The organism is Collinsella sp. TM06-3, assembly GCF_003436395.1.
Classification (GTDB): Bacteria; Actinomycetota; Coriobacteriia; order Coriobacteriales; family Coriobacteriaceae; genus Collinsella.
Genome location: NZ_QSPG01000005.1, coordinates 1 through 57,671 on the forward strand (window position 1 = coordinate 1; position 57,671 = coordinate 57,671).

A 57,671-nucleotide genomic window follows, 5' to 3' on the forward strand; every position below is an offset into this window, starting at 1 on the left:
GCCCCGACGGTTGACAAAACTATAGGAACACCCAATGACTATTTATCCGGACTGCTAATTTGTGCGGGCTGTGGTTTTGTGACCTGCTGATATTAAAGATACTGTACAACTGTACACTAACTCATCTTCGTAGTATATTGCTACCCGCAAAACTCAATACCATTGTGCTTCGAGACGCTAAAGCGCCTACGTACAATGGTTTTGATAGTACGATTTGATTCAACGACAGGATGGATGGTCCAAGCGTGAGTCTCGGCAGCAAACTATCCGATGCAAAGGTCTCCTTTGCGATATTTAAGCGCGACATTAAGCGACTGCTTGTGAACCCCGTCGCCTTGGTGGTTACCCTTGGCGTGTGCGTTATCCCCTCGCTGTATGCCTGGTACAACATCGTGGCAAACTGGGATCCGTACGGAAACACCCAAGGTATCAAGATTGCCATCGCCAACAACGATCAGGGCACTCAGAACGACCTAGTGGGCGAGCTCAACGCGGGCGATAAGGTGGTCGATCAGCTCAAGGAGAACGATCAGCTGGGCTGGACCTTCGTCGACTCGGCTGCCGATGCCAAAGAGGGTGTCGAGAGCGGGGAATACTACGCTGCGATCGTAATCCCCAAGAACTTCTCCGACAATCTTGTCTCGATGCTCGATGGCAATTACCATCAGCCGAAGCTCACCTATTACGTCAACGAGAAAAAGAGCGCCATTGCGCCCAAGGTCACCGATACCGGTGCCAACACCATCGAGGAGCAGATCAACTCGGAGTTTGTCTCCACGGTGGGCGAGACCGTAGCGGGCATCGCCAAGGATGCCGGCATCGACCTTAAAGACAAGGCAACCCAGACCCAGGATTCGCTGGCGGACTCGGTGTCCGAGGCGTCTGATACCCTGGGCGAAGTACGTGATTCCATCGGCGACATGAACACCGCCATCGACAAGACAAGCAGCTCGATTGCTTCGGCCGATGCTGCGCTGGCGGGCCTGCAGGGGCAGGCGCCTTCGCTAACGCAGGCAATCGCTCAGGGTAATAATCTGCTGGGCGAGGCTCGCACCACGGCGGGCAACTCTATCACCTCGCTCTCCAAGGCACTCTCGGAAGGTAGCCTTGCACTCACCAAGACGTCAGCCTCCGCGAACGCTGCGATTGGCAAGCTAACGGGTACGGTCACATCTACGACCACCCGCATCGACAACTCGCTCGAGTCTCTCCAGGCGACGATCGATCACAATAAGGTCGTTATCGGACACTTGGAGATTCTCGTTAATGACACGTCGACAGGTTCCGAGGAAATTGACGCGCGCATTGTATCGACCATCGATTCGCTTCGCGAGCAAAACCAGAAGCTGCAGAGCATCAAGGATGGCCTTTCTGCACAGTCGAGCGCCATGGCAAACGACGCTACGGCAATCTCGAACGCGAGCAACGCACTCAACGCGGCAATTCAGACCGGTACGGCTAACCTCGGTCAGGCTCAGACCGATCTGGGTCAGAACGCACTTCCGAAGGCTTCGAGCGCGCTTGATTCCTTTGCCGCCGTTTCGGGCGATTTGACCGGCATTGTGTCGGGTATGACCCCCACGATAGCGAGCGCGCGCGGCACGCTGGCGCAGCTCGACGCCACGCTCAAGCAGGCAAAGACCACGCTATCCCAAACCGACGCCTCCCTTGCCAAGGTTCAGGACAAGCTCGCGACCGCCGCCAATGACATTGCGGCGCTGCGGACCTCTGAGTCTATGGGCGAGTTAGCCGACCTCATGGACGTCGACGTCAATGACGTGGCAGATTTCATGGCATCTCCGGTTGAGCTGACGTCCAAGTCAATCTATCCGGTCAAGAGCTTTGGCTCGGGCATCGCGCCCTTCTACACCAATCTGGCGCTGTGGGTAGGCGGCTATGTGCTCATCGCTATCTATAAACTCGAGGTCGACCGCGAGGGCATCGGTAGCTTTACGGCGCGTCAGGGCTACTTTGGCCGCTGGCTGCTGCTGGTGATCCTGGGCGCGTTCCAGGCCATTATCGTTACGGTGGGCGACCTGGTCATTGGCGTTCAGTGCGTCAATCCGCTGCTCTTTGTACTGGGCGGCATCGCTATTTCGTTCACCTACGTCAATATCATCTATGCGCTGTCCACTACGTTTAAGCACATCGGCAAGGCAATCGGCGTCATTCTGGTTATCGTGCAGATTCCGGGTTCGTCGGGCATGTATCCCATCGAGATGATGCCCGGCTTCTTCCAGTGGCTGCACCCGCTGCTGCCCTTTACCTACGGCATCAATCTGCTGCGCGAGACCGTCGGCGGCATGTACTCGTTCAACTATCTGTTTAACCTGTGCATTCTGGGCGTGTTCTTGATCGTGGCGCTCTTTATCGGTCTGCAGCTGCGTCCGCTGCTGCTCAACCTCAATCTGCTCTTTGATAAGCAGCTTTCCACGACGGGTCTCATGATCTGCGAGTCCAACGACCTACCGCGCCAGCGCTATTCGCTGCGCACGGCCATGCGCGTCATGCTCGATTCGGATTCGTACCGTCGCGAGCTGCTCGATCATGCCGTGGCGTTTGAGCATCGCTACCCGTACTACATCAAGGGCGGTTTTGCCGCCGTGGTGGGCGTTCAGGTCCTGCTCTTTGTCCTGTCGACGGTTCTCGATATCGACAATAACGGCAAGATCATCCTGCTGGTCATTTGGATCATCTCGGTTATTGCCATCTGCGGCTGGCTTATCAATATCGAATATATCCGCGCGAGCCTCAATACCCAGATGCGCATCTCGGCGCTTTCGGATGAGGACCTGCGTCGCGAGATGCGCGAGCACACAGCGGCGATCCCTGCCGCTCGTCGCATGTTCGGCTTGAATGCGAGCGAGCGGGGGTCTGAACCCAAGACTCAGGCTGTCAGCCAATGTGGTCATCGCGATGCGGTCCATGTGCCCGAGAACGGGGATGACACGTTTGTGATGAACGAAAAGAACGCCCCGCTTGGCAAGCACTCCAAAGGAGGTGAGGCATAAATGAAGAACATCCTGCATCTGTTTAAGCGCGATGTCCAAAACGTGTCTCGCTCCGTAATCGGCTTGGTTGTCGTGATGGGCCTCATTATCGTGCCGTGTCTGTACGCATGGTTTAACATCGCCGGCAGCTGGGATCCGTACGGCAACACCGGAAACCTCAAGATCGCTGTGGTCAACACCGATGAGGGCTACGAGAGTGATCTGATTCCCGTCGAGATCAACGTGGGCGAAAACGTTACCGCCGCTCTGCGTGGTAACGAGAACTTTGACTGGATTGTGCTCAACGATCGCGATAAGGCTATCGACGGTGTTAAGTCGGGCGCTTACTATGCGGCCGTCGTAATCCCTAAGAGCTTTAGCTCCGACATGATGACGCTCTTCTCGACCGACGTGAAACACGCCGATATCGAGTTCTATGAGAACCAGAAGGCCAACGCCATCGCCCAGATCGTGACCGAAAAAGGCTCGAGTGCCGTTCAGAACCAGGTCAACGAGACCTTTACCAAGACCATCACGACCATCGGCCTTAAGACAGTGTCCAGCCTGCTCGATTACATGAGCACCGACCAAGTGAGCAACTTTATCGCCAACCTGTCCTCGACGCTGGGCGATTCGGTCGAGGACCTGCAGGACATCAAGGCCAGTGCGACTTCGCTTGCGGGCATCTTGAGCTCCACGTCCGATTCACTGACATCGGCGGGCGGCATGCTCAAGCAGACGGGCACCGTTGATGAGTCGACGAAGCAGCTGATGGAGCACGCCAAGAGCGGCATCAATGATTCCAGGGAAGCGCTCAAGGCCGCCAACGATGCCGTTGACGCGGCGATTGACGGAAGCGCGGGCTCGTTCGACAACGTGTCCGCCGAGCTTGCGAAGGCATTCGATGCCGCGAATCAGCATGTTTACCTTACGGTGTCTCAGCTCAACGAAGCCGCAGCGGCGCTCAATACGCGTGCTGACGATATCGATGCGATGGCCGATCAGCTCCGCAACCTTGCCGACCAGGTGAGTGACGACAAGTTCAAAGACGGTCTCAAGTCCGTTGCTACGTCGCTGGGCAGAATTGCCGTGGAGTACCGCAACAATGCGAAGGACCTGACGGCGACCGCAAAGTCCCTTTCGGACGGCATGGCGGAGGTCAACAACTCGCGTGCCGAGGTCGACCAGGCCATCGCCGATGCCAAGGCGGGTATCTCGGGAGCCAAGTCCGACTACGATTCCACGTTCTCGGTTAAGGCCAAGGAGCTTAAGAAGACCATCTCGGGCGTTCTGGATTCCCTGAACGGTATCTCGGGTGACTTGGATAGCGCCGTGAGCGGTCTGACCGACGCCTCTGGCTCGCTCGCAAAGGGTCTGTCCAAAGCCGCAAAGCTCGTCAACAAGGCTTCTGACCAACTGGGTGAGGCGTCGGACAAGATTAGCGCTTTCAAGGACGAGCTCGACGGTGCTCTTATGTCGGACGATCTGGCCACGATCAAGACGATGATCGGCAACGATCCCGAGGGTCTGGCCGTGTCGCTTTCTGGCCCCGTTGCGCTCGATCGCAAGCCGGTCTATCCGATCCGCAACTACGGTTCGGCCATGGCGCCGTTCTACACGATTTTGTCGCTGTGGGTGGGCTCGATTGTTCTGGCGGCCATGATGAAGGTCTCGGTTGACGATGAGCTCATCAACGAGCTCATCCCCGTGCGCCTGCACGAAATCTACCTGGGCCGTTACCTGTTCTTTGGCGGTCTGGCTCTGCTGCAGGCAACGCTCGTGTGCGCGGGCGACATCCTGTTCTTTGGCATCCAGTGCGACAACCCGCTGCAGTTTGTGCTGGCGGGCTGGGTTGCGAGTCTCGTGTTCTCCAATATCGTCTACACGCTTACGGTGTCGTTTGGCGATATCGGCAAGGCCCTGGCCGTTGTGCTGCTGGTCATGCAGGTCGGCGGTTCGGGCGGCACGTTCCCCATCGAGATGACCGGCCCCGTGTTCCAGGCGATCTACCCGTTCCTGCCGTTTACCCACGGCATCAACGCCATGCATGCCGCCATGGCCGGCGCCTACCATATGGAGTACTGGATTGAGTTGGGCATTCTGGCGAGCTATCTGATTCCGTCGCTGGCCCTGGGTGTGGTCTTCCGCCGCCCGGTCATCAAAGCCAACGACTGGATTATCGAAAAGCTGGAGTCAACCAAATTGATTTAGCGCGACAATGTGGCGTTGACGGAACATCGAGGCCTTCCGGCTCGACGCTTTAGTTGAGTGAATTGCATGAGCTGCTTGGTTGTTGCTACAGTAGCGGGGCGTGCCGGGGGTCCGGCGCGTCCCGTTTTTATTTGACCATGAGGCGGCACGCAGCCATACGCGTGCGGACACCACGCCCAGATTGAGTGCGAGGATGTTCCATGGCCCAATACGCTGCCAACGAAATCGAAAACATGCCCGATAGCCCTGTAGCCCGTGAGGATTTGGGCGCGGGTGGTATTCCCCGGGGTGCCGGCGCACGCTCGCCGTTGTTCTGGAAAGTTCTACTGCTTTCGGTGGCGATTATCTGGGGCTACTCCTTTACCACTATGAAGGACGCACTCGACACCATTCCGGTGTTCGAGCTGGTCTATGTTCGCTTTCTCCCGGCATCACTGGTTATGTTTGCAATTTTCCATAAGCGCATCATCGCTCATTTCAATGCCCGCAACCTGATCGTCGGGCTTGGCATGGGCGCGCTCATGTGGGGTGCCTACGGTTTGCAGACGATCGGCCTGGCACAGACCACGGCGGGCAAGAGCGCTTTTTTGACCGGCACGTATTGCATCCTTGTGCCGTTTGCAAGCTATGTCCTGAGCGGTGAAAAGCTTACCCGGTATAACCTGGGTGCAGCGTTGTTGTGCCTGGCGGGTATTGGCCTGGTAGCGCTCGATAGCGTCGAGTTCAATGCCGGCGATGTTATTACCTTGGGCGGCGCGATCTTCTTCGCCATCCAGATGGCGGTGACTGCCAAGTACGGTCGCAAGATGGATATCAACGTCATCACGTTTTGGATGTTTGTGGGCAATGGCGTTTTGAGCTTAATCACGTCGCTACTATTCGAGACTCAGGCGCCTCTGTCCGTGTGGACGCCGAGTTTTATCGGCGTGATGGTCTTCCTCTCGGTGGGCTGCACGTGCGTGGCACTGCTCGTCCAAAACGTCGGTCTGGCGCACGTCCCGGCCTCGACGGGCTCGTTGCTTCTTTCGATGGAGTCGCCCTCGGGTGTGCTGTTCTCGGTGTTGTTGATGGGGGAGGCGCTCACCTCGCGCCTGCTTGCCGGCTTTGCGCTCATCTTTTTGTCGATTATCTTGAGCGAGACGCATTTCGATTTCTTGCGCCGAAAATCTCGCCCGCAATTGTAAACAACTTGTTGCGCCGCCCTCCCAGGGCGGCGTTTATTATGTCATGCCCTTACAGTTGTGCCTTGCACTTTACGCTGTCAAAGTGCGTTCTGCAAAAACGTTACTGGAGGGCATCTATGGCACCAGCTCTGTCCGATCTTCAACCGCAACCAGCGCCGCAGGCTACCACAGCGGCGCAGACCGCTATCGGCGATGGCCTAGTCAAAGAAGCCCAGGCATTTGCCGGTGAGCTTGCCGCATGGCGACACGATCTACACCAGATGCCCGAGCTGGGTAATAGCCTCCCACAGACCTCTGCGTATATCCAAGCGCGCTTGACCGAGATGGACATCCCGTTTGCCACGCTCGTCGATGGTTCCTGCGTTGTGGGCCTTGTCGGCGCCGGTGCCGCCGCGGCCCAGGGCAATGGCGTCTGCACGGACGAACAAGCCGGTACGGTTATCATGCTTCGCGGCGACATGGATGCCCTGCCCGTTGCCGAGGAATCGGGCGAGCCCTTTGCATCCACCAACGGCTGCATGCACGCTTGTGGCCACGATATGCATGCGACGGCGCTGCTCGGCGCGGCCCGTTTGCTCAAGGCCCGCGAGGCCGAGCTTGTCGACGCCAATGCCACCGTCAAACTGCTGTTCCAGCCGGGTGAGGAGACCTTTGAGGGGGCACGCGCTGCCATCGCCGACGGCTTGCTCGAGAACCCGCGTCCTCAGGCAACTTTTGCCATGCACGTCAACAGCCAGTCGCCGCTCGGCCTAGTGCTCTATGGGAGTCCGGCGCTCTCGGGCGTGTACGGTTTCCGCATCACGCTGCAGGGCAAGGGTGGCCATGGCTCGAGCCCCGAGATTTGCATCGACCCCATTACGGCGGGCGTGCATGTGCACCTAGCGCTCCAGGAGCTTATCTCCCGCGAGGTGCCGGCGGCCAAGGAAGTTGCACTTACCGTTGGTAAGTTTGCCGGCGGTCAGGCTGCCAACGTCATTCCCGACACCTGCGTGCTCGAGGGAACGCTGCGCGGCTTCGATGTCGAGCTCATGGCTCATCTCAAGGAGCGTATCGCCGAGGTCGTCAACGGCGTTGCCGCAACATATCGTACGCCGGCAACCATCGAGACGCTTTCGGACGTTCCGCCGTTCGTGCTCGACAGCGATATGACCCAGGCCTCGCTTGGCTACGTGGGCGCGGTGCTGCCCAAGGCTGCCTTCCTGCCGCTATTCCACGCCATGGCGAGCGAGGATTTCGCACTTATCTCGAGCGAGATCCCAAGTGCGTACTTTACGGTGGGCGCGGCCGTGACCGATACGGACGAGCATTTTGCCCAGCATCATCCCAAGGCGCGCTTTAACGATGCCGAGCTTCCCCTCGGCGCCGCGGCTTATGCCGCCGTCGCTCTCGGATACATTGCGGACCACAAGGAGTAATCCATGTCCCAGCAACGTAAATTTTTCCCTGGCTGGTTCGTGGTGGCCTCTGGCTTCGTGATCATGGCCACGTGCTACACCATTTTCGTCAACTGCATGAGCCTGTTCCAGCCGCTCATCGTCAGCGACTTGGGAATTTCTCTTGCGCAGTACAACATCTCCAACGCCCACGATCGCTGCGTCTAAGCAGTTTGGCATGGCCGACCTGGGTAAGGCAGCGGGCACCATTACCTCGCTCGAGATGGTCGGCGGCACCGTGGGCGCCATCGTCTCGGGCGTGCTGTTCGATGCCACGGGCTCCTTTGCGAGCACCTGGATTGTATGCCTGGCGTGCTCCGTGGTCATGCTCGTGTTCCTGCTGGCATCCGAGCCCATTGCCGCCAAGCTGCGCGCGAGCGCGGCGGGAGAGTAAGGGCGCTGCCGCGTTTGCCGGCTCACCCTGATCTGCCCGCGGCGGTCTTGGGAGCCGAATGGATGCTCGTACCATCATTCGGTTTCCAAGGTCGCCGCAGGTCAAAGGACGGTCCGCTTTCCTTCGTCCCCAGCAGATCATGTGACCCGAAGGGGTCGGAGGAAAGCGGATCAGCTGTCGCGGCGGTGCATCTGGCCGAACGAGTCCCCATACCCTCGTTCGGTCAGATGCACCGCCGCGGTTTGAGTTTGTGCCGTATAATGACCACTACCTATGACGCGATACAAAAGAAAGGTGTTTGCCCATGCAGGCACAGAAGGCGGAGGGAACCCGCGACCTTATCGGCGCCGAGATGCGCGCCTGGCAAAAGATGCAGCAGATTGCGGCCGGCGTGTTCGAGCCGTTTGGTTTTAAACCCATCGAGACGCCCGCGATCGAGCAGGTGGACGTGTTTGTCCACGGTATCGGCCAGTCGACCGACGTCGTGCGCAAGGAAATGTTCCGTGTGTTCAGCGGTGCCAACCTGGAGCGCGTCTTTACCGAGGGCACCGACACCAAACTCAAGCCCAAGCAGCGCCTAGCACTTCGCCCCGAGGGCACGGCCGGCGTGGTGCGCGCCGTCGTCGAGAACAATCTGGTGCCCCAGGGCTCCACGCCGTTTAAGGCGTACTACGCCGAGGCCATGTTCCGCGGCGAGCGTCCCCAGAAGGGCCGCCTGCGCCAGTTCCACCAGGTGGGCATCGAGTGGCTCGGCGCTCCCGATCCGGCGGCAGATGCCGAGTGCATCATCATGCTCATGGAGTTCTACAAGCGCCTGGGCTTCGATCTTTCCAAGCTTCGTCTGCTCATCAACTCGATGGGTGACGCCCAGTGCCGTCCGGCTTATCGCGAGCAGGTTAAGCAGTTCATCCTCGATCACGCCGACGAGATGTGCGATGAGTGCCGCGAGCGCGCCGAGCTCAACCCGCTGCGTGCCTTCGACTGCAAGAACGACCACTGCCGCGAGATCATGGCCGAGGCTCCGCTGATGGGTGACAACCTGTGCGATGAGTGCCGCGAGCACTACGAGCAGGTCAAGCGCTATCTGGATGCCGCCGGTATCGAGTATGTCGAGGATCCCACCTTGGTGCGCGGCCTGGACTACTACACCCGTACTGTCTTTGAGGTCGAGGCCCCTGGCGCCGGCGTCGGCTCCATCGGCGGCGGCGGCCGCTACGATGGCCTGGTCGAGCTCGAGGGTGGCAAGCCCACGGCGGGCGTCGGCTTTGCTGTCGGTTTTGAGCGCGCCCTGCTGGCCCTGCAGGCCTTTGGCAGCGATTTGGGTGCCGATGAGGCCCCGTGCGTCTATGTCGCCAACGCCGGCAAGGAGCTGCGTCAGAACGTCTTTGCCATTACGCAGGAGCTTCGCGCCGCAGGGATTGTGACCGAGGCCGACTATCAGGGTCGTTCGCTCAAGGCCCAGTTTAAGCAAGCCGATAAGGTAGGCGCCAAGCTCATCTTGGTCCTGGGTGGCGACGAGCTTGCCGCCGGCAAGGTCAAAGTGCGCGACATGCAGAGCCATGACGAGGTGCTCGCCGATCTGGACAACGTCGTCGAGGCGGTTCGCGAGCGCCTGTAGCGCATCTTTTTGAGCTTCGGGCCTGCTAACGTGCCCTGCTCATGGAGAGCGATTGTTACGGGGGTGTTTCGCTTTTATGCGGAATGCCTCCGTTTACGTATGCCGCCCACCGAGAAATACGACCATTTAGGGCAAAAACCTTTGCAATGCAGAAAATACTTTTGTGTGGTAAAGCGCAATCAGTGTCGAAAGTATTTCTCAAGCGCCTATAATGAATACCGCATGTTACGTGCATAGAAGGAGGAATGGGAGGAAACGTGGCTGAGAACCTAAGCAACCAGTCTGTACCCGAAGCCGCGGCGCGCGTCGCTGCCGTGGTCAACCGCCTCGTTAACCGAATCGGCTCGAATGCCGAGTCCAGGGAGCGTCTCGCCGAGATCGAGATCCCCGAGGAGCTGCGCGACAATCTGGCGCTGTTCTTGCGCCTGGAGCGCCGTGTGCTTAGCGAGTATGATCCCGAGATCGCGGACCTGTTCGACAAGATTTTGACAGCCGAGATTGTGGTCAATGCCGGCAACCCCGGTACCTGCGCTGCCGACGAAGCCGTCGACGAGCAGGGCGTGCCCACCGCCGACGAGCCCACTGCCGTGGCATTTCGTGAGGTCGTCGATTTGATCGACAGCCTGCCGCTCGATAAGCAGCAGGTCATTGTCCGCGCCTTTACGAGCTTTTTCCATCTGGCAAACCTGTCGGAGGAGAACTACCGTGTGGCGCAGCTGCGCGAGCGCGAGGCCGGTGCGTCGACCGATACCGAGGTCGATCCTGCCAACGAGCTTACCGTTGCCTATCACCAGCTGGTGAATGAGCTGGGTGTCGAGGGTGCCAACGAGCTGCTCGACAAGCTCGAGTTCCACCCTGTCTTTACCGCACATCCCACCGAGGCCCGTCGTAAGGCCGTCGAGGGCAAGATCCGCCGTATCTCCAACCTGCTGGAGGAGCGTCCGCGTCTGGGCGGCTCCGACCTGGTGGAGAACGAGCGCCATATGCTGCAGGAGATCGACGCCCTGGTGCGTACGAGCCCCATCGCGCTCAAGAAGCCCACGCCGGTCGAGGAAGCCGATACCATCATCGACATCTTCGATAACACGCTGTTCGACGTTATCCCCGTTATCTATCGTCGTTTTGACGATTGGGTGCTGGGCGACAAGGCCGGTACTGTGCCGCCGCTGTGCCCGGCGTTCTTCCATCCCGGCAGCTGGATCGGTTCCGACCGCGACGGTAACCCCAACGTCACCGCCAAGGTGAGCCGTGAGGTCGCCGCCAAGTACTTTACGCACATGGTGCTCAAGCTCGAGGACAAGTGCCGCCACATCGGCCGCAACCTCACGCTCGAGGCTACCTACAGCAAGCCGTCGGCCGAGCTCATTAACCTGTGGAACCATCAGGTCGAGATGAGCCCTCGGTACACGGCCCGCGCCGAGCTGATCTCCGAGCACGAGCCGCATCGCGCCGTCATGCTCGTCATGGCCGACCGTCTGAACGCCACCGTGCGCCGTATCACCGACACCATGTACCACAGCGCCGACGAGTTCCTGGATGACCTGCGCGTCGTCCAGCGTTCGCTGGCCGCCTGCGGTGCCGTCCGTGCCGCCTACGGCCCGGTCCAGACCATCATCTGGCAAGTCGAGTCCTTCGGCTTCCATATGGTCGAGATGGAGTTCCGTCAGCACTCCGTGGTGCATGCCCGCGCCCTCAAGGATATCCACGAGAACGGTATCCATGGCGACCTGCAGCCCATGACGCGCGAAGTCATCGATACCTTCCGTGCCATCGGCTCCATCCAAAAGCGCTACGGCAAGAAGATGGCGCACCGCTACATCATCTCGTTTACCAAGAGCGCCCAGCATGTGGCTGACGTCTTCGAGCTGGCCCACCTGTCCTTCGCACACGAGGAAGATGTCCCCGAGCTCGACGTGATCCCGCTATTCGAGCAGCTCGAGGACCTCGAGGGCTGCGTCGACGTGCTCGACCAGATGCTTACGCTGCCCGTGGTGCAGAAGCGTCTTGCCCAGACCAACCGCCGCATGGAGGTTATGCTGGGCTATTCCGACTCCTCCAAGGACGCCGGTCCTACCACGGCCATGCTCGCGCTGCATTCCGCGCAGGAGCGCATTGCCAAGTGGGCCGAGAAGAACGATATCGACCTGGTGCTCATGCACGGTCGCGGCGGTGCCGTTGGCCGTGGCGGCGGCCCGGCCAACAAGGCCGTGCTGGCGCAGCCCAAGGGTTCGGTCAACTGCTTCTTTAAGCTCACCGAGCAGGGCGAGGTCATCTTTGCCCGTTACGGCAACCGCACGCTGGCTCAGCGCCATGTTGAGTCCGTTGCCGCCGCAACGCTTTTGCAGTCGGCCCCGAGTGTCGAGAAGACCAACACAGAGACCACGCAGAAGTTCTGGGATATGGCCGAGAAGCTTAACGCTGCAAGCCACGAGCGCTATCTGGACCTGCTGAACACCGAGGACTTTACACCGTGGTTCTCGACCGTGACGCCGCTGACCGAAGTCGGTCTGCTGCCGATCGGCTCGCGTCCCGCTAAGCGCGGCCTGGGCGCCAAGTCGCTCGACGACCTGCGTACCATTCCGTGGATCTTCAGCTGGAGCCAGGCACGCATTAACCTGGCCGCTTGGTACGGCCTGGGCACCGCCTGCGAGCAGCTTGGTGACCTTGACCAGCTCAAGGCTGCCTACCAGGAGTGGCCGTTCTTCCGCACGTTCATCGACAACATCGAGATGTCGATTGCTAAGACCGATCAGCGCATTGCCAAGATGTATCTACACCTGGGCGATCGCCAGGATTTGTCCGAGAAGGTCTTCACCGAGATGCAGCTCACGCGTAAGTGGGTCCTTGCCATCGTCGGTGACGAGTGGCCGCTGCAGCGTCGTCGCGTGCTCGGCTGCGCCGTTCGCGTGCGTAACCCCTATGTCGACGCCCTGTCCATCGCCCAGGTCCGCGCCCTTCGTGAGGTGCGTATGAACCAGGACGAGATGGCCGAGGAGAAGAAGGCCGAGTACATGAGCCTGATTCTTTCGACTGTGACTGGCGTCTCGGCAGGATTGCAGAACACGGGGTAATCGATAGCCCTGTAGTCGTCCGGGCCCGCCATCAGTTTACTTTTAGGCACGTCCTCGGACATGCAAGAAGCCCTCGCTGCGCACTTCGTGCGGCGAGGGCTTCTTGCGTCCTGCGGAGTGTGCCTAAAAGTAAACTGATGGCGGGCCCTGCGATGTCCGGTCTTCGGCGGATTACTGCTGGGGGAATAATGGCGCGCTTCGCGCGTTTGGAAAGGGCTTCGTGCTGCGGAATGCATTCGGAGGGAAACCCATCGGGTCCCTTCGTCCTCGGTCTTCGGGGATTAAAGCTGATGAAAATAAAGTGCGCTACGCGCGTTTTGGATGGGGTTTATCTCGGTGGCGCATTTGGCGCTTCTCGCCTTATGACTGTTGCGGCCGCGGTCCCGTTTGGGATCGCGGCCGTTTTGTTGTGGGTCAAATATGAACGTTGTGTTAACGACTCGGTGGACGGTGGTGTTTTTCGGTGAGCGGCGTATCCTTCCAACGGTTTATCTAGTGTGTCAGTTGAAAGGAAGAGGGCGCTCGTCATTGTTTGAATGTGAACTACCGTTTGACCATAAGACGTTGCATCTAGAGCTCGAGGATAAGAACTTCGCGGGTGTGATGGAAGGCCATCAAAACGAGTTTAAGACTACAAAATCGCAGGAAGAGCTGGTAGAGGAGTCGCTTGCCAACCCTTATGGCTCACCTTCGCTCGAGGAGCTTTGTGCTGGCAAGAAGGATATCGTCATCATTAGCTCCGACCATACGCGCCCCGTTCCCTCGCGTGTGACGATGCCTATTCTGCTGCATCACATCCACTCCGCTGCGCCTGAGGCACGCGTTCGCATTCTGGTTGCTACGGGTATGCATCGTCCGTCGACGCACGAGGAGCTCGTCAACAAGTACGGCGAGGAGATCGTTGCCAACGAGGAAATCGTTATGCACGTCGCGACTGACGACAGCATGATGAAAAAGATCGGCACCCTGCCTTCTGGCGGCGAGTGCATCATCAACAAGATTGCCGCCGATTGTGATCTGCTGCTTGCCGAGGGCTTTATTGAGCCGCACTTCTTTGCCGGTTTCTCTGGCAGCCGCAAGTCCGTGCTGCCCGGCATTGCCAGCTACAAGACCATCATGTACAACCACAACGGTCAGTTTGTGAACGATTCCCATTCGCGTGCCGGCAACCTGTGCCACAACCACGTGAACGAGGATATGTTTGCCGCTGCCGAGATGGCTCACCTTGCCTTTGTGCTTAACGTGGTGCTCAACGGCAAGCACGAGGTCATCGGCTCCTTTGCCGGCGACATCCACAAGGCGCACGAGGCCGGCTGCGAGTTCGTGAAGAGCCTTGCCGGCGTTGAGCCCGTCGAGTGCGAGATTGCCATCACCACCAACGGCGGCTACCCGCTCGACCAGAACATCTACCAGGCCGTGAAGGGCATGTGCGCTGCCGAGGCCACGCTTCCCGAGGGCGGCGTGATCATCGATGTCGCCGGTTGCGCCGACGGTCACGGTGGCGAGGGCTTCTATCACAACATCGCCGACAACGATCCGGCAGAGTTTGAGCGCGCCTGCATCGACCGTCCTAAGGACGAGACCCTGCCCGACCAGTGGACGAGTCAGATCTTTGCCCGCATCCTGGCGCATCACCCCGTGATCATGGTCACCGACCTGTGCGATCACCAGATGATCAAGGATATGCACATGACGCCGGTCAACACCCTCGAGGAGGCGCTCAAGCTCGCCTTTGAGATGAAGGGTGCCGATGCCAAGGTTGCCGTCATTCCCGATGGCCTGGGCGTTGTCGTCGCGCAGCACTAGTACGCGGCCTAAACGAATCGTTTATAACCGACAAGAAAGATAAGGTTTTATGCTTACCAAACTCCTCTGTGAATTCGGCGCAACGGCCCTCATGATCATCTTTGGCGTGGGCGTGCACTGCGATACCGTGCTCAAGGGCACTAAGTATCAGGGCTCCGGCCATATGTTTGCCATCACCACCTGGTCTTTTGGCATCTCGGTCTGCCTGTTTGTCTTTGGCGGCGCCGTGTGCATGAACCCGGCTATGGTGCTTGCCCAGTGCATCGTAGGCCTGGTGCCGTGGAGCAGCTGCATCCCCTTCATGATTGCCGATATGCTCGGCGGCTTTGTGGGCGCCGTAATCGCTTGGCTTATGTATGCCGATGAGTTCAAGGCTTCCGAGGGCGTCGTCGACCCCATTGCCCAGCGCAACATCTTCTCGACCAACCCCACCACCGAGGGCACCAACTATGCCCGCAACTTCTTCTGCGAGGCTATCTGCACCTTCGTGTTCATCAGCGCCATCCTTGCTGCCGCTAGCCGCGCCGGCGAGAACGTTCTGATGCTCGCCATCTGCGTCGGCCTGATCGTTTGGGCCGTTGGCATGGGCATGGGCGGCATCACCGGCTTCGCCATGAACCAGGCTCGTGACCTTGGTCCTCGCATGGCCTATCAGGTGCTGCCGATTAAGAACAAGGCCGACAACAACTGGAAGTACGGCCTGCTTGTTCCTGGCATCGCACCGTTTATCGGTGCCGCTCTGGCCGCACTGTTTGTGCACGGTTTCTTGGGCATGTTCTAGCCCAAGGCTACATAGGTTGTTCGCCGTCCGCATGGGGTAACTTCCCAGCGCGTCTTCGGACATGCAAAAAGGCTCGCTGCGCACTTTGTGCGGCGAGCCTTTTTGCGTCCTGCGGAGTGCGCTGGGAAGTTACCCCATGCGGACGGCTGCGGGGTCTTCGTTGCGTTCGTGCAAGCAACCCAACATATATATCTGAATTTGGATGGGAGGGGCTTGTTGCTGGTAGGGGCGTTGGGCTGTTGTTGACACTTTGGGATGGATTGTGCTTTGGGTTGGGGCGGGGCTTTGAGATGAGGGCGGAACTTTGGGATGAGGGGTTTACTTAGTTGAAGAGGGGTTTTATGGCTGAGAGGTAGTCTTTGGCTACGTTGGCTTTGTCTGCTTGAAAGTTGTGCCAGGCCCACCATTGGACGGTGGCTACGAAGCTTGAGGCTATGTGGTGTAGTAAGAAGCTGCGGTCCATGGTGCCGGCAGGACCTGCGGGGTCGACGGGGACGGTTTCGGCTGCTCGTGACATGATGGTCTTGCGTAAGCAGTCGGCAAAGACGCGTGAGCCGGCGCCGGCTACGAGGGCGCGTACGCCCTGGCGGCGCTCCCAGAGGTTGTTGAGGATATGCTCGACCTGCACGAGTGGGTCGTCGAGGGGCGTACCGTCATCGTCGAGGGCATGGGTGCAGATATCGCACACGAGCTCAGCGAGTAGGTCATCTTTGCTCTTGAAGAGGCCGTAGAACGTGGCCCGACCCACATGGGCGCGAGCGATGATGTCACCGACGGTGATCTTGCCGTAGTCCTCTTCGCGCAGCAGCTCGGAGAACGCCGTAACGATGGCGGCGCGGCTTTTTGCCTTGCGGGCATCCATGGCTAGGCGTCCGCGTGAACGAGCAGGCAGCGGAGCGTACCGGAACAACCCTCGTAGGGGCGCTTGCCGGCGCCGTAGCCGACGGCTTCGATGCGGTAGCGTGAGGGCAGTTGGTCGGACGTGCGCAGCGCGGTGACGATGGCGGCGCCCGTGGGCGTCACGATCTCGCCGGCGACCGGTGCAGGCGTGAGGGCGATATTGCCCGCCTGGCACAGGTTGACGACAGCGGGGACGGGAATGGGCATGAGACCGTGGGCGCAGCGAATGGTGCCGTGGCCCTCGGAAAGCGACTCGACCACGATGTCCTCAATACCCAGGTCGTCGAGGCAGATGGCGACCGAGCAGACGTCGACGATGGAGTCGACGGCGCCCACCTCGTGAAACAGGACGGTGTCGGGCGTTTTGCCGTGAGCCTTGGCCTCGGCAGCAGCGAGTACGGAAAAAATGGCGAGGGCGCGACGCTTGGCGCCATCGCTTAGCTGCGAGCCATCGATGATGGCGGTGATGTCCGCCAAAGAACGGTGGTGATGGTGGTGGGCGTGATGATGGCCCTCGTGGCCATGACCGTGGGCCTCATGGTCATGGTCGTGGCAGTGCTCGTGCTCGCCATGGTCATGATGGTGGTGTTCGTGTTCGTGCATATGCTCGACAGCTGCTTCGTTGCCGTAGAGCCAGGCCATATCGTGATCGTGGTTCTCGAGCTCCTCTGCAAGCTGGACATCGAAATCGCAGGCGTCGATGCCGTGCTTGTTTACGCGCGTCACGGCAATCGAAAAGCCGTCGACCGGCAGCGTGGCGAGCTGCTCGTGCAGATGCTCCTCGCTGGCGCCCAGGTCGAGCAGGGCCGCGACGGTCATATCGCCGCTGATGCCCGAGGTGCCGTCGATGATAAGCGTATGCTGATGGTTGGACATGGAATGCTCCTTAGCGGGCGCGGGGTGTGCCGGCGCTCAGATGATTGATAAGACTTGCCTGGTATGCGGCACCAAAGCCGTTGTCGATATTGACGACCGAAACGCCGCTGGCGCAGGAGTTGAGCATGGCGAGCAGTGCGGCTACGCCACCAAAGCTCGCGCCGTAGCCCACGCTGGTGGGAACGGCAATGACCGGACAGCTCACCAGGCCGCCGATAACGCTCGCCAGCGCGCCTTCCATGCCGGCGATGGCGATGACCACCTGCGCCTGGGCAAGTTCCTCGGCATGCGCGAGCAAGCGGTGCAGGCCGGCGACGCCTACGTCGTAGAGGCGGTCGACCTCGTTGCCATAGAACTCGGCCGTCAACGCGGCTTCCTCGGCGACGGGCAAGTCGCTCGTGCCGGCGCAGGCGACGACGATGCGTCCGTTACCGGTGGGGGAGGGCTTGCCGCCCACGAGGGCGAGCTGCGCGTCCGGGACATATCCCAGGTCGATGCCGTTGTCGAGGAGCTCCGAGATGCGGGCTGCTTTTTCGCTGTCCAGGCGTGTGACCAGGATGCGCTCCTGGCCGGCATCGCGCAGCGCTTCGATAATGGCGGCAATCTGCTTGGCGGTTTTACCCGCACCGTAGACAACCTCGCCGGCTCCCTGGCGCACCCCGCGCGAAAGATCGAGCTGCGCAAAGCCCAAATCGGCGGTCGGAGCCGTCTGGATGCGCGTAAGGGCGTCGGCGGGGGTGACTGATCCGCCGGCAACATCGCTCAGCAGCTGCTCTAGATCTCGCTTATCCATATATGTTCCCTTCGACGGCGCAAAGTCTAGCACTCAAAGGGTATGTTTCCGAACACTAAGACAAAATTGTTCGGAAACTATAGGACGGATTGATTCAATTGTTAGACGGATCGATTAGTCACGCAGGATGATGTCCATGGCGAGCATCAGGTTGCGCTCGTCGATGGCAAACGGGGCAGCTTCGCGCGTCTTGGGCTTGGCGCAAAACGCGATGCCCGTGCCCGCGGCCTGAATCATGGGGATGTCGTTGGCGCCGTCGCCGATCGCGACGGTATGGGCCATATCGACGCCGCACTCAACTGCCCAGTCCAGCAGCTGGATGAGCTTGGACTCCTTGGTCACAATGCCGGCAGCCAACTTACCGGTGAGCTTGCCGTCCACGACTTCCAGGCGGTTGGCCAGGCAAAAATCGATACCCGCGGCGGCTACGATCTTGTCAGCGATCTCGTGGAAGCCGCCGCTTACCACGCCGACCTTCCAGCCCTTGCTGTGTGCCGAACGCACAAGCTCCAGCGCGCCGGGGGTAAATGTCACGCGTTCAAAGGTGCGCTCGAACACGCTCTCGTCCAGGCCGGCGAGCAGCCCCACGCGCTCCTCGAGCGCTTGCTTAAAGTCCAGCTCGCCGCGCATGGCGCGTTCGGTGATCCGCGCAACTTGCTCGCCCACGCCTGCCTCCTCGCCCAACAGGTCGATGACCTCCTGGTTGATGAGCGTGGAGTCGATATCCATAACGATGAGGCGTGCAGTCATGGCGGGCCTTTCCGAGTGCAGTTGTATTGGGGCACATTGTCGCACGCGGCGCGCCTTGGCGACGGCCAGGCCGCGTCAATTGTTTCGTCTCCGTCAAGTCTTTGGGCGAGAACTACTTTTCCGCGGCACATCGACACAGGTGCGATAAGATAGAACGCCATGTCTGGCTGCGCGGTTTACGCAGGCTGGGCAAATCTGTACGACGCCGCCCGGAACGACACGGGGCGGCACAGATCCATAAAGGAGGATCACTGGTATGAGCCAGACCCGTCCCATCGACGAGCATTCCATGCACACCCGTACCTGCGGCGAGCTTCGCCGCGAGAACGTGGGCGAAGAGGTCACCCTCACCGGTTGGGTGAGCCGTCGCCGTGACCACGGCGGCCTTATTTTCTGCGACCTTCGTGACCGCGAGGGCATCACGCAGCTCACCTTCGACCCCGAGCACTCTGACGGCGACGCATTTAAGATCGCCGAGACCATGCGTCCCGAGTGGCCCATCAAGATCCACGGCGTCGTGCGCTCCCGTGGCGAGGAGACCACCAACGCCAAGCTCGCGACCGGCGAGATCGAGGTCCTGACCGACCACGCCGAGGTGCTCAACACGTCCGTCACCCCGCCGTTCCAGATTGAGGACGGCATCGAGACCAGCGAGGACACCCGTCTGCGCTATCGCTATCTGGACCTCCGTCGTCCCGAGATGATGGCCAACCTCAAGCTGCGCTCCGACTTTACCTTTGCCATTCGCGAGGCGCTGCACAACCGTGAGTTCATGGAGGTCGAGACGCCCTCCCTGTTTAAGTCCACGCCCGAGGGCGCTCGTGACTTCATCGTTCCCAGCCGTATTCAGCCGGGCAACTTCTACGCCCTGCCGCAGTCCCCGCAGCTCCTGAAGCAGCTGCTTATGGTCGGTGGCGTCGAGCGCTACTATCAGGTTGCCAAGTGCTTCCGCGACGAGGACCTGCGTGCCGACCGTCAGCCCGAGTTCACTCAGGTCGATATCGAGATGTCCTTCGTGGACCAGAACGACGTTATGAGCGCGCTCGAAGAGGTCCTGGCCGATGCCTTCGGCCGCATGGGTGTCGAGATGCCCACGCCGCTGCGTCGCATGAACTACTGGGAGGCCATGGACACCTATGGCTCCGACAAGCCCGATACCCGCTATGGCATGCATCTGGTCGACCTGACCGACATCTTTGCCAACTCCAAGTTCAAGGTCTTTGCGACTGCGGCAAACGAGGAGGGCTCTGTCGTCAAGGCCATCAACGCCAAGGGCGCCGGTGCCTGGGCACGTGCCAAGATCGATAAGCTTGCCGGCGTGGCCTCCACGTTTGGCGCCAAGGGTCTGGCGTGGATCGCTTTCCGCGAGGACGGCTCCATCAACAGCCCCATCGTCAAGTTCTTCTCGGACGAGGAGATGGCGGCTCTGCGCGAGCGCATGGATGTCGAGCCCGGCGACCTTGTGATGTTCGCCGCCGGCCCGCGCCTGCTTTCCGACGAGATCCTGGGCGGCATGCGTTCCCACATGGCCAACGCGCTTGAGATCAAGCGCGAGGGCCACGACTTCCTGTGGGTCGTCAACTTCCCGCTGTTCCACTGGGATGAGGACCGCAAGGCCTATGCAGCCGAGCACCAGCCCTTTACCCTGCCGACCGAGACCGACATCGCCAAGATCGAGGCCGACCCGTTGGCAGCCGGTTCTTGCACCTACGACTTTGTCATGGACGGCTTTGAGGCCGGCGGCGGCGGTATGCGTATCCACAACGCCGAGATGCAGATGTCCATGCTCAAGCTCCTGGGCTTCACCGAGGAGCGCGCCGAGTCTCAGTTTGGCTTCCTCATGGAGGCCCTCAAGTTTGGTGCGCCCCCGATGGGCGGTTTCGCTCTGGGCCTGGACCGCGTGTGCATGCTGCTCACCGGCTCCGACTCCATCCGCGACGTCATGGCGTTCCCCAAGACGGCCAGCGGCTCCGACCTCATGTCGGGCGCTCCGAGTGCCGTTTCCGGCGCCCAGCTCAAGGACGTCAGCCTGCGCCTGATGTAGGCAAGCGGCTACATATTGCTTGCAACGAGGGAAGGACGTGTGCTTTCCCTCGTTTTTTATACGCCGAGGTTGCGAGGGCATAGGGTGACCGGACGTCGCGGAAACTGCGACCCAGAATCCAGCCAAATAACGGGTCGCACTTTCCGGTTGAGCTTCTGGCGGAAAGTACATCCCAGAATCGGCGTTCGGAATGGGCCGGGCTTTCCGCTAAAGCAGCCTAGCGGAAAGCCCGGCCCAGTTTCCTACAGTGAGTCTCTCTGAACGAGCTGCATGTGCATGACGGTGGTGGTGGGTACGGCGCCATTGATCATATCGAGCGCAATGCCTGCGGCCATGTGGCCTTCCTCGCGAAGCGGCTGACGAATGGTCGTCAACGCGGGGACGCTGCGAGCTGCGACCTCGTGGTCATCGAAGCCCACGACCGAAACGTCTTTGGGTACGCTAATTCCTGCTTCGTTGAATGCGGCGATAACGCCGGTTGCGATACGGTCCGATCCGCATAGCACGCCGTCGGCACGTATTTCGCGCGCGAGCAACCGCCGCGTGGCTTGGTAGCCGTCTCCGCTGCTCCATCCGGTATAGATGACATTTTCATCCGGAAGGCTTTCGCCCAAAATTGCACGGTAGCCGCGAAGGCGGTCGATGACGGCGGGGTTATCCTGCGGCCCCAGCACGGCAACGATGTCCTTGCGTCCGCGATCTTTCATAGCGAGCGCCGCAAAGCGTCCGCCCTCTTCGTCGTCGGAGTAGACCGTCGAGAACACGTCGCGATAGGGATGGCCCTCGAGCTGGCCGCATAACACAGTGGGTACGCCCAGCTCGCGCAGCACCTCGAGCAGCTCACTGCCCTTGTAGGGCGAGACGTCGATGACGGCGTCAAACGAGCGGCGCTCAAAATGCTCGCGTGCGCGGTTGCGCTCATGCGAGGAAGATGCCTGCAAGATCACGGGCAAGTAAGACGACTCCGAAAGTTCCTCGGTAATGCCGCTTAAAAACTCACTGTAGGTGGGATCGCTAAACAGCTCGCTCAAAGGCTCGGTAACCAGCACGGCGATAATTTCCGTGCGTCCGACGGCGAGCGCCCGGCCGCGTGCGTTGGGAACGAAGTTAACCTTTTTCGCCGCTGCGCGGACACGCTTTTTAGTTTCCTCGCTAATGCGGGGGGAGTCGTTGAGGGCGCGCGATGCCGTGGAGCGCGAAACACCGGCAGCTTCAGCAACCTCGGCAAGCGTGGGTGCGGTGCGTGCTGGTTGGGTCATGGCGTCTCCTGTGCAATTGGGTCGGTGGGCTATCGATAAAGGCTAATGCGGATACAGATTACTATAGCGCGCGTGAACGGCGTCCATGGTATCCGGTGACCGGTGTCGTTTTGCAATCAAACTGCGACTGAGCACGGCATGTATGGGCGAGACATAGGCAGGCGCGACAGTTGCCTGTGAGTTCAAGAACGATGCCCCGTGCTGTGCACCTAAGCTTAGGGTGACATAAGTAGCATGGTTGTACAACCGGTTGCACCGTTAATCCGACAAAATCGACCGTTCGGCGGACAACCGGTTGCACAGATTTTTGTACCGCCCGTAAGATAAGGACAACCGGTTGCACAAAGAAGCACTACGATGACGAAGGAGCATCACCATGGACGCCATTAACGATTGGGAAAACCAAGCGCTCACCCACAGGAACCGCCTGGCACCCCATGCGTACTTTATGGGTTATGAGGCCGCCGATCTCGCCGCTACGTACAGCCGCGAGCTGTCGCGCGGATTTGTCCAGCTGTCCGGCTCGTGGCAGTTCCGCCTTTTTGAGGGCCCCGCGGCCGTCTCCAACGAAGCACTTTGCACGTACAAGCCCGAGTGGGATCACGTGGAGGTTCCGCACCTGTGGCAGGTAGACGGCTATGGCAACCTTGCCTACACCGACGAGGGTTTTCCGTTCCCGGTGGATCAGCCGTTCGTTCCCTCCGACGACCCTACGGGCGTCTACCAGCGCATCGTCAAACTTCCCGCCGTGCCTGCCGGCGCTCGCGAGATTATTCGCTTCGACGGTATCGAGAGCTACGGCGAGCTGTATGTCAACGGCAAGTTTATCGGCATGACCAAGGGTTCGCGCCTGTCCGCCGAGTTTGACGTGACCGACGCGCTCGTCGAGGGCGACAACCTGTTTGCGGTCAAGGTTCTGCAGTACAGCGATGGTAGCTACATCGAGGACCAGGACATGTGGTGGGCATCGGGCATCTTCCGCGATGTGTACCTCATGCAGCGTCCCGCCGCGCATCTGGTCGACTTTAGGTTCCGCACGCACCGCGAGGGCGATGCCGCTCTGATCACGCTCGATACGGTTGCCGAGGGCGCAAGTCGCGTCGTGTATACGCTCAGCGATGGCCAGAATGTGGTCGCTACGGGCGAGTGCGTCGACGGCCATGCCGAGTGCAGCGTTGCCGATGCCCACTTCTGGAACCCCGAGGACCCCTTCCTCTATGACCTTACGCTTGAGGTCTACGACGGCGACGAGGTCAGCGAGTACGTTCCGCATCGCCAAGGCCTTGCCGAGGTGACGGTCGAGGGCAATCATATCTACCTCAACGGCACCTACTTTAAGATGCATGGCGTCAACCGCCACGACCACGACGATCACAAGGGCCGCGCCGTGGGTCTCGAGCGCATGCGCCGCGACCTGGAGCTCATGAAGCAGCACAACATCAACGCGGTGCGCACGTCCCACTACGCCAACGATCCGCGCTTCTACGAGCTGTGCGACGAGTACGGCATCATGCTGGTCGCCGAGACCGATATGGAGAGCCACGGCTTCGAGAATATCGGCAATATCGCCCTGGTCACCGACGACCCTGCCTGGGAGCCGGCTTACGTTGACCGTGTTGAGCGCCTGGTGATGCAGGAACGCAACCACGCGTGCATCATCATGTGGTCGATGGGCAACGAGAGCGGCTATGGCTGCAACATCCGCGCGATGTACGCCAAAGCTCACGAGCTCGACGGTCGTCCGGTCCACTACGAGGAGGATCGCAACGCCGATACCGTCGACGTCATTTCCACCATGTACTCCCGCGTGTCGCAGATGAACGACTTTGGCGAGCATCCGTTCCCCAAGCCGCGCATCAACTGCGAGTACGGCCACTCCATGGGTAATGGTCCCGGAGGCCTGTCCGAGTACCAGGAGGTCTTCGATCGCTGGGATTGCATCCAAGGCCAGTTTATTTGGGAATGGTGCGACCACGGTTTGGCTGCTGTGACCGAGGACGGCGTTGCCTACGACATGTATGGCGGCGACAACGGCGATTACCCCAACAACAGCAACTTCTGCATCGACGGCATGGTGTTCCCCTGGCAGCAGCCGAGCCCGGGCCTTACCGAGTACGGCCAGGTCATCTGCCCGGTTCGCATGGCCTACGATGCCGAGGCGGGCGAGCTGACCGTCACCAACAAGCGTTGGTTTACCACCCTCGAGGATGTCTGCCTGTCGGCGGAGACCCTGGTGGACGGCGACGTGGTCTGCCGCAAGACGCTCATGCCCGGTGCGGTTGCCCCCGGCGAGTCCGTCCAGCTTCCGCTGGTGATTCGCGAGGCCGCAGTGGGCGAGACCCTGCTGACCGTGCACGCCTACACCATGGCGGCTCACGCCTGGTGCGAGCCGATGTTCCAACTGGGTGCAAGCCAGTTTGCCATCGCAAACCATCCGGCGCCGGCAATTGCCGCCCCCACTCGTCCTGAGCTTACGGTCGAGGAGACCGAGCAGGAGATTCGTATTCGCTCCCTCAACGGCGAGCTGACCTTCAGCAAGGTCAACGGTACCGTGAGCGAGTGGAAGGCATCCGGTCGCGACGTCATGACCTCCGGTCCCCAGGTTGGTTTTTGGCATCCGCTCGTCGATAACCACGCCCAGGAGTACGACTCCCTGTGGAAGGATAACTTCATCGATGTGATGCAGACGTCTACCCGCAATGTTTCTTGGAAGCAGGACGACAATGCGGTTGTCGTTACCGTGAGCCAGCGTATCGCTCCTCCCGTCCGCGCGTTCGGCATGCGCGTCGAGCTCGTCTATACCGTGCTTCCGAGTGGCCGCGTCGACCTCAAGGTTTCCGGCGAGCCCTACGGCGACTATTCGGACATTATCCCGCGCATCGGCATCTCCTTCGAGGTCCCCGGTTGTGATCGTGCCGTCGAGTGGTATGGCCACGGCCCGGGCGAGAACTATCCGGACTCGCTGCGCGCCAACCCGGTCGGTCATTACCGCACTACGGTCGACGACATGTTCACGCCCTACGTTATGCCCCAGGACTGCGCCAACCGCGAGGGTACCCGCTGGGTCGCCCTGCGCTCCAGCCACGGTGACGGTCTGGTCGTGACGCGTCCGAGCGACGCCGCTTCCAATCCGTTCTCGTTCTCCGCATGGCCCTATAGCTGCGAGGCTATCGATAATGCCAAGCATGTCTACGATCTTGTCCCGGGCGACACGGTTACGGTCAACATCAACGACCAGCTGCTCGGCCTTGGCTCGAACTCTTGGGGTTCCGAGGTGCTCGATTCCTATCGCACCCGTTTTGAGAGCTTCAGCTTTGAGGTGTCCCTGCGACCGCTGACGTCTGCCGATCTGGCTCAGGCGCTGGCACCCATTAAGGAGGCATAAGTCATGCATATCTTTAACTCGCGTGCCGATTTCGACGCCCAGATGAAGTCCGTCAAGAAGTGGATGCGTACCGGTCAGGCACTCGACGGCGTTTCTGAACTGCAGCACGATGTGGCGTACTCTATCGGCGACTCGCTGGTGTATTGGTGGGTGAACGCCCACGAGGCGGCTACTGCCGATCTGGTCGGTCACCGTCGCTACCATGCCGTGCTCGCCCCGCTCGACGGCAATCTGACCGTTGAGGTGGCTTCCAAGGCCGATCTTACCTGTACGCGCGCCTACAGCGATATCGATGATCGCGAGCGCTTTGAGGGTACGGGGGAGACCGTGACGATTCCCACCGGCGGCGTTGCCGTCGTCGAAATTGACGAGGCCTACCGTGTCGTGGCCGATGCCGCGGATCCCCGCGTCGTGGTGCTGCACGTGACAGTCGAAGGTTATTCCTTCCCCAACAAGTAGTATTCGTCCGCCTGGACGTTTGCTTCGCGCCGTTAAGGGGGATGGCTTTGTTGACTCCCTTTTCCCCATTCCCCTTAGCAGGTGCGCCGTCCGTGTTTGCACTTGCAGCTCGGACGGTTTTAGATGACATTTAACAGATGATTGGGAGGGCTTATGAGCTCTGAAAAACGAGGAACGATTGGTTCGTTCGCTCTGCTGGGCATGACGGTCGCCGCCGTGTTCGGTATCAAGAACATCATCAACAACAACGCGGCCATCGGCTTGGCAGCTGCGCCGTCGTTCTTCTTCGCCACGCTTTTGTACTTTGTCCCCTATACCCTGGTTACCGCCGAGTTCGTCGGCCTCAACAAGGACTCCGAGTCTGGCGTGTACGCATGGATTAAGACCTCGATGGGTGGTCGCTGGGCGTTCCTGACGGCATTTAGCTACTGGTTCGTTAACCTGTTCTTCTTTGCGTCCGTCCTGCCCAACGTCATCATCTACGCGAGCTACGTGTTCTTTGGTGCCAACGCCGAGCTTTCGCAGCTGTGGATCACCATTATCGAGATCGTCGTCTTTGCTATCGCCACGTGGGTTTCGACCAAGGGCGCTAAGTGGATCGGCTCCATTTCCTCCTTCGGTTCGACCGCGGCTCTCGGCCTGACCGCCGTGTTCATCCTGCTGTCCCTGGCTGCTGCCTTTGGCGGCGTTGAGTTCGCTACGGCTCCTACTCCCGCTAACATGGCTCCCGACATGAGCAACTTCGCAACTGCGTGGGGCTTCTTCGGTACGCTTGCCTGGATCATCCAGGGCGTTGGCGGCGCTGAGTCTGTCGGCGTGTTCCTTAACGACCTTAAGGGTGGCGTCAAGGCCTTCGTGCGCACCGTCGTTATCGCCGGCCTGACCATCGGCCTTCTGTATGCAGGCGCTTCGCTGCTGGTTAACCTGTTCATCCCCGAGGGCGGCGTTGCCATCTCCACCGGTATCTTCGACGTATTCGGCGCTGTCTTTGCCCACTTTGGCATTCCCATGGAAGTGTCTACGCGCGCCATCGGCTTGATCCTTCTCGCCGCCACGCTGGGCTCCCTCATGATGTGGACCTCTGCTCCCATCAAGGTTTTCTTCACCGAGATCCCCAAGGGCGTCTTTGGTAGCAAGATCGTCGAGCTCAACGAGCATGGCATTCCTGCCCGCGCTGCTTGGCTGCAGTTCGCCATCGTCGTCCCCATCCTGATCATTCCGGCCCTGGGCTCCGGTAACCTCGACGACCTGCTCATGATCGTTACCAACATGACTGCTGCCACCGCTCTGCTCCCACCGCTGCTGATTTTGCTTGCCTACTTTATGCTGCGCAAGAACTTTGACGCCGCTCCCCGTGGCTTCCGCATGGGTTCGCGCCGCTTTGGCCTGGTCGTTGCCGCATTCCTGCTTGTGGTCTTCTGCTTCGTGCTTATCTGCGGCACCATTCCGCTCGATCAGCCGCTGTGGCTGACGCTGGTCTACGACGTTGGCGGCGTGGTTGTCTTCTTGGGCCTTGCCGTGATGTGGTACAACCGCTACATCAACCGCCTGCGCGAGACCGATCCCGAGGCCGCCGAGAACGAGCTTCGCCCTTCCGTCCTCGATATGATGGAGTAGCGGCTAGGATTAATCTACGGCTGTGGAATAAATCGATTCCCTTTCCTAAGGAGGGGCCTTACGAGGCCCCTCCTTTTGTGTTTTGGGGCATGGTTTTGGCCCCCGTGGTCAAAAAATGCCAAATATGAGTACTGTTGCAAAAGAAGTGCCATATTTTTCGGCCTGCTCTGAGCGAAAATGGGCTCAAAATCGATTTATCTAACTCCCTTTAAAGGGCGTTTGACGGCTTTCAACCTCTTCGAATCGCTCAAGCTAGGCAATTTGCTCTCGATTTTGCTGCTACTAAATTTGTGACAGTACTCATATTTGCCACTTTTTGACCACGGGGTATCCGGAGGGGCCCTCGATAAGCATCTAACGCTACAATAACTACCACGTGGCTGGGTTTGCCGGCCGAATGTGTGATGTCGTGGGAGGGGACATGGTCGAGTTTACAAAGACGATTAAAGATCCGTTGGGACTACACGCCCGCCCGGTTGCGCTGCTCTATGACATCATTGCCAAGCACCGTAGCGACGTGTCGGTCAGCATCGGCGACCGCCATACCGACGGTCGCGATGTCATGGGCCTCATGGCTCTCTACGGCGAGTGCGGCGAGGACATCATCTTTCGCGTTTCGGGCGTAGACGAGGCTTCCTGCGTTACGTCGATCAGAAACCTCTCGCTCTAAGCATGACAGGGCGCGGCAAAGGACAGCTCTTTGCCGCGCCTTTTTGTTTCATATAGGAAACTTTTTCGAAATCTGAATAGGGACCCTTTCCAAAAAGTTAACCACGTGCTAGTTTACTAAAGCGAACATAGACGTGGTTAACTTTTATCGCGTCGATGTTGAGGACGAACTGACGTTAGGAGCCACTCATGTCTTGCGGACCGCAGATGCCGGCCATGCCGCTTTCGATGGTAAAAGCGGGCGAAACCGTGCGCGTGTCTCGTGTAAAGGGCAATGAGGACATGAAGCACCACCTCAAGGACCTCGGCTTTGTCGAGGGCAACGAAATCCACGTGGTGAGCTCGAGTGGCGCCAATATCATCGTCACGGTGCTGGGCGCACGCTTTGGCATCGATTCCAAGGTTGCCATGCACATCATGACCGTCGGTTAGTCCGCAGCATTTCATAAAAACTGAAAGGGGGACAAGAGGATGAAGACGTTGGGTGACGTTAAGGTGGGCGAGAGCTCTACCATCGTCAAGCTTCACGGTGAGGGTGCGCTTCGCCGTCACCTTATGGACCTGGGGCTCATCAAGGGCACTTCGTTCAAGGTCGTGAAGGTTGCACCGCTCGGTGATCCGGTCGAGATCAACGTGCGCGGCTACGAGCTTTCCATCCGCAAGGAGGAGGCTGCCGTCGTCGAGGTCCAGTAAGGGCTCGCGGCGCATATATCTGCAGATAAAGTTAGGTTTTTCTAACTTAATGCAGCATCTTTGAAGCACATTATCCAGCCTGCGCGGAGAAAGCAGCGCAGGCACACAAGGAAGAAGGATTGAATGGCGGATTCTCAGATCCATGTCGCGCTGGCGGGTAACCCCAACTGCGGCAAGACCACGCTTTTCAACCTGATCACCGGCGCCAACGGCTACGTTGGCAACTGGCCCGGCGTCACGGTTGAGAAAAAGGAGGCCAAGCTCCTAAGCGACAAGAACGTTACCATCACGGACCTCCCTGGCATCTACTCGCTTTCCCCCTACAGCCCTGAGGAGCAGTGCTCGCGCGATTACCTCATGAGCGGCGAGCCCGATGTCGTCGTCCAGGTGGTCGACGCCACCAACCTCGAGCGTAACCTGTACCTGGCGCTTCAGGTTATCGAGACCGGCCTGCCCGTGGTCGTTGCCCTCAACATGGCCGACCTGGTCGAGAAGAACGGCGATAAGATCGACACGGACAAGCTCTCCAAGAAGCTCGGTTGTCCGGTCATGATGATCTCGGCCCTTAAGAACAAGGGCATCAAGGAGCTGTTCGAGCAGGTCAAGAAGTCCGCTGCTTCCAAGGGCCAGGTGCCGGAGCACAAGTTCGATTCCTCCATCGAGGACGTTCTGGACCACATCGAGAACAATCTGCCGGCGAGCGTTCCCGCCAACAAGCGCCGCTACTACGCTGTCAAGCTGTTCGAGCGCGATGCGGACGCCTGCAAGCTCATCAACCTCACCAAGGAGAAGGCCGCTCGCGTCGAAGGTCTGGTCGCTCAGTGCGAGCAGGACTGCGACGATGACGCCGAGTCCATCATCACCGGCGAGCGTTACGGCGTGATTGCCCACATCATTGACGAGTGCCTCACCAAGGCTCCGGCAAAGATGAGCACCTCCGAGAAGATCGACCGCGTGGTTACCAACCGTATCCTGGGCCTGCCGATCTTTGTGGTCATCATGTTCTGCGTGTACTACATCGCCGTTTCTACCTTGGGCGGCACGGTGACCGACTTCACCAACGACCAGCTCTTCGGTACCGACGGTTGGTACGTGCTCGGTCAGGGCCGCGACGCCTACGACGCGGCCGTCGAGGCTGCGGGCGACAATGCCGACTCGGTCGACCCGGCACAGTACGGCCCCTATGTTCCTGGTATTACCACCATGGTCCACGACGCCCTTGTGGCGGGCGGCACCGAGGACGGTGGCCTGGTCGATTCGCTGGTCTGCGACGGCATCGTCGGCGGCCTGGGCGCCATCTTCGGCTTTGTCCCGCAGATGTTCCTGCTGTTCGTCATGCTGTCCTTCCTGGAGGACTGCGGCTATATGGCCCGCGTCGCCTTCATCATGGACCGCGTGTTCCGTCGCTTTGGCCTGTCCGGTAAGTCGTTCATCCCCATGCTCGTATCCTCGGGCTGCGGCGTCCCCGGCGTCATGGCCACCAAGACCATCGAGAACGAGAAGGACCGCCGCATGACGGTCATGACCACCACGTTTATTCCCTGTGGCGCTAAGCTGCCGATCATCGCCCTGCTCATGGGTTCCATCATCGGCGATTCTTCCACCACCGCCGCGTGGATCAGCCCGCTCTTCTACTTCCTGGGCGTCTTTGCCGTCATCGCTTCGGGCCTCATGCTCAAGAAGACCAAGCTCTTCGCCGGCCGCCCGACGCCGTTCGTTATGGAGCTTCCCGCCTACCACTTCCCGGCGATCCGCTCTTGGGCGCTGCACGTGTGGGAGCGCTGCTGGGCCTTTATCAAGAAGGCCGGCACGGTCATCTTCGCGTCCACCGTCGTTGTTTGGTTCCTGTCCAACTTTGGTAGCTACAACGGCACGTTTGGCTTCCTGCCTGCTATGGAGGGCATCCCCGAGGAGTTCATGGACTACTCCGTGCTTGCCATGCTGGGCAACCTGGTCGCCTGGATCTTCGCCCCGCTCGGCTTTAGCACCTGGCAGGCAACTGCGCTGACCGTCTCGGGCCTTGTCGCTAAGGAGAACGTCGTCGCCACCGCCGGTTCGCTGCTGTCCGTCGCCGACGCCGGCGAGACCGACCCGAGCCTGTGGACCGCGTTCGCCGGCATGTTCCCGACTATGGGCGCTTGCGTTGCCTTTGGTGCGTTCAACCTGCTGTGCGCTCCGTGCTTTGCCGCCATGGGCACTATCCGCAACCAGATGGATTCCGGCAAGTGGACCGCCATCGCGATCGGTTACGAGTGCGCCTTTGCTTGGGTCATTGGTCTGTTCATCAACCAGTTCTACAACCTGTTCGTTCTTGGACAGTTTGGTATCTGGACGGTTGTGGCCATCGTGCTGCTGGTTGCGATGCTCTTCCAGATCTTCCGTCCCATGCCTAAACATGCTTGGACCGACGAGGACGAGACCAACACTGCTTCCGCCGCAGTTTCCGCTTAAGTCCGAATAAGGATTAGCCCCTTTCCATGAGCCCGGGTGTCCCAGCGACACTCGGGCTTTTTGGTGCAATGGGGGACAGATTGCTTTGCTCCAGAAGTAAGATGTGGCGTTTCCGCAGATAAAACCGACCAAAACAAACCTGTCCCTTTTTGGCAGGTGGAAGATGGGGTAAAGTAAGTGGTGGTTAACTAGAGGAGGCTTACTATGGCACCTATCGATATTGTTGTGTTGGCTGTTATCGGCATTGCGTTTGTCGCCGTGTGCGTGCGTATCTACCGAAAGGGCACCTGCGCCGACTGCGCCCAGGGTGGCGTTTGTACGGGGCATTGCTCCAACAAAAAGACCTGCGCCGCACTTAAGGGCGTAGACAAAATCGCCGAAGACTTGGGCCGCGGTATCAAATAAAGGTCCAGGCACCCAAGCGCCTCGCGAGCATCCGTTCGCGGGGCGCTTTGCACATTTGGGGGAGAGTGTGGCGAGTTGAAGAGTATTTTTGGGTATCGCTAACTATGTGGTCAACGGCCCGCTCACCGTGGTCCATGCCGTAGCGAGCGCCAATCTCGCCGTCGAAGGCATGACCAACTACCTGGGCCTCTAACTCCATCCCGCCCATCAGTTGCGGTGAAATACAGACTGTTTTGGCCGTCAAAGGCCTTATCTACTCCGTATTCCACCGCAACTTTTTTGTGGGGTGGGCTAGAGACGCTGCATGCGGTACCCGACACCCATGTGCGTCTGAATCATCTTGGGGTGAGAGGGGTCTGCCTCGATCTTCTTGCGCAGGGTGCGCATGAACACGCGCAGGCTCGCCAGATCGCTGTCCCAGCTCGTGCCCCATATCTCGCGGGTGATGAAGGTGTGGGTGAGCACCTTGTCGACGTTTTTCGCCAGAAGGACGAGCAATTTGTACTCGGTTGGGGTGAGCGAGAGCTCGCGTCCGTCTTTCGTCGCGTATCCCGCGGCGTAGTCGATATGCAGCGGACCGTTGTCGAACGTGCTCGCTTCTGTCGATTCGCTTGACGCCATCGAGGAGCGCCTCAAATTCGCACGGACGCGCGCGAGCAACTCATCCACAGAAAAGGGCTTGGTGAGGTAGTCGTCTGCCCCTGCGTCAAGTGCTGCAATCTTGTCGGAATCTTCGGTGCGCGCCGAAATGACGATAATGGGGACTGCCGACCAGCTTCGGATCTTCGTGATGACCTCGATACCGTCAATGTCGGGAAGGCCGAGGTCGAGCATGATGAGGCTGGGGCCGTGCGACACCGCATCCATGATGGCGGCCTGGCCGTTGCAAACCTTGCTCACGACATAGCCGTGGAGGTCAAGCGCGGTCGAAACGAGGTTTTGAACGGTCAGGTCATCTTCGACCAGGAGGATGCGTGGCTTAGCGGCATTATTCATGAATCTCGATCTCCTCGGCGGGCAGGGTAAAACGGAAGACGGCCCCATGGGGGTGGTTGTCGCGAGCTTCGATGACGCCGCCATGCGCCTCCACGATGGAGCGGCAGAGCGACAGCCCAAGGCCGATGCTTCGACGCGAATCCACGGGCCGCGTATTGCGTGAGGTGAAGAAGCGCTCAAAGATATGAGGCTTGTCGCAGTCTGCCACACCCGGCCCATCGTCTGCGACGTCCACCACGACGAACGCACCCTCGCGACGTGCGCTGATGGTGACAGTCGAGTCCTCGGGCGTGTATTTGAAGGCGTTCATGATGAGATTCGTAAGCACCTGCATGATGAGATGGACGTCGATGCGTACCAGCAGGATGTCGTCAGTGTGCTCGATGGTGACGGTACGTCCATGCGATGCTTGGGCGACATGGCTGAGGGCGGCCTCGATGACCTCGTCGATGAGCTCGGATGTGAAGTTGAGGCAAATGGTGCCATCCTCGACGCGTGTGATGGCGAGGAGGTTCTCCACGGTATCGATAAGCCAGAGGGAGTCGTCGTAGATGGCATCGGCAAGATCGCAGCGTTGTTCGAGGCTGAGCTTCTCGTCGCTCTTCCGAAGGATTGCCGCAGATCCGGATATAGCCGTGAGTGGTGTCCTCAAATCGTGGCCGATGGAGCGCAAAAGGTTGGCGCGCAGCTGCTCGTTTTTCGCCAAGACCGCAGCCTCTTCGCGCTCTTGCGCCGCCCGGTCGCTTTCGAGCGCCAAGGCGCATTCGCCTACGATAGATAGGACGATCGAATGCTCGAAGGCTTCGATCTCGCGCCCCTCCAGGTCGATGCCGATGACACCGAATACCTTGTCGCCGGTGCGAACCGCGAGGTAGAGGCAGCGCGCCTCGGGCAGGGTCCGCGTGCTTGCGCCCGCGCGTTTGTTGTTGGTGTAGGTCCAGGTTGCAACAGCGCGCTCGTAGTCGGTGAGCAGCGACGCGGATCGGTTTTCGGTGCCAGCGGACTCATAGAGCGTCTTGCCGAGCGTGCCGTGTTCGGCGGTGTAGAAGACCACGTCGAGTTTTAGCAGTTTGATGAGTTGGTTCATGGCGACGCGGGCACACTCCTCCGCGCTATGGGCTTGCTGCAAGAGCTGGTTCGTTTCGAGGAGTACGCGCGTTTTGAATGCGTTCTCGGCGGAGGTACGGGCGTTGTCGGCGATGCGCGCAGTTAACTCGCCGGCGACCATAGCGGTAGCGAACATGATGCCGAACGTGACCAGATAGCTTCGGTCGTAGCTGGCGAGCGAAAACAGAGGCGTTACGAAGCAGAAGTTGTAAAGCACTACAGAGAGCACGCTCGATACGATCGTGCAGATACGCCCCGTCGTGGTGACGGCGGTCAGCAGGGCCGTGAGGATATAGAGGGATATGATGCTGGAATCGGCAAATCCCAGATGGCGGAAAGCCGTGCCGATCGCTGTGGCGACAAGAGAGAGGGCCAGCGTGCGAAGCACGTTTCGGCTGCTGGGCGGCTGCAGGGCGAGCGCATGGCGGCGTCCTTTGGGTCGGGAGGGCGGAGTCGACTGGTCTGGAATGATGTAAATGTCGAGGTTCGGGGCGAATGTTATGAGCTGTTCTACGAGAGATTTGCGGCCAAAGAGGGCCTGACGGACGCTGCTGTGCTCGCCCGTGCGCCCCATGACGATCTTCGAAATACCCGACAGGCGTGCGAACTCGGAGATCTGAAACGCGACGTCGTCGCCATAGACGGTTTCCATATGTGCTCCGAGCTGCTCGGCTAGGGCGATATTGTCTGCAAGCTTGGCGCGCTCATCATCGCTCATGGCTTGCGTGCGCGGGCTCTCTACGAACAGGGCGACGAGCTCGCTGCGAAACGCTTTCGCCATGCGTGCGGCGGCACGGACGATGCGGGGATTGGTCGGCGCCGGGGAGACACAGACTAAGATACGCTCCCTGGTGTAGTAGTCACGGTTTCCCAGCACGCGTGCGGCGTCTGTGAGGTGGCCGGTGCGATCGGCGCAGCGGCGCAGCGCGATTTCTCGGAGTGCGGTGAGGTTCTCGACGGTAAAAAAATGCTGTTGCGCTCGCTCGGCTTGTGCGGGACGGTAGACGAGGCCGGCGCGAAGGCGCTCAAGTAGGTCTTCGGGCTCTATGTCAACGAGCTCGACCTGGTCGGCATCATCGAAGATGCGGTCGGGGATTCGTTCGCTCACGACAACGCCGGTGATGGATGCAACCATGTCGTTTAGGCTCTCGATATGCTGAACGTTCACAGTCGTATAGACGTCGATGCCTGCATGTAGAAGTTCCTCGACGTCTTGATAACGTTTGTCGTGGCGAGACCCCGGCGCATTCGTATGGGCGAGCTCGTCGACAAGGATGAGCTGAGGGGCGCGTTCGATAGCCGCATCTAGATCGAACTCGCTGAGCGCAATGCCGTTGTGCTCAGCGAGTTTACAGGGCACGTTCTCAAGCCCTTGTGCAAGATGGGCAGTTGCCGGACGTTCGTGCGGCTCGATGTATCCCGCGACGACGTCGACACCTCGCCGCTTGGCGGCGTGGGCGGCTTGAAGCATCGCATAGGTTTTGCCTGCACCAGCAGCGTAGCCAAAGAAAATCTTGAGGTGTCCCCGGCTGGTTCGAGCGTCATCGGCGGCCTCGTCTTTCTCAATTGCCTTGAGGATGAGGTCTGGATTGACGCGAGTGTCCGATGCGTCGCGCTGCATAGCGTAGCCTTTCTGAAACGTTGCCCATGCGTGCATACGCGGTGAGGACGCCACTGTATGCTCGCGAGGTCGAGTATAGGCGCACTGCAGCCGCAATAGTGCTTTCTACCTGCATCTTTACGGCATCTTAAGGTCGTGAGCCCCGGCCCTCACGCCTCTTTAATCTCTAGAAGCGTTTACTGTCCCCAGGCGCTTGCGAGAGCAGACGTCCGAGACATCGGACCGCGCGTGAAAGGGGCGGTAAATGAACATCCTCATTCCCATCATCGGAGTCGTCTGCATTGGACTCCTTATCTATTACATCTACATTCTGATGAGGAGTGATTCGTAAACTATGGACGCTGCGATTCAGTACATCTTGTACTTTGCCGTGCTCGTCGTCCTGGCCGTTCCGCTCGGTCGGTTCATGGCCCATATCATGGATGGTGAGCATACGTTCCTGTCGCCTGTGATTGCTCCTGTGGAGCGTGGCGTCTATCGTCTGCTTCGCATCGACGCGGCAGAGCAGATGGGGTGTAGGCGCTACCTGGCGAGCGTGCTGGTCTTTTCGGGGATCGGCCTCGTGGTCCTTGTGGCACTTCAAGCGCTTCAGTCCTTCTTGCCAGGCAATCCCCAGCACCTGCCGGGTGTGCCATGGGACCTGTCGTTCAATACGGCTGCTTCCTTCATAACCAACACCAACTGGCAGTCCTACTCCGGCGAGACCACCCTGTCCTACCTTGTGCAGTTCATGGGTCTCACCGTGCAGAACTTCGTTTCCGCTGGCACCGGTATCGCGGTCATGTTCGCGCTGATTCGTGGCTTCCGTCAGGTCAAGGAGCAGAGCTTGGGTTCCTTCTGGGTCGACCTCACCCGCACCGTCCTGTATGTGCTCATCCCGCTGAACCTCGTGTTCGGCATCTGCCTGGCTGCCGGTGGCGTCATCTCCAACTTCCAGCCGGCTCAGAAGGCTGAGCTCGTAGAGCCCGTCGCCGTCCAGCCTAATGCAGACGGCGGCTGGAGCGTCCTCGACGGCGCCCAGATCGAGGGCGACACGGTCAAGGTCGACGGCAAGGTTGTCGAGGGCGCGCGCGTGGTCACCGAGCAGTTCCTGCCCCAGGGTCCTGCGGCTCCTCAGGTCGCCATCAAGCAGTCCGGAACCAACGGCGGCGGCTTCTTCGGCGTGAACTCCGCCCATCCGTATGAGAACCCCAGTGCCTTCACCAACATCATCGAGATGACCAGCCTGCTGCTGATCCCGGCTGCCTGCTGCTTCACCTTCGGTATCGGCGTCAAGAACACCAAGCAGGGCAAGGCCATCTTTGCCGCCATGTTCATCCTGCTGGTGATCTTCACCGGCATCATCGCCGTCAACGAGCATGCGGGCACCCCGCAGCTGGCCGATGGCGGAGCGGTCAATATCGAGATGACCGACGGCCAAGCCGGCGGCAACATGGAGGGCAAGGAGAGCCGCTTCGGTATCGTCACCTCCTCCACGTGGTCGGCTTACACCACCGCCGCTTCCAACGGCTCGGTTAACTCCATGCACGACTCCTACACCCCGCTGGGCGGTTTTGTCCAGATGCTCCAGATGGCTCTGGGCGAGGTTGTCTTCGGCGGCGTGGGCTGCGGCCTGTACGGCATGATCGGCTTCGCCATCCTCACAGTGTTCATCGCCGGCCTTATGGTCGGCCGCACGCCCGAGTTCCTGGGCAAGAAGATCGAGCCGGGCGAGATGCGCTGGGCAGTTGTCCTGTGCCTGGCAACTCCGTTTGCCATTCTGGTGTGCTCGGCCATCGCCTGCATGGTGCCCGGTCTTGCCGACCAGCTCAACAATGGTGGCGCGCACGGCTTCTCCGAGGTGCTGTATGCCTTCACCTCATGCGGCGGCAACAACGGCTCGGCGTTTGCAGGTATGAACTGCAACATTCCCTGGATCAACGTCATGCTCGGCCTCGAGATGCTGTTCGCCCGCTTCATGCCCATCATCGGTACGCTGGCTATCGCCGGCTCGCTGGCCAAGAAGGGTAAGGTCGCCGAGAGCGCCGGTACCCTGTCTACCACCAACGGCATGTTCGTATTCCTGCTCGTGTTCATCGTTCTGCTGATCGGTGCCCTGAGCTTCTTCCCGGCCCTGGCGCTTGGCCCCGTTGCCGAGTTCTTCCAGATGATTGCGTAAAGGAGGGCGCAGATTTATGACTATGCAAAAAGACATGATGGGCCGCGCGGTCCGCGACTCGTTTGCCAAGCTGGACCCTCGCGTCCAGATTCAAAACCCGGTCATGTTCCTGGTGTGGCTTTCAGCCGTCATGACCTCCGTCCTGGTCGTCGCTTCCATCTTCGGTGTGCGGGACGCGGGTGTGCCCACCTACTATGTGGTCGCCATCGCGGTCATCCTGTGGCTCACCGACCTGTTCTCGAACTTCGCCGAGGCGCTTGCCGAGGGCCGCGGTAAGGCTCAGGCTGATTCTCTGCGTGCGGCCAAGAAGGATGTCGAGGCCCATCGCATCGAGTCCGTTGAGGACAAGGAGCACTTCACCGTCGTTCCCGGCACCGAGCTCACGCGCGGCGACCTGGTGATCGTACGCGCCGGCGAGCAGATTCCCGGCGACGGCGACGTCATCGAGGGCGCTGCCTCCGTTGACGAGTCCGCCATCACCGGCGAGTCCGCCCCCGTGGTCCGCGAGGCCGGCGGCGACCGCTCTGCCGTTACCGGCGGTACCACGGTGCTGTCCGACTGGATCATCGTCAAGATCTCCAGTGAGCCCGGCCAGAGCTTCCTGGACAAGATGATCGCGATGGTCGAGGGTGCCGCGCGCAAGAAGACCCCTAACGAGATCGCTCTGGAGATCTTCCTGGTGGCCCTTTCCATCGTCTTTATTCTGGTCACGCTGGCCCTGTATTGTTACTCCTGCTTCTCGGTCGGTCTTAACGACATGGTCAACCCCACGGCCGTGACCACGCTCGTGGCGCTGCTCGTGTGCCTGGCTCCCACTACCATCGGCGCCCTTCTGTCCGCCATCGGCATCGCCGGCATGAGCCGTCTGAACGAGGCCAACGTGCTGGCCATGTCCGGCCGCGCCATCGAGGCCGCCGGCGACGTCGACATCCTCATGCTCGACAAGACCGGCACCATCACCCTGGGTAACCGCCAAGCCGCCGAGTTCATCCCGGTCGACGGCGTCGATCCCGCGGAGCTGGCCGATGCCGCCCAGCTTTCCTCGCTGGCCGACGAGACCCCCGAGGGCCGTTCCATCGTCGTGCTCGCCAAGGAGCAGTTCGGTCTGCGCGGCCGCACGCTCGAGGATAAGGGCATGGAGTTCATCCCGTTCACCGCGGCAACGCGTATGTCCGGCGTGAACTACGAGGGCAATGAGATCCGCAAGGGCGCTGCCGATTCCGTGCGCACCTATCTGGAGGCAGCCGGCGGCGTGTTCTCCCAGGAGTGCGAAGAGGCCGTCGAACGCATCGCCAAGGCCGGCGGCACCCCGCTGGTCGTGACCAAGAACTGCCGCGTGCTGGGCGTTGTGTACCTCAAGGACATCATCAAGTCCGGCGTTAAGGAGAAGTTCGCCGACCTGCGCAAGATGGGCATCAAGACCATCATGGTGACGGGCGACAATCCGCTCACCGCCGCGGCAATCGCCGCCGAGGCCGGCGTTGACGACTTCCTGGCCGAGGCCACCCCTGAAGGCAAACTCGAGAAGATCCGCGAGTTCCAGCGTGAGGGTCACCTGGTCGCCATGACCGGCGACGGCACCAACGACGCGCCCGCTCTGGCCCAGGCCGACGTCGCCGTGGCCATGAACACGGGCACCCAGGCTGCCAAGGAGGCCGGCAACATGGTCGACCTCGACTCCAGCCCCACCAAGCTCATCGAGGTCGTGCGTATTGGCAAGCAGCTGCTCATGACCCGCGGCTCGCTCACGACCTTCTCGGTGGCCAACGACGTGGCGAAGTACTTCGCTATCATCCCGGCCCTGTTCTCGCCGATCTATTCGGGACTGGGCGCCCTCAACATCCTGAGCCTCACCAACCCGTTGACGGCCGTGCTGTCCGCCATCATCTACAACGCGCTGGTCATCGTCGCGCTAATTCCGGCGGCTCTCAAGGGCGTCAAGTACCGCGAGGTTCCATCCGGCCAGCTGTTGACCCATAACCTGCTGGTGTGGGGTCTGGGCGGCATCGTGGCGCCGTTCGTATTCATCAAGATTATCGACATGCTGCTGGCCTTGTTCGGCATTGGCATGATGTAGACGGAGGTTTGTATGTTCAAAGGTATCGCATCGCGCGCACTTGGCGTGTTCGCGCTGTTTACCATCGTCTGCGGCCTGGGATACACGCTCGTGGTGACCGGCGTCGTGCAGCTTGCGTTTCCGTACCAGGCGAACGGATCGCTTATTACGGTCGACGGCAAGGTTGTGGGTTCCGAGCTCATCGGCCAGAACTTCGATGACGAAGCCCACATGTGGGGTCGTATCCAGAACGTGTCAATTGTCGAAGGCGAAGACGGCGAGCTCATGGCGTATGGTGCCCCGTCCAACCTGTCCCCGGCGAGTGAGAAGTATCGGCAGCTTGTGGATGCGCGCGTGAAGAAGATTCGCGCCGCCAACTCCGATGCCGATATGGACGCTGTGCCCGTCGACCTGGTGACGTGTTCGGGGTCCGGCCTCGACCCGGAGATCTCTCCGGATGCCGCCGAGTACCAGGTCCCGCGCCTTGCCAAGGCCACGGGCAAGAGCGAAGACGAGGTGCGCGAGATCATCGCCCAGTGCACCAAGGGCCGTTTCCTCGGCGTGTTCGGCGAGCCCACGGTTAACGTGCTCAAGGTGAACCTTATGCTGGACGGCGCGCTGTAAGTGAGGGAGTGGCGGATGAGGGCATGACTGACTATCTGAGCCCTCAATTCCACCCCGCCCATCGGTTGCGGTGAAATACGGACTGTTTTGGCTGTCAAAAGTCTCATCTACTCCGTATTCCACCGCAACTTTTTTGTGAGGGTCGGGATTGAAGGTGGGGAGTGCGAGCGAGTGCGAATGCGGCGGATACTGATACGATAAGTACGTTAGTAACTGCCGCCGAGCGGCTCAAACGAAAGGAAGCCTGCATGGAGTCTTCTGCCTATCCAATGCTCTTTAGCCCGATCAAGGTCGGTACGACCGAGGTCAAGAACCGCGTCTTTATGCCGCCAGTGTCAACCAACCTGGCCGATCATGGCTATGTGACCGACGACTTGGTCGATCATTACCGCGCCCGCGCCAAGGGCGGCGTGGGCCTCATCATCACCGAGGTCGTGACGGTCGAGCCCACCTATACCTATCTGCCGGGTGACATGTGCTGCTACGACGACACGTTTATCCCCGGCTGGGAAAAGCTCGCCGCGGCCGTCCACGAGTACGGCTGCAAGATCATGCCGCAGCTCTTCCACCCCGCCTACATGGCCTTTAACATTCCAGGCACGCCGCGCCTGATCGCCCCGTCCTTTGTGGGCCCGTCCTATGCCCGCGAGGCACCGCGTCCCATCACGGTTGACGAGATCCACGAGCTCACGCATCAGTTCGGCGACGCTGCCGTGCGTATGCAGAAGGCCGGCGTCGATGGCGTCGAGGTCCATGCGGCGCACGCCCACGGTATGCTCGGCGGCTTTTTGACTCCGCTCTACAACAAGCGTACCGACGAGTACGGCGGCTCGCTCGACGCCCGCATGCGCTTCCTGCTCGAGGTCATCGCCGAGATTCGCGAGCGCTGCGGCAAGGACTTCATTATCGACGTCCGTATCTCGGGCGACGAGTACACCGATGGCGGCCTGACCCTCAACGACATGATCTACGTCTCGCGTCGCCTGGAGAAGGCCGGCGTCGACATGATTCATGTGTCGGGCGGCACCACCATCAAGCGTGGCTCCGCAATTCCCGCCGCCGGTACGCAGCAGGCCTCGCATGCCGCCTGCTCGCGCGAGATTAAGAAGCACGTCAACATTCCCGTTGCCACGGTCGGCCGCATCAACGAGGCCTGGATCGCCGAGGAGCTGATCGAGGACGGCGCCGCCGACATCTGCATGATGGGCCGCGCCAATCTGTGCGATGCCGAGTTCTGCAATAAGGCGGCTGCCGGCAACGCCGACGAGATCCGTCCCTGCATCGGCTGCCTGCGCTGCCTGAACGGCATCATGTTTGGCAAGCGCATCTCCTGCACCGTCAACCCGGACGTCGAGCGCGACGAGGCCGGCTACGAGCCTGCCGCCGAGGCCAAGAACGTGCTCGTCGTGGGCGCCGGTCCCGCTGGCATGGAGGCGGCCTACATTGCCGCCAAGCGCGGCCATAACGTGGTGCTCGTGGATAAGCAGGACGAACCGGGCGGCGAGATGCGCATCGCGGCCGTTCCGCCGGCAAAGCAGGAGCTCACTCGTGTGATCAAGTACCAGTACCGTCGCCTGGCCGAGGCCGGCGTCACGTGCGTATTTGGCACTGAGCTTACTGCCGAGGACATTCAGCGTGACTACGCCGGCTACGAGGTCGTCCTAGCTTATGGCGCCGAGCCCATCGCTCCGGCCTTCATGCAGGGCTTTAAGCAGGTTATGACGGCTGACGACCTGTTGGGCGGCAAGGCTTTTCCGGGCAAGAAGATCGTCATCGTGGGCGGCGGCACCGTCGGCTGCGAGACGGCCGATTACCTGGCCCCGTTGGTCAACGACCTGTCGCCGGCCAATCGCGATGTCACCGTCATCGAGATGACCAAGACGCTCGCCGCCAACGAGGGCGGTGCCGGCCGCGCGGTGCTCATCACGCGCATGCTCTCCAAGGGTGTCCACGTGCTGACTGAGGCCAAGGTGACCGAGATTACCGAGGATGCTATCAGCTACGAGAAGGACGGCGAGGTCCACACCATCACCGGTGCCGATACGCTGGTGCTTGCCATGGGCTATCGTCCCAATACCAAGCTGGCAGACGACCTGGCTGCAGCCGGTGTTGCCACCCACGTGCTGGGCGATGCCAACAAGTGCGGTAACATTCGCGACGCCATCGGCGATGGCTACAAGGTTGCCTGCGAGCTCTAGTTAACCCTTTGTTGCGTGGGGGCCAGGTTACTTTGCGCTAAGTTGATGCATGTAAACCTGACCCCATTGCACCATTTGATAAAACGCAAGCGCTCGCTGCCTGCGTTTTATCAAAGAAAGATTATTGTCGAGCCTTAAATGCCTTTTGTTTGTGTGCCTTCCGCAATCATATTGCGGTTGTAGACCAGGTGCAGATACATCGCATCGTGAGCGGCGGTGGGGTTGCGCGTCTCAATGGCGTCGGCCACACCGTGGTGCGTGCGGATGGTCTCCTCGACGAACTTTTTTGCCCGTTACGTCGATAAAGAGGGGAACGGATGCCTTGAGCACACCCATCAGACGGGTAACGGCGAGGTTGCCGCCATCCCAGGGCGGCTTCATGGGGTAGCGCCCGTACGCATCGAATTTTTCCTCTCATAGATGTGCGGCACAAAGAGCCCCGAGTTCATACGAGCTCGGGGCTCTTTTCGTTTGGATTTCAGACGTATTGACAGACGAAAACAGTCTGCGTCCGGTATTGAGCCATACGAAAGCGAAATTATGCGTCTTAATTCCGTACGCAAATCAAGACGAAAACAGTTTGCGTCTTATATAAATCAGTACGCAAACGGTTTTCGTCTTATAATACGGTTATGAATGGTACGAAACGAGGGGGTTGTGCATATGGTTGTTAGAGAGAGCCCTACAGTCGAATACAAGGAAAGCGTTACGCCGACGTTTCTTAAAACGGTGAGCGCCTATGCAAACTATGGGACGGGCAAGATTGAGTTTGGCGTTGATGACGAGGGCGTGGTTGTCGGCCTTGCAGATCCGGTCGCAGAGTGTCTCCGCATCGAGAACATGATTAATGACAGCTTGGACCCCGCTCCCCGTTACACGCTCGAGCCCGATGAGAAACACGGGACCGTAATCCTTACGGTTTATGAGGGACAGGACAAACCCTATCGAAGCAAGGGAAAGGCCTACAGGCGAAACGATTCGGCAACGGTGGAGGTCGACCGGTTTGAGTATGGCAGGCTGACGCTCGAAGGCAGCAACGTAACGTTCGACGCGCTCACGTCGGCTCGCCAGGACTTGAGCTTTCATACGCTCGAGCATAAGTGTGTTGAACACCTCGGCATTTCCGAGCTAACGTCGGATATCTTGCGTACGCTCCGCTTGCTCGGCAAGGATGGCTATACCAATGCCGCGGCGATTTTAGCGGATAAGAATGATTTTCCAGGCATCGACTGCGTCCGTTTTGGCGATACCGAGGATGTGATCTTGGATCGCGAGGCGGCGACAAATGTATCCGCAATTGAGCAGGCGGACAGGGCGGTGGCTATGTTTGCACGCTACTACCGTTATGAGCGTATCGAAGGGATGGAGCGCGTCCAAACCGATCGAATTCCTCTTGAGGCATTCCGCGAAGCTGTTGCAAACGCTTTAGTGCATCGGACGTGGGACGTTCGAGCGAACGTTCAAATTGCCCTGTACGATGATCGCGTCGTTGTGACCTCCCCCGGATCGCTGCCCGCCGGTTTGACGACGGAACAATACCTGTATGGGCAGATATCCGTGCTCAGAAACCCCATCGTTGCAGAGGCCTTCTTAAAGCTGGATTACATCGAGAAATTTGGTACGGGAATTGCGCGCATTAGACGTGCCTATCGCGATTCGATCAATCAACCAATTTTTGATGTTCGCGGCGGCATGGTGGCCGTCACATTGCCCGTTACCGATGCCTTTGAAGGGTCCGAGGAAGAGGTCCAGGTTCTCAAGGCCTTGTCGGGCGGGCGAATTATGTCGCGAAGCGAGATTGAAAAACAGACGGGGCTGAGCCGCATGCGGACGTTGGCGGCACTCGAATCTCTGCTTGAACGGAATGCAATCGTAAGGCAGGGAACCGGGCGGGCCACGAAATACGAGCGCTCATAGTCCAAAAGAGCCATGGTACAAGACGGACCCCAAGCCAGCGTTGGCTTGGGGTCCGTTATATCCCGGATGGTAATGGGCCGATTATTGTCAAGTTATAGCAAAGTACAGCGACGTACAGCAAAGTATAGTGAGATATAGCAAGCCGTATAGCGCGCCTTGATTTTCAACCCTTGATTATCAACCGTCCGTATTTCACAGCAACTTATAACAGGCTCGGGGTGCCAATTTGGGGTGCAGTAGTGCTGCGCCACGAAAAGGGCCTATCTACTACGTTTAAGCCGCAGGGGTCAACCATAGTCGGTTTTTTCGAAAATCGACAAGCTGTCTACCTGCGGTTTTGTTTTCACGGTTTTCGGTATGGCCGAGGCTATCCGTGTTAACGTAATAGATGGGCCACTTTTGTGGCAAGGGGGGCCGATCTGCGGGCCAGGGTAGCTAAAAGAGCCCCGTCCCAAAAAGACTGATTGGGAGCTGGGGCGTGTCGATGCGATAGTATTACGTGGTGAAATTCGACAAACCGTGAGCTTCATCCGAGGGCTTTATGGAACAACACCAGCATAATCAGAGCCTGCAAGATCAGGCATACAACGCATTGCGCTCCAAGATCATCTATGCCGAGCTCAAGCCCGGCACGCGCCTTTCGGCGATTGGTCTGGAAAAGGAGACGGGAATCGGGCGCACGCCCATTCGCGAGTCTTTTGTGCGCTTGCGTGAGCAGGAGCTGGTGGAAACGCGTCCCAAAAGCGGCACCTATGTCTCAAAAATCAGCATGGAGCGCGCCGAGAACGCCTGTTTCTTGCGCGAGAAACTCGAGAGAAGCGTGCTCATTAAATGCTGCTCTGCCGTCACGCCCGAGCAAAAGCAGCGGCTCGAGCGGATTCTTGCCGAGTCCGAGTCGCTCGACCATAGCGAAACGCGTCGCTTTTTCGATCTGGACAACCTGTTCCATGAGACGTGTTTTGAGATTGCCGGCCGCCACATGTTGTGGGATTGGATGAAGAGCGTCAACACACATTTTGAGCGATACAACTGGTTGCGTATGGTGTCGCAGGATCTGGATTGGGAGCCGATTCGTCGGCAGCATCGCCGAATTCTCGAGGCCATTAAGAAGGGCGATACCGACGCGGCGAGCTACCTGGCAGAGACGCACCTGCATCTGATGCCCGAGGAACAGGGCCCGGTTATCGCCTTGCATCCCGACTACTTTGAGCTGTCGAAAGACTCGTCAATCTAGCCCATCGCCGCATCTGCTCGAGACACAAAAACGATGCTGCTCACCTACAGCGTTTTGCAACCGAGATTTTTAAAAAATGCCTAAAATGGCTCAGATTGCTGACAATTGGGAAACGGGGTGCGCTATGGCGCAGATGAGGATTAAGGACATTGCCGCCGAGGCGGGCGTGAGCCCGGCCACGGTCTCGCGCTATCTCAATAACCGCCCCGGGCAGATGACCGAGGAGACCCGCGCCCGCATCGCGGCGGTTATCGAGCGCACCGGCTATCGCCCACGTGCCGCCGCACGCAATCTGCGCAGCTCGCGCGCCAACCTCATCGGCGTAATCTTGGCCGACATCGCCAACCCGTTCTCCAGCGCCATGCTCGAAGGGCTTTCCGCCAGCGCCGCCGCGCGCGGCTGCTCGCTCATGACGGCCATTAGCGGCAACGACCCCGCCAAGGAAGCGGAGTCGCTCACCAGACTTATCGATGCCGGCGTGGACGGCCTGGTCGTCAACACCTGCGGAGGCAATGACGAGGCGATCGCCGCGGCAGCGGGACGCCTACCCGTTGTGCTGCTCGACCGCGATGTTGCCGATGGCGGCATCGATCTGGTGACATCTAACAACCGTGAGCTGGTCGCCGGCCTGGTAGACGCCTTGGCTGCTGCGGGCAGCGAGCGTCTGTGCCTGCTTACCGAGGCAAGCGATGACAGCCCCGTGCGTCGTGAGCGCGCTGAGGCGTTTGCCGACGAGCTCTCGCGCCGCGGCCTGGCCGGCGAGGTCGTCACCTTGGCGGACGGTGGTGCCGAGGGTGTCAGTCGCCTGGACGAGACCATCCGCGGCTATGCGGGTAAAAAGCTCGGCCTCATTGCCGTCAACGGCCTGGTCTTCCTGCGCCTGACCGAGGCACTGGCGCAGCTGGGTCCCTCGCTGCCGGCGGGCCTTAAGATCGCAACGTTTGACGATTACCCCTGGAACCACGTGCTCTTTGGCGGTGTGACCACGGCCGCGCAAGACACCCACACCATCGCCGAGCGCGTAATCGAGCGTCTGTCCGAGCGCATCGACGTCGTTACCACTACGGTGGGCGACGCCGCAAAGCTCGCCCCCAAGCGCATCGAGATCCCCGGTCACATCGAACACCGCGCTTCGACCTCGCGCTAGTCTGTGTGATATTATATAGACAATGTCATACAGGAGGTATCCATGGCTGCGTCTGTGCTGAGTGTTCGAGTGGACTCGTCAATTAAAGATTCATTTGCCGAGCTGTGCGAAGAACTCGGCATGACTTCGTCCGTTGCGGTCAATATGTTCATGAGGCAGATGTTGCGCGAGCGCTCGCTGCCGTTTGTGCCTTCACTCGGTAAAAGCTCTGCGAGCGAAAGCGCCGCAGCGGGCATTTTGGATACCGCTCAGATTGAGTCCGCCGTCCGCGAGGCAGCCAGCCCGATTCCCGCCATCAAAACCGTGATCCTATTTGGATCGTATGCCCGTGGCGAGGCGCGTGCAGATAGTGATATCGACTTGCGCCTCGAAGTCGATCGCGAGCAGGGCTTTGGTCTTTTTGCGTTGTCGGCGTTTGGCGAGGCAGTGCGCAAGGAAACCGGAAGGCAGGTGGACCTTGTCTCGAGCGATTATCTTGATGACGATCTTGCCGCGGTAATCGAGCGCGAAGGAGTGATCCTTTATGATCGCGCGTAAGTCAGACGGCCTCCGCGCCCAAGAGGTCTTGGAGGCCATCGCTGAAACGAACGAGCGCATCAAGGCTTTTGATATCACCGAGGACCAGTTTCTGCATGCGAATGACGTGCGGACGAGGGCGTTGGCGGACTCCCTTTTGATGTGCGCGCTTAGGGTGACGGAAGAAGCGGGCAAGTTGTCGGAACGCTCGCAGCGGCTTCATCCCGAAATTGAGTGGCGTGGAATTATCGGCATGAGAAATTACCTCGCGCATGATTACGGCAATGTCGACCGATCGGTTGTTTGGGATGCGGTGACGATGGAGTTTCCGGCGCTGGAACGAGCGTGTAGGCAAATTGTTTCCGAATCCGAGCGATAATCACTTGTCATACCAGCCTGTTCACACACGTTTTTTGAGCGCTTGATACGCTTTAACCCTGCGGAAACATTTTTCTGCGATAGTATCTGCGATATAGACCAGTCGAAACCCGCCCGAAAGAAAGGGGAGCGACATGAACCAGCAGAACATCGATTACGTACTCCGCTCCGTAGAGCAGCGTGATATCCGCTTTGTGCGTCTGTGGTTTGTCGACATTCTCGGCCGCCTCAAAAACTTTGCTATTAGCCCCGAGGACCTCGAGGTCGCATTTGAGGAGGGCATTGGCTTTGACGGCTCGGCCATCGAGGGCTTTGCCACGCCCGAGGAAGCCGATATGCTGGCGTTCCCCGATGCCTCGACCTTCCAGATTCTGCCGTGGCGCCCGAGCCACAACGGCGTCGCCCGCGTGTTCTGCGACGTGTGCACTCCCGATCGCAAGCCGTTTGCCGGCGACCCGCGCGATGCCCTGCGCCGCATGTTCCGCAAGGCCGAGAAGGCTGGCTATCTGCTCAACGTGGGCGCTGAGCTGGAGTATTACTACTTCCCCGACGAGCACACGCCCGAGCCGCTCGACAACGTGGGCTACTTCGATCTTTCGGTGAGCGATGCCGCTCGCGACCTGCGTCGTAACACGGTCCTCACGCTCGAGAAGATGTCCGTGCCCGTGGAGTACACCTTCCACGCCGCCGGTCGCTCACAGCACGGCATGAGCCTGCGCCACGCCGAGGCCCTGAGCATGTCCGACGCCATTACCACGGCCAAGCTCATCATTAAGCAGCAGGCTTACGAGAGCGGCTGCCACGCCTCCTTTATGCCCAAGCCGCTGGCGGGCGAGGACGGCAGCGCCATGTTTTTGCATCAGTCGCTGTTCGACCATGACGGCAACAACGTCTTTTGGGGCGAGGGCGACGAGAAGTACCATCTCTCCGACGTCGCCAAGCACTATATGGCCGGTATCTTGGCGCACGCGCGCGAGATTAGCGCCATCACCAACCCCACGGTCAATTCGTACAAGCGCATCACCACGGGCGGCGACTCCGTGCCGCAGTACGCCACGTGGGGCCTGCGCAACCGCGCAAGCATGATCCGCATCCCGGTCTACAAGCCCGGCAAGCAGCTTTCCACACGCATTGAGCTTCGCAGCCCCGATCCCATGGCTAACCCGTATCTGGTCAACGCCGTCACGCTGGCGGCTGGTCTCGACGGCATCGAGCGCAAGCTGGAGCTCCCGCCCGAGGCAACGGCCGAGACGCTCAAGCTCACCGGCCGTCAGATGCTCGAGGCCGGTTACGCGCCGCTGCCGCGCTCGCTCAAAGAGGCGCTCGACGTGTTTGAGGACTCGCAGTTTATGAAGGATGCCCTCGGCGAGCACATCCATAGCTTCTTCCTCAAAAAGAAGCGCGACGAGTGGCATAAGTTTGAGTCCACGATCACCGAATGGGAGATCAAGCACTACCTGGCGAACTCCTAATCGCGCTGGCTTGTCCCAGTACGATTGAGCTCATTTCTTTGGAGGCCGATATGTCCGAAAAGAGTGCCCTGTTCATGGCGCGCACGACGCGCTTCCACGAGTTTGCCCGCAGCTTGACGACCACCCTGGGTGTCGAGGTGAGTCTGGCCACCCCCGATTCGCCAACTGCGGCGCACGACTTTGACCTGCTGATCCTCGATTCCGATGGCATCCGCAGCGACCGCATCGATCAGATTGCCAAGTGGCTCGACGATCGCGGCGGTGTTCCCATGCTGGTGATCGTCGACGACGAGGCGCTCGGCACCCTGCGCCTGCCGAATCATGCGCATGCCGACTTTGTATGTCCCACGGCGACGCCCAACGAGCTCAAGGCTCGTGCACAGCGTCTGATGGGCGAGGAGGAGCCCGTCGCCTCCGATGATGTGCTCAACATCGATAACCTTGAGATCAACCTGGCCACCTACCAGGTGACACTCGATAGCGAGCCCATTGACCTGACGCTGATGGAGTACTCGCTGCTGAGTTTTTTGGCGACGCATCCCAACCGCGCCTACAGCCGCGAGGTACTGCTGCACCGCGTGTGGGGCTTTGAGTACTGCGGCGGTACGCGCACCGTCGACGTGCATATCCGACGCATCCGCTCCAAGGTGGGCCCGCAGATCGCGGCGCACATCACCACCGTCCGCGGCGTGGGCTATCTGTTTAAGGACTAGCAAGTAAATAGAGGGCAATGTGAGGGTACCGGAGATTTCTCCAGTACCCTTTTCTCGTTTAGGGCGAAAAGAAGACCTTTCACCGATTAAAAGTGTGTCAGTAAAAACAATATCAAACGTATAACACTATCTAGAGAATATCATTTAGTTACCGTATCTCCCTACTACACGGATGGAGGAAGAAATGCGTTATTCGAGAAAGGTGATTGTCGGATTCATAGTGTTGCTTGCCGCCCTGATGTCTCCAAGGTTGGTTTTTGGAGACGACGACTTGGTCCGTGTCACACCGCAAATAGCTGTGGAGCAAGCGCAGGCTTTCTTTGATGATGTATCGGATGAGCCGGTGACCGCTTGTGACCCAGTAAAAATGGTGAATTCCGATGGGGAATCAATCGGGTATATCGTTCGTGCGAAGCGGGATGACGTTAACTATGGCTACGTCGTATTTGATTCAGAGCGATCTTGGTGGATCAGCGAATACTGCTTGGCTCCGAACGCTCTTTTACCTATCGAGAGTGCAAGCGAAGAAATTGCACTCCTCGCATCCTCGGATAACGTCGTTGCGTTAAAGATTGACGAGCTAACTGTTGGCGTTGCCGACTTAGATAAAAACATTGTTTTAGACGCAAGTGGAAAAAAAGTACCAAATAAATTGTCCTCGGGAGGCAATCGCAGCGGATCGCCGGAACATTTCGATGACGTTTTTGTATCTGCCAAGGATTTGTATAAACAGGGATATGTTGTTGATGCGAGCAAAACGGTTTCGGGAATAATAACGCCAACGCAAACAGAAGTTATCAAAGAAACGGGGACTTATGCTTGCGCTGTTTCGGCAATGTTTGCAGTTAGCAGTCACTATGTGACTTTGAACCGCCTTAAATTGTCCGATTTATACTCGGAGCTTTGGAGGCTGTCGGGGACATGGGAAGAAGAAGAAAAGAAATATGATCAAGCGACTGGTCTGTACTTTACTCAAGGCAAGACTTCTCCTGATAAACCCGCTCCGGCCTTAAAGGAGTTTTGTGCAAGACGAGGCAAGGAGCTTGAGACGTCATTCGTTTGGTATCCGTCATGGGATTCCTTTAGGGTGAATACCGACTCGGGGAATCTGAGTATTTTCTCTGGAAGGCTCCGGTCAAATGGCAGCGGGCACGCAATGGCAGTTGTGGGCTACGTGGCAATGCATAACACATACTCGAATGCCAAGAAGTACCTGCTTGTTGTTTGGAATGGATGGACAAACCAGCTACAGTTTCTTCCATATGACGTATCAATTTACACGTCTCACGATGGCACATATTGCAAGGGTTGATTGTACTCGTGAACGGCGACAAGTTCATTCGAAGGGCAATGCTCCTATTGGTGCTTTCCTTTGCTTTGCTCACCGCAGCGAGCTTCTTTCTGTTAAGGGCGACTAATGGGGGAGAAAACGACACGGTTGTTGCAGTCGAGGTGCGCGCTCTATCGGATGTTCATAACGGGCAATTTGAGGCGCTTATGCCAAGTGGTTGCCGTAAGAGAATCGATATGCGCCGTAAGTCAAGTTCCGGATATGTCTCAGGGTTGAAAGCAGGTGATAAATGGATTCTAGTTTTTGTGGAAGATAAGGAACTTGACGGGACTGTTCTGTATCCCCATTCAGCTGAGAAAGTCAAATCAAGTAGACAAGGGGAATGAAGAATGATTGATAGAAAGCAGTTCTTAGGTCTGATGGCGGGGGCTCCTATTTTGATGCGAGCCGGGATGGCAGAAGCCGTGGAGTTGCCGGACGCTCAGAAGCGATTGACGCTCGTGGTCGACACGGTGGTCAGAGATGAAAATGGCAATGAAAAAACGCGAACAAGAAGCAGAGAGACTATTTTCACGCCAGAGAGCAAAACTGTGTCTGCCGACGCTATGGCCGGTGATGTCATAACAATCCAGAGGGAATCAGACGAAACGTTGCCGCTGCTTGCCAAGATTGAGCTCACAGTCGCTTATTATAACGATAAAACAGAAATTGAGATTCGTTCCGGAAAGTACTCGATAGTCCAAATCGATCCGCTTGTGATGTATGCAAACGCTTGGTACGCGCTCATGCAGAAGGATAAATACGTGATGAATAACTTCACGGAAAGCGAAGCATCATATGAAACGGGGTGGGAGCCAACGCCATACGACGCGGAGAAAGATAAGTGGACGTGCGGATCAGGCATGGGCGCGACGATTACGGACTTCATTAACGATTCAACATATAGCTTTGCTATCGACTGTTATATCGAATAGACATGACGGCATAAAACGAATTGGCCTATAAGCATGTCATTACTTAAGCAAAGCTGAAATCTTGGCATCTAGTGCTCGGGACTGCCCAGCTTGGGGTACAACTCAACGTGAACAATGATGGCCCGCCACATGTTTGGCGGGCCTTTGGTTATTTGACGAAAGGATCGCAGCTATGAGCGAGAACGATTCCCAGCGTCCCCAGGATGCGGGCAACGCCGGCGAGACCCAACAGCAGCCGCGTGTGCAGGTAGAGTCGACGCCTGCCGACAGCAACATTCCCTACGTGCAGGCCTACGACACGCAGACCGGAAAGCCGCTGGGCAGCCAGCAGGTTGTAAACAAGCACACAGTGGTCAAGACTAAGACCAAAAAGCTGCCGATCTTTATTACGGCACTCGCCGGCTGTGCCTGCGGCGCCCTGCTGGTCATTGCGCTCATTATGAGTGGCACGCTCAACATTGGCGGCGGAAAGAATGCCGTGACGGCGGGTGCTTCGGGTTCATCGACGCAAAAGATTACGATTGATTCCGAGGACACCACGCTGGCCGAGGCCGTTTCTGCCAAGGCGTTGCCCTCCGTGGTTTCCATTACCGCCACTTCGAGCGGCAGCCAGAATGGCTCGCTTTCGCAGTCTGCCGACGAGTCGGACAGCTCGGGCAGCGTCGGCTCGGGCGTGGTGCTCGATACCGAGGGCCACATCCTCACTAACAACCACGTGGTCGATGGCTATGACCAGTACGTGGTGACCATGGATGACGGCACCACCTACGAGGCCGAGTTCGTGGGCAACGACGCTTCGAGCGACCTGGCCGTCATCAAGCTCAAGGACGCAGACGCCTCCAAGCTCACGCCGATTGAGATCGGTGATTCCTCCAAGCTCAACGTGGGCGAGTGGGTCATGGCGATTGGCTCGCCGTTCGGCAACGAGCAGTCTGTCTCCACGGGTATCGTCTCGGCGCTCTATCGCTCCACGGCCATGAGCTCTGCCAACGGTAACACCATCTATGCCAACATGATCCAGACCGATGCCGCCATCAACCCGGGCAACTCCGGCGGCGCGCTCGTTAACGATAACGGCGAGCTTGTGGGTATCAACTCGCTCATCGAGAGCTACTCGGGCTCCAGCTCGGGCGTGGGCTTTGCCATTCCGGTCAACTATGCCAAGAACATTGCCGACCAGATTATCGACGGCAAGACGCCGGTGCATCCGTACATGGGCGCTACGCTTTCGAGCGTCAACGCGCTCAACGCCCGCACCAACAAGCTGAGCACCGATAGCGGCGCGTATGTGGCGAGCGTCGTTGAGGATGGTCCTGCTGCCAAGGCCGGCATTCAGGAGGGCGATGTCATCACCAAGCTGGGCGACGACGAGATCACGAGCGCCGATGGCCTGATCATCGCACTGCGCAGCCACGAGGTGGGCGAGAAGGTCGAAATCACGCTCATGCGCGGCAAGGAAGAGAAGAAGGTCACTGTCGAGCTGGGCTCCGACGAGGAGCTGCAGAACCAGCAGCAGGACGACAGCGCGACCGATACCGGCAACGGCGGTATTACCGACGAGCAGCTGCGCCAGTACCTGGAGGAGCTGCTCGGCCAGCAAGGCCAGGGGCAAGGCCACGGCCAGGGCTACTAACGAGCCGTTTCGCACATACCGAAGCCAGAGGGGCTGTCCCGCCAACACGGGGCAGCCCCTCTTTTCGTACTGATCCCTTGGGGACGGAGGAAAACGGATCACTTGGGGCTGACAAGGGGCCTGGTTCGGAATGGTCTGGACAGTTAGTTCAGATACGTATAAATCTGGGGCAGCTTGGGATGCGTTTTGAGCAATTATTGATTGGGATGGGGCTTGAATGGGTGTTTGGGAGGGAGAACGGGACGTTTACATGGTCTCGAGGAGCCCAAATTAGTTGAAACAGGGGTGTTCGTGCCTGATTCAGCTCTAGCATTTATACGTATCTGAACTAACTGTCCACCCCAATCCGACGGCTGCCGATTCGGTGCGGTTTGAGACCGCTATTCGGCCTCATTGCGACCGGTGGTACTCTAGTATCCGTTTGAAATCGAGCGAAGGAGTGCCGCTATGGAGCAATCGAGCCTGTTTGGTGACGGTGTGGATATCGATACCGAAACGCCCGCGAGCACGGATACCGCCGCACCGACCGACGCCCGTGCCCAGGCGGCAGCGCGTGCGGCCGAGCTGCGCCACGAGCTCGATTACCACGCCTATCGCTACTACATGCTCGATGCGCCCGAAATCACGGACGCCGCCTTTGACAAAATGCTCGTTGAGCTGCAGGAAATCGAGGCGACCTATCCCGACCTGGTGACGCCCGACAGCTATACCCAGCGTGTGGGCGGATACGTGAGCGAGCAGTTTACGCCGGTCACGCACATGGCACGCATGTATTCCATGGACGATGCCATGGATCTGGACGAACTCGACGCGTGGCTCCAGCGCACCGAGGATGCGCTCGGTGCCGGTAGCGTCACCTATACCTGCGAGCTTAAGATCGACGGTCTGGGCGTTGCGCTTACCTATCAAAACGGCACCTTTGTGCGCGCCGCCACACGTGGCGATGGCACCACGGGCGAGGACGTGTCGCTCAACGTGCGCACTATCAAGGACGTGCCCATGCACCTGTCCGAGCCGGCGCTCGTCCACATGGGCGCCGACCGCGAGCGCACCATCGAGGTGCGCGGCGAGGTCTACATGCCTAAGGGCAGCTTTGTGCGCCTGAACGACGAGGCCGATGCCGAGGGCCGCGACCCCTTCGCCAACCCGCGCAACGCCGCCGCCGGCAGCCTGCGTCAGAAGGATCCCAAGGTCACGGCGCGCCGCGACCTTGCCACCTTTATCTATGCCATTGCTGATACCGACCCGCTGCACGTCCACAGTCAGCGCGAGTTCCTCGATTGGCTGCGTAGCGCCGGCTTTAGCGTCAACCCCAACGTTGCCCGTTGCGCCACGCCGGCCGAGGTCCACGAGTTCTGTGCCCAGGCGCTCGAGCACCGCGGCGATTTGGACTACGACATCGACGGCGTGGTCGTAAAGGTGGACAGCTTCCAACAGCAGCTCGACCTGGGCTTTACCGCCCGCGCGCCGCGCTGGGCCATTGCCTTTAAGTTCCCGCCCGAGGAAAAGCAGACCGTCCTGCGCGAAATTCGCATCCAGGTGGGCCGCACCGGTGTGCTCACGCCGGTCGCCGAGTTCGACCCGGTGACGGTCGCCGGCTCCACAATCGCGCGCGCAACGCTGCACAACATCGACGAGATCCGTCGCAAAAACGTGCGCGAGGGCGACACTATCATCGTGCACAAGGCGGGCGACGTGATTCCCGAGGTCGTAGGTCCGGTGCTCGATAAACGCCCGGCCGATTCGGTCGACTGGCACATGCCCGAGGTCTGCCCCGCGTGCGGTAGCCCCGTGGTCCACGAGGATGGCGAGGTTGCCTACCGCTGCGTGTCCATCGACTGTCCCGCGCAGCTCAAGGAGCGCCTGCTCCACTGGGTGAGCCGCGGCTGCATGGACGTCGACGGCCTGGGCGACGAGATCGTCGACAAGATGATCGCCGCCGGCCTGATCCACGATGTCGCAGACTTCTACCAGCTCACGGTCGATGACATCGCAGGCCTGGATACGGGGCGCGTGTACGCGAGCACCAATAGCAAAAAGGGCGTTAAGAAGGGCGATCCCATTCCGGTAGGCCTCAAGACGGCCGAGAAAATCATCGTCGAGCTCAACAAGTCCAAAAGCCAGCCGCTCGGTCGCGTGCTGTTTGCCCTGGGCATCCGCCATGTGGGCAAGAGCGTGGGCGAGGTCATCGCCGAGCGATTCCTGTCGATTGACAAGCTTATCTTGGCGAGCGAAGAGGATATTGCCGAGTGCGAGGGCATCGGTCCCAAGATTGCGGCGAGCGTCAAACAGTTCCTGGCCGTGCCCGAAAACCTCGCCGTGCTGGAGCGCTTGCGCCAGGCTGGTCTGTCGCTCGAGGTCGACTTGGGCGCCGCGCACGCGCAAGCCGCGGCCGACGCTGGCGTGGCGGGCGAGCTCGCCGACGCACAGCCGCTTGCGGGTCTGACCTTCGTGCTCACCGGCACGCTCGTCAACCGCACTCGCGACGAGGCGGGCGCGGCGCTCAAGGTGCTCGGCGCCAAGGTTTCGGGTAGCGTGTCAAAGAAGACGAGCTATCTGGTCGCCGGCCCCAAGGCGGGTTCCAAGCTCACCAAGGCCGAGCAGTTGGGTGTGCCCGTACTGGACGAGGATGCGCTCGAGCGGATCTTGGCTACTGGCGAGGTGCCCCGGGCTTAGCGCATCGATAACCAAAGTGAAGATCCGCCCGGAAGCACGATGCCTTCCGGGCGGTTCTTACTTTGCTGGGGCAACCGGCACCGTGATCTGCGTTACGTAGGTTGCCGGGTCGTCGCTGATGATGTCGTCGATAAGGGCGATCTCGCGCGAAGGCCCGGTGGGCGCCAGGTTGTGCTCGCGCATATAGCCGAGCAGCTGCTTATAGCGCGGGGCTGCTTGCCCGTGCGTGCCGCGGAAGCTTATGGTCAGGCAGCGCGCGGCAGGTCGCGTCTCAACGTCGCCCAAGTAATCATCGGTGTCATCGAGCAGCAGGAAGACCTCGTCGTAGCCATCAAAGTCGCCGGCGGCGAGGCGTTCGGGCGCGATGCCCACACCCAGATTGCCCAGATAGGCAAAGGTTTCGTGCTGCCCCTGCTGAAGCTGGCGGATATGCCATCCCAGCGAATAGGCGTCGGTGGGATTGACGCGCTCGTGCAGCGTGGCGCAGCGAAGTTCGGGTTCCTCGATTTCGCTAATGGTGTCGAGATCAGCATTCAAAGCGCCATGAAGCAAGGCAAGCCGCTGGTCAATCTTGCGCGACATGCGCTCCAACTCACGCCGCCTGTGCTCAATTAACTCCTGTTGCTTGGTCAGTTGCCGTTGTATCAAATCCATATCGCGCGTAGTGACAAACTCGCGAATCTGCGCCAGCGGCAAGTCGAGAACGCGCAGGTTGCCGATGGTGTTGAGGGTGGAGAGCTGCCGCGATCCGTAGTAGCGGTACCCACTTGCCGGATCGACATATGCCGGCTCCAACAGCCCCATCTGCTCGTAATGACGCAGTGTGCCCACGCTTAAATTGAGCAGGCGCGCCACCTCGCCAATGCGGAGCAGGCCCTCGGTGTGTTCACTTGGCATGTCGGTCACAGGACCACTCCTTTCGGTAAAAACAGGGGAGAGGCGCTAGGCCCGCGTCGCCCCGCTACGCCACCAGCTTGTCAAAAGCCCCGCGCCGGTTGAGCACGGTAAATGCAATCACGCAGATGCCCGCCGACAGAATCGACCCGCACGGTGAGGCGATGCCCATGGGGAACAGCGTGTCGGAATAGGCGTTCGACAGCAGCCATGCGCCGGGCACGCGAATGAGCACCACGGCCAGCACGTTGTGCGCAAAGCCAATGTAGCTCTTGCC

The 57,671-nt window shown here is 59.5% G+C and carries 44 protein-coding genes (1 of these 44 running past the window's edge); 35 read left to right on the top strand and 9 right to left on the bottom strand.

All coding sequences use genetic code 11. The annotated features are described in order from the left end of the window. The first annotated feature begins 245 nt into the window (after window positions 1-245). The 10 genes from DXD56_RS03145 (at window position 246) to larD (ending at window position 15,488) form a co-directional block, all read left to right on the top strand. Window positions 246-3,011 (top strand): YhgE/Pip domain-containing protein, encoded by a 2,766-nt coding sequence (locus DXD56_RS03145; protein WP_233524916.1) that lies wholly within the window; start codon window positions 246-248, stop codon window positions 3,009-3,011. Continuing rightward, complete coding sequence (locus DXD56_RS03150; protein WP_117640022.1) at window positions 3,012-5,201, top strand: YhgE/Pip domain-containing protein; 2,190 nt, start codon at window positions 3,012-3,014, stop codon at window positions 5,199-5,201. A 200-nt stretch (window positions 5,202-5,401) separates the two neighbouring features. Continuing rightward, window positions 5,402-6,385, top strand: coding sequence for a DMT family transporter (locus DXD56_RS03155; protein WP_117640024.1), 984 nt, complete (start codon window positions 5,402-5,404; stop codon window positions 6,383-6,385). A 116-nt stretch (window positions 6,386-6,501) separates the two neighbouring features. After that, window positions 6,502-7,800 carry a M20 family metallopeptidase gene (locus DXD56_RS03160; protein ID WP_117640026.1) on the top strand — a complete coding sequence of 433 codons (1,299 nt, stop codon included), beginning with the start codon at window positions 6,502-6,504 and terminating at the stop codon, window positions 7,798-7,800. A 3-nt stretch (window positions 7,801-7,803) separates the two neighbouring features. After that, window positions 7,804-7,986, top strand: a complete 183-nt coding sequence (locus DXD56_RS03165; protein WP_117640028.1) for a hypothetical protein — start codon at window positions 7,804-7,806, stop codon at window positions 7,984-7,986. Between the two features lie 10 nt (window positions 7,987-7,996). Further along, entirely contained in the window at window positions 7,997-8,212 is a 216-nt protein-coding gene (locus tag DXD56_RS03170; RefSeq protein WP_117640030.1) for a hypothetical protein, read from the top strand. A gap of 304 nt (window positions 8,213-8,516) precedes the next feature. Further along, window positions 8,517-9,830, top strand: coding sequence for a histidine--tRNA ligase (gene hisS, locus DXD56_RS03175; RefSeq protein ID WP_117640032.1), 1,314 nt, complete (start codon window positions 8,517-8,519; stop codon window positions 9,828-9,830). 257 nt (window positions 9,831-10,087) lie between these two features. Further along, entirely contained in the window at window positions 10,088-12,901 is a 2,814-nt protein-coding gene (locus tag DXD56_RS03180) for a phosphoenolpyruvate carboxylase (RefSeq protein ID WP_369831629.1), read from the top strand. Between the two features lie 528 nt (window positions 12,902-13,429). After that, window positions 13,430-14,707, top strand: coding sequence for a nickel-dependent lactate racemase (gene larA, locus DXD56_RS03185; protein WP_118205180.1), 1,278 nt, complete (start codon window positions 13,430-13,432; stop codon window positions 14,705-14,707). Between the two features lie 49 nt (window positions 14,708-14,756). Next, window positions 14,757-15,488, top strand: a complete 732-nt coding sequence (larD, locus tag DXD56_RS03190; protein WP_117640038.1) for a D/L-lactic acid transporter LarD — start codon at window positions 14,757-14,759, stop codon at window positions 15,486-15,488. 322 nt (window positions 15,489-15,810) lie between these two features. On the opposite strand, the gene DXD56_RS03195 is transcribed toward larD, so the two are convergent. The 4 genes from DXD56_RS03195 to serB form a co-directional block, all read right to left on the bottom strand. Next, complete coding sequence (locus tag DXD56_RS03195; protein WP_117640040.1) at window positions 15,811-16,350, bottom strand: TetR/AcrR family transcriptional regulator; 540 nt, start codon at window positions 16,348-16,350, stop codon at window positions 15,811-15,813. 2 nt (window positions 16,351-16,352) lie between these two features. Further along, entirely contained in the window at window positions 16,353-17,264 is a 912-nt protein-coding gene (locus DXD56_RS03200) for a LarC family nickel insertion protein (protein ID WP_117640042.1), read from the bottom strand. A 10-nt stretch (window positions 17,265-17,274) separates the two neighbouring features. Then, window positions 17,275-18,057 carry a nickel pincer cofactor biosynthesis protein LarB gene (gene larB / locus DXD56_RS03205; RefSeq protein ID WP_117640044.1) on the bottom strand — a complete coding sequence of 261 codons (783 nt, stop codon included), beginning with the start codon at window positions 18,055-18,057 and terminating at the stop codon, window positions 17,275-17,277. A gap of 114 nt (window positions 18,058-18,171) precedes the next feature. After that, the gene (serB, locus tag DXD56_RS03210) at window positions 18,172-18,807 is read right to left on the bottom strand and encodes a phosphoserine phosphatase SerB (protein ID WP_117640046.1); all 636 of its coding nucleotides are present in this window, start codon (window positions 18,805-18,807) and stop codon (window positions 18,172-18,174) included. A gap of 256 nt (window positions 18,808-19,063) precedes the next feature. Between serB and aspS the strand changes: the two genes are divergently transcribed. Further along, complete coding sequence (gene aspS, locus DXD56_RS03215; protein WP_117640048.1) at window positions 19,064-20,851, top strand: aspartate--tRNA ligase; 1,788 nt, start codon at window positions 19,064-19,066, stop codon at window positions 20,849-20,851. 242 nt (window positions 20,852-21,093) lie between these two features. On the opposite strand, the gene DXD56_RS03220 is transcribed toward aspS, so the two are convergent. Then, window positions 21,094-22,110, bottom strand: a complete 1,017-nt coding sequence (locus DXD56_RS03220) for a LacI family DNA-binding transcriptional regulator (RefSeq protein ID WP_117640050.1) — start codon at window positions 22,108-22,110, stop codon at window positions 21,094-21,096. A gap of 376 nt (window positions 22,111-22,486) precedes the next feature. Between DXD56_RS03220 and DXD56_RS03225 the strand changes: the two genes are divergently transcribed. The 8 genes from DXD56_RS03225 (at window position 22,487) to DXD56_RS03260 (ending at window position 31,789) form a co-directional block, all read left to right on the top strand. Next, window positions 22,487-25,495 (top strand): glycoside hydrolase family 2 TIM barrel-domain containing protein, encoded by a 3,009-nt coding sequence (locus DXD56_RS03225; protein WP_117583377.1) that lies wholly within the window; start codon window positions 22,487-22,489, stop codon window positions 25,493-25,495. Window positions 25,496-25,498: 3 nt separating this feature from the next. Continuing rightward, window positions 25,499-25,954 carry a hypothetical protein gene (locus tag DXD56_RS03230; RefSeq protein WP_117563669.1) on the top strand — a complete coding sequence of 152 codons (456 nt, stop codon included), beginning with the start codon at window positions 25,499-25,501 and terminating at the stop codon, window positions 25,952-25,954. Between the two features lie 153 nt (window positions 25,955-26,107). Next, complete coding sequence (locus DXD56_RS03235) at window positions 26,108-27,571, top strand: amino acid permease (protein ID WP_117640052.1); 1,464 nt, start codon at window positions 26,108-26,110, stop codon at window positions 27,569-27,571. Between the two features lie 421 nt (window positions 27,572-27,992). After that, window positions 27,993-28,241: an HPr family phosphocarrier protein gene (locus DXD56_RS03240; RefSeq protein WP_022094361.1), complete on the top strand. Its 249-nt coding sequence runs from the start codon at window positions 27,993-27,995 to the stop codon at window positions 28,239-28,241. Window positions 28,242-28,429: 188 nt separating this feature from the next. Further along, a complete protein-coding gene (locus DXD56_RS03245) occupies window positions 28,430-28,672 on the top strand; it encodes a FeoA family protein (RefSeq protein ID WP_022094360.1) in 243 nt (80 codons plus the stop codon). Window positions 28,673-28,711: 39 nt separating this feature from the next. Continuing rightward, window positions 28,712-28,933, top strand: a complete 222-nt coding sequence (locus DXD56_RS03250; RefSeq protein WP_006234774.1) for a FeoA family protein — start codon at window positions 28,712-28,714, stop codon at window positions 28,931-28,933. Between the two features lie 123 nt (window positions 28,934-29,056). Next, window positions 29,057-31,384: a ferrous iron transporter B gene (locus DXD56_RS03255; protein ID WP_117628963.1), complete on the top strand. Its 2,328-nt coding sequence runs from the start codon at window positions 29,057-29,059 to the stop codon at window positions 31,382-31,384. A gap of 204 nt (window positions 31,385-31,588) precedes the next feature. Further along, window positions 31,589-31,789 (top strand): hypothetical protein, encoded by a 201-nt coding sequence (locus DXD56_RS03260; RefSeq protein ID WP_035136858.1) that lies wholly within the window; start codon window positions 31,589-31,591, stop codon window positions 31,787-31,789. 291 nt (window positions 31,790-32,080) lie between these two features. Here the strand turns inward: DXD56_RS03260 and DXD56_RS03265 are convergent, their stop codons facing one another. Together DXD56_RS03265 and DXD56_RS03270 are read right to left on the bottom strand one after the other, a co-directional pair. Beyond that, window positions 32,081-32,785, bottom strand: a complete 705-nt coding sequence (locus DXD56_RS03265; RefSeq protein WP_117583373.1) for a response regulator — start codon at window positions 32,783-32,785, stop codon at window positions 32,081-32,083. Continuing rightward, on the bottom strand, window positions 32,778-35,513 hold the full coding sequence (locus DXD56_RS03270) for a sensor histidine kinase KdpD (RefSeq protein ID WP_117583372.1): 2,736 nt from the start codon (window positions 35,511-35,513) through the stop codon (window positions 32,778-32,780). The genes DXD56_RS03265 and DXD56_RS03270 overlap by 8 nt, the downstream gene beginning before the upstream one ends. Window positions 35,514-35,847: 334 nt before the next feature. Between DXD56_RS03270 and kdpA the strand changes: the two genes are divergently transcribed. The 16 genes from kdpA to ligA all read left to right on the top strand — a co-directional run bounded on the left by kdpA (window position 35,848) and on the right by ligA (window position 56,500). Next, window positions 35,848-37,671, top strand: coding sequence for a potassium-transporting ATPase subunit KdpA (kdpA, locus tag DXD56_RS03275; protein ID WP_117628962.1), 1,824 nt, complete (start codon window positions 35,848-35,850; stop codon window positions 37,669-37,671). A 16-nt stretch (window positions 37,672-37,687) separates the two neighbouring features. Continuing rightward, a complete protein-coding gene (kdpB, locus tag DXD56_RS03280; RefSeq protein WP_117583370.1) occupies window positions 37,688-39,748 on the top strand; it encodes a potassium-transporting ATPase subunit KdpB in 2,061 nt (686 codons plus the stop codon). 12 nt (window positions 39,749-39,760) lie between these two features. Continuing rightward, entirely contained in the window at window positions 39,761-40,351 is a 591-nt protein-coding gene (gene kdpC / locus DXD56_RS03285; protein WP_117583369.1) for a potassium-transporting ATPase subunit KdpC, read from the top strand. 248 nt (window positions 40,352-40,599) lie between these two features. Continuing rightward, window positions 40,600-42,549, top strand: coding sequence for an NAD(P)/FAD-dependent oxidoreductase (locus DXD56_RS03290; protein ID WP_117583368.1), 1,950 nt, complete (start codon window positions 40,600-40,602; stop codon window positions 42,547-42,549). A gap of 663 nt (window positions 42,550-43,212) precedes the next feature. Continuing rightward, window positions 43,213-44,466, top strand: coding sequence for an ATP-binding protein (locus tag DXD56_RS03295; RefSeq protein ID WP_117583367.1), 1,254 nt, complete (start codon window positions 43,213-43,215; stop codon window positions 44,464-44,466). A gap of 541 nt (window positions 44,467-45,007) precedes the next feature. Next, complete coding sequence (locus tag DXD56_RS03300) at window positions 45,008-45,700, top strand: GntR family transcriptional regulator (protein WP_117583366.1); 693 nt, start codon at window positions 45,008-45,010, stop codon at window positions 45,698-45,700. A gap of 124 nt (window positions 45,701-45,824) precedes the next feature. Further along, entirely contained in the window at window positions 45,825-46,847 is a 1,023-nt protein-coding gene (locus DXD56_RS03305; protein WP_158549297.1) for a LacI family DNA-binding transcriptional regulator, read from the top strand. A gap of 42 nt (window positions 46,848-46,889) precedes the next feature. After that, window positions 46,890-47,384, top strand: a complete 495-nt coding sequence (locus DXD56_RS03310) for a type II toxin-antitoxin system RelB/DinJ family antitoxin (RefSeq protein ID WP_117583364.1) — start codon at window positions 46,890-46,892, stop codon at window positions 47,382-47,384. Beyond that, window positions 47,371-47,742, top strand: a complete 372-nt coding sequence (locus DXD56_RS03315; RefSeq protein ID WP_117628961.1) for a DUF86 domain-containing protein — start codon at window positions 47,371-47,373, stop codon at window positions 47,740-47,742. Before DXD56_RS03310 ends, DXD56_RS03315 begins: the two co-directional genes overlap by 14 nt. 133 nt (window positions 47,743-47,875) lie before the next feature. Continuing rightward, window positions 47,876-49,213 (top strand): glutamine synthetase family protein, encoded by a 1,338-nt coding sequence (locus DXD56_RS03320; protein ID WP_117583362.1) that lies wholly within the window; start codon window positions 47,876-47,878, stop codon window positions 49,211-49,213. 50 nt (window positions 49,214-49,263) lie between these two features. Beyond that, entirely contained in the window at window positions 49,264-49,926 is a 663-nt protein-coding gene (locus tag DXD56_RS03325; RefSeq protein WP_117583361.1) for a response regulator transcription factor, read from the top strand. Between the two features lie 184 nt (window positions 49,927-50,110). Further along, complete coding sequence (locus tag DXD56_RS03330; protein WP_117583360.1) at window positions 50,111-51,238, top strand: hypothetical protein; 1,128 nt, start codon at window positions 50,111-50,113, stop codon at window positions 51,236-51,238. 8 nt (window positions 51,239-51,246) lie between these two features. Beyond that, the gene (locus DXD56_RS03335; RefSeq protein WP_117648531.1) at window positions 51,247-51,603 is read left to right on the top strand and encodes a hypothetical protein; all 357 of its coding nucleotides are present in this window, start codon (window positions 51,247-51,249) and stop codon (window positions 51,601-51,603) included. A gap of 3 nt (window positions 51,604-51,606) precedes the next feature. Then, the gene (locus DXD56_RS03340; protein ID WP_117640056.1) at window positions 51,607-52,191 is read left to right on the top strand and encodes a hypothetical protein; all 585 of its coding nucleotides are present in this window, start codon (window positions 51,607-51,609) and stop codon (window positions 52,189-52,191) included. A gap of 172 nt (window positions 52,192-52,363) precedes the next feature. After that, window positions 52,364-53,824, top strand: a complete 1,461-nt coding sequence (locus tag DXD56_RS03345) for a S1C family serine protease (protein WP_117640058.1) — start codon at window positions 52,364-52,366, stop codon at window positions 53,822-53,824. Window positions 53,825-54,271: 447 nt separating this feature from the next. Then, window positions 54,272-56,500 carry an NAD-dependent DNA ligase LigA gene (ligA, locus tag DXD56_RS03350; protein ID WP_117640060.1) on the top strand — a complete coding sequence of 743 codons (2,229 nt, stop codon included), beginning with the start codon at window positions 54,272-54,274 and terminating at the stop codon, window positions 56,498-56,500. A 57-nt stretch (window positions 56,501-56,557) separates the two neighbouring features. Here ligA and DXD56_RS03355 read toward each other — a convergent pair whose 3' ends face one another. Both DXD56_RS03355 and DXD56_RS03360 read right to left on the bottom strand, forming a co-directional pair. Then, window positions 56,558-57,397 (bottom strand): MerR family transcriptional regulator, encoded by an 840-nt coding sequence (locus tag DXD56_RS03355; RefSeq protein WP_070097163.1) that lies wholly within the window; start codon window positions 57,395-57,397, stop codon window positions 56,558-56,560. A 64-nt stretch (window positions 57,398-57,461) separates the two neighbouring features. Next, window positions 57,462-57,671: the 3' portion of an MATE family efflux transporter gene (locus DXD56_RS03360; RefSeq protein WP_117640062.1), read on the bottom strand. 1,137 nt of this gene lie beyond the right edge of the window; only the last 210 of its 1,347 coding nucleotides appear in the window; its start codon lies beyond the right edge, outside the window; the stop codon is at window positions 57,462-57,464.

Excerpts from the sequence above, each read along its gene's own strand:
- DXD56_RS03265 (WP_117583373.1), bottom strand. The coding sequence starts at position 32,785 with ATGAATAATGCCGCTAAGCCACGCATCCTCCTGGTCGAAGATGACCTG.
- aspS (WP_117640048.1), top strand. The coding sequence starts at position 19,064 with ATGAGCCAGACCCGTCCCATCGACGAGCATTCCATGCACACCCGTACC.
- DXD56_RS03225 (WP_117583377.1), top strand. The coding sequence starts at position 22,487 with ATGGACGCCATTAACGATTGGGAAAACCAAGCGCTCACCCACAGGAAC.
- DXD56_RS03230 (WP_117563669.1), top strand. The coding sequence starts at position 25,499 with ATGCATATCTTTAACTCGCGTGCCGATTTCGACGCCCAGATGAAGTCC.
- DXD56_RS03300 (WP_117583366.1), top strand. The coding sequence starts at position 45,008 with ATGGAACAACACCAGCATAATCAGAGCCTGCAAGATCAGGCATACAAC.
- DXD56_RS03165 (WP_117640028.1), top strand. The coding sequence starts at position 7,804 with ATGTCCCAGCAACGTAAATTTTTCCCTGGCTGGTTCGTGGTGGCCTCT.
- kdpC (WP_117583369.1), top strand. The coding sequence starts at position 39,761 with ATGTTCAAAGGTATCGCATCGCGCGCACTTGGCGTGTTCGCGCTGTTT.
- DXD56_RS03195 (WP_117640040.1), bottom strand. The coding sequence starts at position 16,350 with ATGGATGCCCGCAAGGCAAAAAGCCGCGCCGCCATCGTTACGGCGTTC.
- DXD56_RS03170 (WP_117640030.1), top strand. The coding sequence starts at position 7,997 with ATGGCCGACCTGGGTAAGGCAGCGGGCACCATTACCTCGCTCGAGATG.
- DXD56_RS03255 (WP_117628963.1), top strand. The coding sequence starts at position 29,057 with ATGGCGGATTCTCAGATCCATGTCGCGCTGGCGGGTAACCCCAACTGC.
- serB (WP_117640046.1), bottom strand. The coding sequence starts at position 18,807 with ATGACTGCACGCCTCATCGTTATGGATATCGACTCCACGCTCATCAAC.
- DXD56_RS03240 (WP_022094361.1), top strand. The coding sequence starts at position 27,993 with ATGGTCGAGTTTACAAAGACGATTAAAGATCCGTTGGGACTACACGCC.
- DXD56_RS03220 (WP_117640050.1), bottom strand. The coding sequence starts at position 22,110 with ATGACCCAACCAGCACGCACCGCACCCACGCTTGCCGAGGTTGCTGAA.
- DXD56_RS03235 (WP_117640052.1), top strand. The coding sequence starts at position 26,108 with ATGAGCTCTGAAAAACGAGGAACGATTGGTTCGTTCGCTCTGCTGGGC.
- larD (WP_117640038.1), top strand. The coding sequence starts at position 14,757 with ATGCTTACCAAACTCCTCTGTGAATTCGGCGCAACGGCCCTCATGATC.
- DXD56_RS03250 (WP_006234774.1), top strand. The coding sequence starts at position 28,712 with ATGAAGACGTTGGGTGACGTTAAGGTGGGCGAGAGCTCTACCATCGTC.
- DXD56_RS03315 (WP_117628961.1), top strand. The coding sequence starts at position 47,371 with ATGATCGCGCGTAAGTCAGACGGCCTCCGCGCCCAAGAGGTCTTGGAG.
- DXD56_RS03270 (WP_117583372.1), bottom strand. The coding sequence starts at position 35,513 with ATGCAGCGCGACGCATCGGACACTCGCGTCAATCCAGACCTCATCCTC.
- DXD56_RS03245 (WP_022094360.1), top strand. The coding sequence starts at position 28,430 with ATGTCTTGCGGACCGCAGATGCCGGCCATGCCGCTTTCGATGGTAAAA.
- larB (WP_117640044.1), bottom strand. The coding sequence starts at position 18,057 with ATGGATAAGCGAGATCTAGAGCAGCTGCTGAGCGATGTTGCCGGCGGA.
- kdpB (WP_117583370.1), top strand. The coding sequence starts at position 37,688 with ATGACTATGCAAAAAGACATGATGGGCCGCGCGGTCCGCGACTCGTTT.
- DXD56_RS03310 (WP_117583364.1), top strand. The coding sequence starts at position 46,890 with ATGGCTGCGTCTGTGCTGAGTGTTCGAGTGGACTCGTCAATTAAAGAT.
- DXD56_RS03290 (WP_117583368.1), top strand. The coding sequence starts at position 40,600 with ATGGAGTCTTCTGCCTATCCAATGCTCTTTAGCCCGATCAAGGTCGGT.
- DXD56_RS03330 (WP_117583360.1), top strand. The coding sequence starts at position 50,111 with ATGCGTTATTCGAGAAAGGTGATTGTCGGATTCATAGTGTTGCTTGCC.
- hisS (WP_117640032.1), top strand. The coding sequence starts at position 8,517 with ATGCAGGCACAGAAGGCGGAGGGAACCCGCGACCTTATCGGCGCCGAG.
- DXD56_RS03320 (WP_117583362.1), top strand. The coding sequence starts at position 47,876 with ATGAACCAGCAGAACATCGATTACGTACTCCGCTCCGTAGAGCAGCGT.
- DXD56_RS03295 (WP_117583367.1), top strand. The coding sequence starts at position 43,213 with ATGGTTGTTAGAGAGAGCCCTACAGTCGAATACAAGGAAAGCGTTACG.
- DXD56_RS03355 (WP_070097163.1), bottom strand. The coding sequence starts at position 57,397 with ATGCCAAGTGAACACACCGAGGGCCTGCTCCGCATTGGCGAGGTGGCG.
- DXD56_RS03155 (WP_117640024.1), top strand. The coding sequence starts at position 5,402 with ATGGCCCAATACGCTGCCAACGAAATCGAAAACATGCCCGATAGCCCT.
- DXD56_RS03325 (WP_117583361.1), top strand. The coding sequence starts at position 49,264 with ATGTCCGAAAAGAGTGCCCTGTTCATGGCGCGCACGACGCGCTTCCAC.
- DXD56_RS03150 (WP_117640022.1), top strand. The coding sequence starts at position 3,012 with ATGAAGAACATCCTGCATCTGTTTAAGCGCGATGTCCAAAACGTGTCT.
- DXD56_RS03260 (WP_035136858.1), top strand. The coding sequence starts at position 31,589 with ATGGCACCTATCGATATTGTTGTGTTGGCTGTTATCGGCATTGCGTTT.
- DXD56_RS03200 (WP_117640042.1), bottom strand. The coding sequence starts at position 17,264 with ATGTCCAACCATCAGCATACGCTTATCATCGACGGCACCTCGGGCATC.
- DXD56_RS03160 (WP_117640026.1), top strand. The coding sequence starts at position 6,502 with ATGGCACCAGCTCTGTCCGATCTTCAACCGCAACCAGCGCCGCAGGCT.
- ligA (WP_117640060.1), top strand. The coding sequence starts at position 54,272 with ATGGAGCAATCGAGCCTGTTTGGTGACGGTGTGGATATCGATACCGAA.
- DXD56_RS03345 (WP_117640058.1), top strand. The coding sequence starts at position 52,364 with ATGAGCGAGAACGATTCCCAGCGTCCCCAGGATGCGGGCAACGCCGGC.
- kdpA (WP_117628962.1), top strand. The coding sequence starts at position 35,848 with ATGGACGCTGCGATTCAGTACATCTTGTACTTTGCCGTGCTCGTCGTC.
- DXD56_RS03340 (WP_117640056.1), top strand. The coding sequence starts at position 51,607 with ATGATTGATAGAAAGCAGTTCTTAGGTCTGATGGCGGGGGCTCCTATT.
- DXD56_RS03305 (WP_158549297.1), top strand. The coding sequence starts at position 45,825 with ATGGCGCAGATGAGGATTAAGGACATTGCCGCCGAGGCGGGCGTGAGC.